We start from the raw sequence: 57671 nt of genomic DNA, 5'->3' as shown, positions 1-57671 counted from the left end.
GCAATGACTTCGCCAATCGTGGCATATGTATACGTATATACACTACCTGAGACAGGAATCATCGACGAGAATTCGGCATAACAGAGGGCTGCTAATGCACAGACAATGGCAGAAATAATGAATGAGATCGGTAAAGCAGGTCCTGCGTAAAGAGCGCCCGTTCCTGTCAGAACGAAAATTCCGGTTCCGATGATGGCACCGATTCCAAGTAAAATAAGATCAAACCCTGATAAATGTCGTGCCAGTTTTGAATGTTGTTTCATGTCCATCATGACACTGACATCTTTCTTGCGAAGCAAACTCATGTTTCATCCTCCGAACTTTTCTCTTTTTTCTGAATATTCAAATCATTGAGTGAATTGACTTTCTAATCATAACAAACGATGTCAGGTTCGATAAGTCTTTTTTTTTGTATTTTTTCACAAAGTGGTCAAACCACTTTTGTGAAATGCGATAACGCTTTTATGCATAAACGTAAAAAAACCTTTCCTTCAGAACAAAGGAAAGGTTTTTTTATCATTACATTATGGGCGATCGTTTGGATGATCAAGGTTAGGACCTTTATGATCATCTGGGTCGATCGGGTAATCATCTTGTTGTGCTAAATCGTTTTCTGGCAATGCACCTTTTGGTGTACCATGTGTCGTCTCATCCGTTGAAGATGAACGCGCTGAACGTGGTGCACGATCTGGTGTAACATCATCAGCTGCTTGTGAAGCTGCACCTTTTGCTGCATCTTTTAAGCTCGGTGATGATGAAGTCGATGCTGACTTACTTGGAAGGTTCGATGTGTCGACTTCCGTGTTCTCTGCTTTCTTTTGCAAACGATCGAGGTAACGCGACGCATTATCACGTCCACCAAGACCAAAGGCAAGACCGAATGCAAGTGCAAGTGCCCCAAGGATCAAGATGAAGGCTGAGTTGACGATCGTATCAGCAACACCAAGTTGATCAAGTGCCATGAAGACAGCAAGTGCAAGAATCGCATACTTCGCAACGCTTGAGAGGACTTTTAGTTCAGAGTTGCCGAACAAGCTGTCCATCGTACGTTTGACGAGGTTGCTGACGATGATCCCGATTGCGAGAATGATGATCGCTGTCAAGACGCTCGGTAAGAACGCAAGGACGGCACGACCGAGGTCGACCATGAAGTCAAGACCAATCAAGTTGAAGGCTTCGACGACGAAGAGAACGACGATGACGATCTCAACGAGTGTACCAACGATGGAAGCTGGTGATGTAGAAGCTTGGTTTGCATCCCACGTACCGATTTTCAAGTGACGTGTCAGGTTGTTGAAACCAAGACGTGATAAGAGATCCGTAACGAATTTCTTGATGAAACGTCCGACATAAAGACCGACAAGAATCAGAACGATACCGACGATGATGTTTGGAATCATACCGAGGACATCGTTCAACATGTTGATCGCTGGTCCTGTGATTCCTTTAATATTCAATTGATCAAGTGCTGAAATCGTGATTGGAATCAGAATCAAGATGAAGACGACTGTTCCGAGAATCGACGAAAGTGATTTCGCATCTTTTTGATCCGTTGACCCAAGGTTGAAGCGAGCTGCGAATTTATCTGTTCCAACAGCATGAAGGAAATTCGTCACGATATCGCGGACGATTTTCGCTACGAGGAAGCCGACGAAGAAGATGGCTGCCGCCGCAATCAAGCGTGGAATAAATCCAAGGAATGACGATAACAATTGGCTGAACGGCTGAGAGACACTCTCAATGTTCAACGCATCGAGGACACCCGGTAGGAACAGAAGTAAAACGAGATAGAAGACAATTTCTCCCGCGATTTTCGGGTAAGACGATAAGTCCGTCTGACCTTGAAGCATCTTGTTCGAACGTACTTTATCGTTCGCCATCAGCTTCGTTCCTGCTTTGACAATGATCATACGAAGAACGACCGCGATGACGTACGCCAAGAGAAGGATAAGTGCTGCTTTCAAGATGTTCGGGATTGCCGCGAGTAATGTACTCATCGTATCTGCGAGTGGTCCAGCAATGATGTTCAGATCAAGGATGTTGAAGACCAAGATGAGAACAAACACCATGAGAACCCAAAAGACGACGGTCCCGATGATTTTTTCAGGTGTCCACTTCTTCTTCTTTGGTGGTGTACCTTCTTTTTGAGGTGCCAACTTGTTGACGACCCCAGACTTCTCTAACGCTTTTTGAATTCCGTTCGCAATCAGCTTGGCAATGAGCCAGCCAATCAAAAAGACGATGATCGCTCCAAGCAAGTTGCCGAGTGATCCGAGAATGCCGTTTAAGTTCAACGACGTTCCATTCCAAATGTTATTCATCCTGCCACACTCCTTCACCTAAATAAATTTATATATTTCTGACACTTCTTTAATTTCCCCAGGTAAAGGATTTATTAAACCCGTGTTCGTACCAGAATGTGGCGTTTCTTGTTTTCAATACAAAAAACTGGATGGCATATGCTGCCACCCAGTCCGTCGTATCATGATGTTTGTTGGTTCAAAACCGTGCGCATCGCTGCATATCCACCGTCAATATTAATGACATCCTTGAATCCGAGTGACTGTAATACACTAACCGCCATCCGGGAACGAACGCCAGATGCACAGTGAACAGCAAGCGGTCGATCCGTTGGCAGTTCATCCTGACGCGCTACTAATTTTCCTAAGAGAATGCGTTGTGCTTGATCGTAATGTTGACTGTCCCACTCTGTTTTATTCCGGACGTCGAGGACGTAGACTTCTTCTCGCTCTGCAGCTGCTAGCGCTTCTTCTGCTGCCCAGTCCTCATAACGTTCCGTTAACATCGATCCTGGTACCGCCTGATGATCTGCCCAGTGGGTGACGCGATCGAGTCCAATCGATTGGAGATCTCGTTGAATGGTTTTGCGTTGCTCTGGCGTCGACAGAATCGCGATATCATGGTCAAAATCGAGTAACCAACCAGCCCAAGTGACGAACTTATCATCATACAGAATATTGATAGTTCCTGGAATATGTCCATCCCGGAACGACTGACCATCTCGCGTATCGACGATCTGCATCGAAGACGTCCACGCTGTTGGATCCTCGTTCGTCACGAGTTCTGGAATTTTAGTCGTCAAGGCGATGCCTTCTTTATTCACGCGTTTCATCATCGCGAAATAGTTCGGTGGTTCTGGTTGATCCGTCGTCAATTCTTTGATGAACGCAGTCTCATCCTCGACTTGCAATGCCCAGTTCGTCGCTTTTTCATATCCGACCGTCGATGTCGGAACTGCACCGAGCGCTTTCCCACAAGCACTGCCGGCACCATGTCCCGGCCAAACTTGGACAAAATCAGGTAACGCCTTGAAACGTTTTAACGAAGCAAACATCTGCTTCGCTCCAACGGCTGTCGTTCCTTTGATACCAGCAGCTTCTTCAAGTAAATCGGGACGACCGATATCACCGACGAAGACGAAATCGCCTGTGAAGATGCCCATCGGTACTTGTTGATTTCGGTCGAATAATAAGAAGGAGATATGTTCTGGCGTATGCCCTGGTGTGCGCATGACTTCAAGCGTCACATTTCCGACTTTGAACCGGTCACCGTCTTTAACAAGGACATGGTGAATATCCGAGACGAATTGATACTTCCAGTTGTCGTCTCCTTCATCTGACAGATAAGCCGTCGTGTCGTATCGTTTGGCAAACTCCTGTGTTCCCGAGACGAAATCCGCGTGAATATGCGTTTCCGCCGTAGCGGTGATCCGGAACCCTTCTTTTTCTGCCACCTTTAGATACGGTGTAATATTCCGGGCAGGATCGATTACGATCGCTTCTCCTGTCATTTGACACCCGACCATGTATGACGCCTGCGCTAATTTTTCATCATAAAAATATCGTAATAACATTGTATATACCCCCTCTAGTGTATTAAACGATTGTTCCTTCGTAGCTCATCATACCGCCGCCGACATTCGTCACGTCGAATCCTGCTTGTTCGAGATACATCGCTGCATTCATGCTGCGACCACCAGATAGGCAGATGATATGGACCGGACGTGACGCGTCGAGTTCATCCGTCCGTTCTGTAAATTCGGATAACGGAACGTTTTTAGCTTCAGCGATATGTCCGCTTTCATACTCATCGGTTTCACGAACATCAATCAATTGGATGGCACTTTCGGTTAACACCTGCTGTAATTGTTCTGTCGTCATCTGTTTCATCAAGATTCCTCCTAGTAAATGCCTCTCGGCTGTTAAGTTGTTGAATTCAATATACCCCCTACCGTATATGAGTTCAAGAAAAATGCACACAAAAAAAGCAGCATCGTCTAAAAGACGACACTGCCCTAACTTAAACGACTTCCTTTTCAGAGAATTGACTGTTGTACAGATCCGCATAAAAACCATCTGCCTCGAGTAATTCTTCATGTGTGCCCTGCTCGATGACACGCCCTTGATTCATGACGAGAATCATATCGGCATCCTTGATTGTCGAGAGACGATGGGCAATGACGAAACTTGTCCGTCCTTCCATCAAGCGACGCATCGCTTGCTGGATGAAGACTTCCGTCCGTGTATCCACACTAGAGGTCGCTTCATCGAGAATCATGATCGGCGGATCGGCAAGAACGGCCCGCGCGATCGTTAACAACTGTTTCTGACCTTGCGAGATGTTCGAGGCTTCCTCGTTCAAGACGGTATCATACCCGTCCGGCAACGTTCGGATGAAGTGATCGGCGTGTGCTGTTTTGGCTGCCGCGATGATTTCCTCCTCGGTTGCTCCACTTTTACCGTAAGCAAGGTTATCTCGGATCGTACCGTTGAAGAGCCACGTATCTTGTAAGACCATACCGAACGTCGTCCGTAAGTCTTCGCGTGACATCTCGCGGGTATCGATACCGTCAATCCGGATCGTTCCCCCGTTCAACTCATAAAAGCGCATTAATAGATTGATCATCGTCGTCTTACCGGCACCCGTCGGTCCAACGATTGCGACCGTTTGTCCCGGTGCGACATCGATGTTCATGTCCTCGATCAAGAGATCATTTCCGTAACCAAAATCAACATGTTCGAACGCGACCGCCCCTTCAGCTTGCGCGAGACGGTGTGTCGTCACTTCCTTGATCTCTTCTTCTTCGTCCAGTAATTCAAAGACACGTTCCGCTGCTGCGACCGTCGATTGGACGATGTTCGCGATGTTCGCCGTTTGTGTGATCGGTTGCGTGAACTGCCGTGTATAGGTGATGAACGCTTGAATATCCCCGATCGAGATCGCCCGTTGCGTAACGAGAATCCCGCCGACGATACTGATCAGGACGTAACTGATATTCCCGATGAACATCATCATCGGCATGATGATCCCGGAGATGAACTGTGCTTTACGTCCTGCTTCATACAACTCTTCGTTGACGGCATCAAACTGCTCGACCGCTTTACGTTCATGTCCGAACGCCTTGACGACCGAGTGTCCGGTATACATCTCTTCGACGTGTCCGTTCAATTGTCCAAGTGTCCGCTGTTGATCGGCAAAGTATTTTTGGGATCGTTTCAAAATCGGACGGATCGCAAAAATTGAGACCGGCAACGAGACGAGTGAAATCAGTGTTAACAGCGGACTAATCGTCAACATCATGATCAGAATCCCGACGATTGTCACGATTGAGGTGATGAATGATGTCACACTTTGTTGCAACGTACTCCCAATCGTATCGATATCATTCGTCACACGGCTGAGTGTCTCCCCGTTCGGACGACCATCGTAGTATTTCAACGGCAGGCGTTCGAGTTTATGATTAACGTCCTCGCGTAAATCATAGACCGTTTTTTGAGCGATACCTGACATCAAATACTGTTGCAAGTAATTGAACAGACTACTGATGATATACAGTCCAGCGAGCCAGAGCAGGATCTGTCCGATTTTCGTGAAGTCGATTGCCGCTCCCGGCACACCTTGGAACTTCGCATATGCCCCTTCAAACAATTCCGTGATCGCTGTTCCCATGATTTTCGGACCGGCAATCATGAAGACCGTACTGAGGATAGCTGCAAGGAAAACACCAACGAGTGCCGTCCGACGCGGACGCAGATACCGAAGCAGACGACGGAACGTTGCTTTGAAATCCTTTGGTTTTTCTCCGAGCATCATCATATTTCCGCCACCGGGACCACCAGGCGGAGGACCGCCGGCAGGTCGTTTTTTCTCACTCATGCGATTTCCTCCTCTGATAGTTGTGACTTAACGATTTCCTGATAGACGGCATTGTCAGCAAACAATTCATCATGCGTCCCGATTCCAGCGACTTTCCCTTCATCTAGGACGATGATTTGATCGGCATCAATGACGGTGCTAACACGCTGAGCGACGATCAAGACGGTTGCCTCGCGTGTTTCTTCCCGCAAAGCTTTCCGAAGTGCCGCATCAGTCTTGAAATCGAGCGCTGAAAAACTGTCATCAAAGACATATAAATCTGGTCGACGAACGAGGGCCCGAGCAATCGACAACCGTTGTTTTTGTCCACCGGAGACGTTTGATCCGCCTTGTTCGATCCGCGCATCGTAACCGTCCGGCATCCGTTCGATGAAATCGGTCGCTTGCGCGATTTGCGCTGCATGCGCGACCTCTTCGTCTGTCGCATCTTCTTTCCCAAAGCGAATGTTTTCTGCGATTGTACCCGTGAACAGTAACGCCTTTTGGGGAACGAAGCCGATTTTCGACCGCAGTTCCTCTTGCGGTACTTCCTGGCTATCGACACCGTTGACGCGGATGCTCCCTTCCGTCACGTCATAAAAACGAGGAATCAAATTGACGAGCGTTGATTTACCGGAACCCGTTCCACCAATTACAGCCGTCACTTCACCTGGTCGTGCCGCAAAGCTGATGTCGGATAAGACAGGTGTCTCAGCACCTGGATAACGGAACGTGACACGATCAAAGACGAGCGTTCCTTTTTCACGGTTAGCTGTTTGTGTACCTTCATCTGTCATCGTTGGTGTCATCTCGAGAACTTCATTGATCCGTTTCGCCGAGACAGCTGCTCGCGGAATCATTACGAACATGACAGACGCCATGACGAGCGCGAACATGATTTGCATGACGTACTGAATGAATGCCATCAAGTCCCCAATCTGCATACCACCATTATCGATCCGGATGCCCCCGAACCAAATGACACCGACGACCGTCAAGTTCATGACGAGCATCATCACTGGCATCAAGAACGCCATGATTTTATTGACCTTGATCGAGACTTCTGTCAAATCTGCGTTTGCTTTCGTTAATCGAACCTGTTCATCGCGTTCCCGGTTAAAGGCACGGATGACACGAATCCCGGTCAGGTTTTCCCGCAGGACGAGGTTCAAGCGATCAAGTCGTTTTTGGACCTTCCCGAACAACGGAACCCCTTTCCACAGAATCAATAGAATCGAAATCACAAGTACCGGCATCGCTGCGACAATGACAAGCGAAAGTTTGGCGTCTTTTGAAACGGCCATGATCAATCCACCGATGAACATGATCGGGGCACTGACGACCATCCGTAACATCATGATGACGACTTGTTGGACTTGCGTGATATCGTTCGTCGTCCGGGTAATCAGTGACGCCGTTCCGACTTGGTCAAACTCTTGCAGGGAAAACCGTTCGACATGATTGAAGACTTGACGGCGAATATCCCGCCCGAGTCCCATCGATGCCTTCGACGAATAATAACTAGCGGCAACTGCGGCTAACGCCCCGATACCGGTAATTCCGAGCATGACGGCACCAATCTTCCAAATGTAGGCGGTATCGCCGGTGACGACCCCTTTGTCAATGATGTCTGCCATCAGTGTTGGCAAATAGAGATCAGACATCGACTGTGCGAAAACCAAGACGAGTACCGCGAGTACTGCCCATTTATACACCGTCAACCGTTTGAGTAACTTAATCATCCGAGCATCCTCCTTTCATTTCTGGCTGTAAGATACGTCCGATGCCTTCCGCAATCTGAGCATGCGTCGCAAGCATCTGGTCGAACACCTCTTGATCAATCGTCTCAAGGACCTGTTCGAGTTGACGTTGCATCCCCTTCTCTTGTTCTTGAATCTCCGTCACGAATTGTTGTCCCTGATCACTGAGCGATAGGACGACTTCTCGTCGATTCTCAGGATTCGTCTCCCGAATGACCCAACCGGACTGCACTAAACCTTCGATCGACTGACTCAATGTGCTCTTTGGTAAATGCGTATGTGTCGCCAGCGCTTTTTGCGAGATCGGTCCACGTGGCGCAATCGTCATCAAGCTATGAAATTGCGGTAAACTGAGTCCGTTTTCCTGTGCCGTCTGGTGTGCTGCTCGGACGAGATGCCGTTGCACGTTCCAAAACGACTGCATCATTGCCGTTGAACGAACTGTTTCCGTTTGCTCCATCCTGTTTCGCCTCCTTGTTCCATTTCAAATCGTTCCAAAAGGAACAATTACTTATATGAATTAAATTACGCCGATTATTTCTAGTTGTCAACGAAAAGGCAATGTGAAAAATCACATAGTTTTGCTATGCTTTTGTAGAGAAGGAGTGGAGACAGATGAGACATGAGATGGGGTTATACGAAGTACCGTTTCGTTCGATCGAACAACGGCTGAAAACGGTCGAAATTCGACTCAATGATCCGAAACGTCAACAAGTACAAGTCGGTGATCAGATTCAGTTCACGCATACGGAAACGAGTGAGACACTACTCGTCCACGTGACAAAACGGGAGACATTTCAAGATTTTCAAGCACTGTATGAACACGTATCACGAGAATCCATCGACTGTGTCGGTTGGTCGCTCGACGAACTCGTGACGTCAACCTATGCGATCTATTCACCGGAAGCCGAGCAACAGTACGGGGCACTGGCTCTGACGATCGCATTAGAACCATAAAAAAAACGTCTTTTCTACAGTCAGCGTAGAAAAGACGTTTTTGAATTCATTCGGGTTCGACGTGAACATGGATATCATAGACACCGTATTCTTCCGTCAGTGTATCCTCAACACGTGTCGCAATATCGTGTGCCTGATGGATGTTCAAAGTTGAGTTGACGAGGATGACGACATCAACGACTTCATTGTTGCCGTAATTACGTCCTTTGATTGATTTGATGCCTTTGACACCTTCGAGATCGAAAATGACATCTTCATACATCTTCAGCTTCTTCTCATCGAAGCCATCCGTCAGTTCGTGTGACGCTTCCGTAAAGATGTCCCACGCTGTCTTACAGATCAAGAAGCCGACGATGATCGCGGTCACGACATCGAGCCATGGCATGCCGAACTGTGATCCGACGATCCCGATCGTCGTCCCGACACTGACCCAAGCATCGGATAGATTATCTTTCGCCGCTGCCATGACGGCTTTGCTTTCAATCTCCTCGGATAACTTCTTATTGTAGCGGTAGACGAAGTACATCACGAGGGCTGAACCGATTCCGACGTATGCCGCGAGGATATCAGGTGACTCCTGTTTGCCTTCGAACAATGTCGAGATTGTATCGATCAAGACTTGAAGACCGACTGCCATCATGATGAAGGAAGCTACGAGCGAGGCAATCGTCTCACTTTTCCAGTGTCCGTATTTGTGATCGTCATCTGCCGGACGTTGCGAAATCCGTAAGCCGATCAAGACGGCGATCGACGCAATAATGTCGGTCGCGTTGTTCAAACCGTCCGCCCGGAGTGCGGCAGAATCTGCTGTATAACCAATGATTAATTTTAAAGATGATAACAAGATATAGGCTGCGATACTGATCATCGCACCGCGTTCACCGCGTTTTAGATTATCGTATTTTTGTTGTTCCATTCTCGTCGCCCCCACTTTCTCTGCGATTAGCAAACCTCATCGTACCAGTCGGAAATCGAGTGGGTCTAGAGAAATCATTTTGTTTCTAACTAGGTAATTAACAAAAACGCAATAATGTTTCCCTATACCAAACCGAATTTAATTAAGTTATGTGGCTCTTTTAAAGAAAATCGGTAGCATTATCTTAAAGAGCAACCAACTTTTTTGACTTGTCAGACTCTTTGACGAACATAATTCGTGCAAGTTCTGAAGGGAATCGGTAGACTAAAGGTACAACACCAAGAGGAGGAGTTCTCACAATGGCAGAATTCATTAAGAGTGAAGAAACATTCAAGGAATTGATTTCAAGTGATGCACCGGTCATCATCAAGTTCGAAGCAGACTGGTGCCCCGACTGCAAACGGATGGATTACTTCATGCCGGACGTCGAGTCACAATTCGACCACTTACCAATCCACACGATCGACAAGGATGAGTTCCCTGAAATCGCATCGAACCATGATGTCATGGGAATCCCAAGCTTGCTCGTCTTCAAAAACAATGAAAAACTGGCGCATTTGCACAGTGCAAATGCTAAAACACCAGAAGAAGTTACAGCGTTCCTAAAGCAAAACTTCAACTAAGCAAAAATAACCTGACGCCACAGCGTCAGGTTATTTTTTATGTATCGATCTGATTTAGGGTGCTACTTCAATCCGTCTCAACTTTTCTTAAAAAAGATACGGGTGAACAGATTCGTAATCGTTCCAGCTATAGCTGCTTCGATCAGGGCGACGACTACAATCGCTAAAATATCCTGCATACCTAGTGATCCTAAGAAATTAATAAGGTTCAAAATAAAAAATAGAATGAAAAAAATTAGATAATCTCGTTTTCGCATCGTAGTCCTCCTACTCAACACGTATTTGTCGTCTTTCGTCGCTACAACACTACCATACATAATACTTTCTAAGGATTACATAATTGAAAGGAACAACCAACATCTACAAAAAACAACATCTACAAAAAAGTAGTCTTTCTCCCGCTCGAGAAAGACTACTTTTGCTTATTTAACGTTCACACGCGATGCCGTCTTTATCCCGGTCGCTTTTCGTGTTTAAGTTATACGTCGCAAGGCTCACGTATGCTTTGTACTTTGTTGCTTTGTAAATCGGTTTTCCATTCTTGTCATACCCGGTCCGATTCTTCAGTCCCGCTTTTTTCGCGACGCCGCCTTTATACTTCTTTTGCATTTCCGTACAGTTTTTAAAGGCTTTTGCTTTCGTTGCCGCTTCACCGGCTGCTGGAACATGGATCAAGGCGAGACTGACGACACCCGCGAGTACGAGCCGACTCCATTTTTTCATAGGGATTCCTCCTTTTTTCAAAAAACAACGATTCGTCTTTTGATTATAAGAGGTCATTTTTAGAAATTGTTTCCTTTTTTCATTTTTACGTCAATGTTTTTTAAAATCTGACGATCAACGAATATAGGTCGAACTGACGAGGTCATCTTTTAAGATCGATGTCGGGATCTTAAATTCAACGATGCCCATATATCCTGGAGCGATGCTGTATTCATCAAACGACAGGACTAATTTGTGGTCTGCCGTAATATAGAAGTTTTGCTTCGCTGAAATGTGCTTGAACTGCTCGTCCTCTGGCACATCTGATGTTCCTTCGACAAAGTAGACCTTTCCTTCATCTGCTTTCATTTGACAACGCATCTCTTCTTTTAGATAATCACTGATCGTCGTGATATATCCGTCATCCTTGAACAAGGATGGTAACGTCAGGATAAGCTGTTGCTTCTTATCGATCGTATCGTACTGGACGCTTTCCGCTGCACTTGCCCGTGTTTCAGTGACAGTCCGCCCGATCGACAACAAGTCGTCCGTATCCGTCTTGACGTCGTAGCGGCTATCGACGGCAAATGCCCCTTCCTGTCCGTTCGTCTCCTGTTTGAACTTTTCGTAGAGCGCTTGTCCTTCCGCGATATACTTTTCGTTCAATTGTTGCTCGAGTGCCTTGTCCGGTAACGTCACTTGAGGAGCTTTAATATCAGCCGACTGCTGTGTCTTCGTCTCTTTCCAGTCAATCGTCACGATCTCAGTCAGTTGACCGAAGACTGGCACCTTCGCCATAGCGTCCGCAAACGACGCATTACTATTTAATCCGCCAACGAATAACGTGATGGCGGCGGCTGTAATCAATACGGATCGCTTCGTCCGCGAAGGACGCGTCCGGTGCTCGAATCGGGCAATCATTTCATCGAGTTCTTTTGGAACCGGTGGTTGTTGGTATGCCTGTTTCAGATCATCAAGTTTGTTCGACATCTAAATCATCTCCATTCAATTTCATTTTCAGTAAGGTCAATCCTTTATACAGCCGGGACTTGGTCGTACTTAAATTCAGCTCTAAAATCGTCGCGACGTCTTTTAAGATCAAGTCCTCGAAATAGTGTAAGATGACGACTTCCCGGTACATGACCGGTAGCTCCTCAAGCGCCTGTCGTAAATCGGAATCCGGGTATGTATCTTCTTTCGTCGCGACGAGTTCGATCAGTCGATCCGTGTCGTAACTGATACTATGCTGACGCTTCCGGATTGCATCAATCGCTGTTCGTGTCAAAATCTGATAGAACCAGGCTTTCATCCGTTCCTCATCCTCGAGTCGATCAAGCGACTGTAACGCTTTTTGGATGCTGTCCTGAATGACATCCAGACTATCCTGTTCATTTTTCATATAACTGTAGGCTAACCAGTAGAGATTCGGTTTGTATTGCTTTAAAAAACGGACGAATGCTTTTTCCCGTTTTCTCATTTGGCGAGAGGTCATAGGCCGCGGCTCCTTTTTTCGATATCGTTCTGTGTATACATCATTAAGACGGGCGAGTCGAGAAAAAAGTTGACGACACAACAAAAAAAGGTGACGCAAGGTCACCTTTTCATGGAGCAGACTTCATTAAGATAAGGATGATCAATAGAAACGGAACGATGAACAGCAATGGGATGACGACGATCGTGACGCATCCCACATCGATTTTTCGTTGTTTTCGGCGTTCACGTTTCCCCGTCCGTTCTTCACGCTCATTCACGGGACTCAACATACAACTCACCTTTTCTACTTAATAATGCAAATGCCGTGATGTATCATTCCAGACCTTTACGTGGAGCGTGATCAAGGCAATACCGTACAGGACACTCATGTATAACGAAAACTCACCAAACAGGACATCCGTCCAGGCATTTAGTCCAAACAATGGGACGACAAAGACGAAATAGAACACGAACTGAACACTTGCCAGTCCATCAAACCAAATCGTCTCAGAAAACGCGCCTTCAAGTAACGAAACGCCGTAAATGAATAACGCCGCAACGAGACCAATCCGGATATACCAGACTATAAGTCGAAGCGCTTTATCTTCTTTGATATAGAATAGCGACCCGACTAAACCGACAAGCCAGACGACGGAGGCGATGCTTTGCCAGCCGTTAATCGTGCCGTCCGGATGGAGCATGGCGGACCATCCATTGATACCGATCATGCCAAGTAAACCTACGATGAAGATGAGCCGATACGGTATGTACCTCTGACGCATGACGTTTCCTCCTCTGAAAACGAATAGATGTCACTTCTACGTTGTATATTCCATATGATGGGTTTTATTCCTTTTTCATCACGAAAAATAGTTCGGCTTTTTTGTTTAAGCTGATGACACAACAACAAGGTAATGGACGCGTCCATTACCTTGCCTTAGTCATTCCTTCACTTTAAGATTCACATCATCAATCGTCACGTCATGCGCGGCGAATGGCGAACCTTCCGCGCGTCCCATTAAGAACTTCAACGCACCTGTATCGGCTTGTCCCGTCGTGAAGGTGTAGCTGTACGTCTTCGGCGTTGTCGTGATCGGCTCGACTTGACTGAAGTAACGCGTGTAGGAAGCATTTTCGACTGTCACTTCGATTGGACGCGGTACGGTCGACGATGCAGTGAAACTCAATTCATATGTTTTGTCTTTCGCGAGCGACAAGTTCCCTTGCTCGAGCAAGACACTCCATGGTTCTTGTCCTTCCGCTCCGATTTGAATGCGTGCTGCTTCATTGACAGCTTCGATAGCGGCTTGCGCATCATAGTGGACGTATGACGACCACGACGTCAATCCGTTTGTGAACGAACCGTTCTTCAGTGGTGACGGATCGACCGGCACTGGTGTCACATCAATCAACTCCACATAATCGAGCGAGATTTTTCCGGCTTGTCCACTGAAGTCAAACACAAGCTGGTTGTCGTCTGCCGTTTGTGTAGCTGTGAACGGAATGTCAACAGTCGTTGCTTGTTTCGTCAACGGTACAGTCGTCTGTTTCAATTGCTCTTGTGCCCCAGTGATTTTCACCTGAAGTGATTTCGCTTTTTTCGCACCTGCCGTGAATCGAAGCTGATACGCATGCCCAGCTTCCAGTTGAAGCCCCTTTTGTGTTAAGTGCGCCGTCGTTTTTTGACCATGCCCTTCATAACGGAAATCACGTGACTCGGGATCAACAGACCCTGTCGTCTGCTTGCTACCGTTGAAGTGCCAATACGTCAAACGATCCATCGCCCCTTGATCGAACGTCCCGTTATAGACGAGGTTCCCGTCCGGGAGTGCCGGTTTTGTTGCATCTTCATCGATGACACCGCGTGGAATCTGCTCGACACGGACGTTCCCGATCTGAACGTTGGCTTTCTCAAGTCCGAGGTTGAACTCCAGACGCGCTGCGAGGTCCGTCTCTGCCGCCATATCGAACGTGAACGTATGCCGTTTGACGCTTGGTGTCAGAGCAATCGACTGTTCATTCGAATATTTCGTGTAGCCACGCTCTGCTCCGCCGCCGACTTTGACCATCATCTTCCGGTCTGCTGCGCTGCTCGCGTCAAAGCTGACTTGGTAACGCCCACCTTGCGCAAGGGATACGTTTTGAATCAGTTGATGAGAATACGTTTGTGAACCTGGCTGATCAATCGTGACGTCTGCCATCCGTTGCCCCTCTTTTTCGATGATCGCAAGACTTCCCTTGCCACCAAAGTCTGGGAGCGTGACGTAGTTCCAGTACAGCGGATCAAACGACTGATTCCCGGTGATCATCGTGACCGGTTTTTCAAAGGCTGCATCATAGACGAGATTGCCCTCGATCGGTTGTTTGGCTCCGTCCGGTAACGTCACGTTTTCGTAGGTCGGTTCGACCGGTTCACGGTACGCTCGGTTTTTTAAATCATAGACCCGGACGTAGTCGACTTCCATCTCGGCTGGGAACTTCGTCGTCGCATCGACTTCTCCGTCAAACCAACCGCCAACCGCGAGGTTCATGACGAGATAGAAGTTTTGGTCGAACGGTGCCGGATAACTATAGTTCGTTGCTGCGTTCAAACCTTTGCTGTACCAATCGTTTTGTGTTTGATAGAGGTTACCGTCGACATACCAGCGGAGTTCACCCGGCTCCCATTCGACTGCGTACGTATGCCATTGATCGATCCGTTGTCCGTCTGGGAAGTGATAATCTTTCCCCGTATATTTATTGTTTGGCCAGTTTTCCCCGTAGTGAATCGTTCCGGCGACCTTGTCCGGCTGACTGCCCCAAGCTTCCATCACATCAATCTCACCGGACGCTGCCCACGCCCCGTACTTATCTTGCTCCGGTAACATCCAGAACGCCGGCCAAAGCCCTTTTCCGGTCGGGAGCTTCGCTTTGATTTCATAACGACCGTACGTCTTACTGAACAATCCTTTCGTCTTCAGCTTCGCCGACGTGTAATCGTATGTACCGAGATCATCCGTCGTCTTTTCCCGCTTCGCTTTGATGACGAGTTTCCCGTTACGAATAAACGAGTTGTCCTGCTTCGTCGTATAGTATTGTTTTTCGTTGTTGCCCCAACCCGGTGAGACAGGTTGGCCGTTCGCATCCTTAATCCAGTTCCCCGTATCATAGGTCCATTTCGTCCGGTCGAGTTGTTTTGCCTGAAACTCATCCGACCAGACGAGCTTCCACTTCGTTTCTTTTTTGTCTGCCTTTGCGTCGACCGCTTGACCACTCAGCAATAAACCGGTCCCGACCGCCAGTGCTACCCATGTCTTCATGTCTGTTTCCTCCTCTTAGTCAAAAAGAGGCAAGGACGAATGTTCGACCTTGCCTCCTTTGTCACGCTTCTTGCGGAATCGTTGCCTTATGTTGCTCGATGACGCCCGCATACCAGTGGGCGCTGTCTTTCCAAATCCGTTCTTGTGTCTCGAAATCGACGTAGAGAATCCCGAAGCGCTTATCGTAGCCGAAGCTCCACTCGAAGTTGTCGAGCAGTGACCAAAGATAATAGCCTTGGATATTCATCCCTTCTTCGTTTAAATCAGACACGGCTTGGAGGTGCTGTGCGACGTAATCGATCCGGTTCTGGTCAGCGACGCGACCATCGACTAATTCATCGTCGAATGCCGCACCGTTTTCCGTGATGTAGATCGGTAAATCCGTATACTCGGCACGCAAACGACGAATCAAGTCCTTGAATTCGCTCGGGGCGATATCCCAGCCCATGCCTGTCTTGTCATAATCCGAGTACGCATCCTTCTGCAGGAAGTCGTTCGCAGCACTGAACTCGACGAGGTTGCGGCTATAGAAGTTGATCCCGAAGAAATCACATGGAACGGAGATCGTCTCCATGTCGCCTTCCTGGATGAAGGCGTACGAATGGACGTATTTCGAGAAAAGGTTCATCATGTCGACCGGATACTGACCTTTGAAGACTGGGTCGAGGAACCACCGATTCGCGTATCCGTCCGCGTTGTTCATCGCCAGCTGATCGTTGACGGAATCCGTCTTCGCATACTTCGGTGCCAAGTTCAACGTGATACCGATCGGTGTGACCGATTTGAACTCACCCTTCAACAATTCGACTGCTTTTCCGTGTGATAACAACAAGTGGTGCACGGCACGAACGGCTTCGTTCATATCCGTATGACCCGGTGCATGTTGCCCAAGATGGTAGCTGAGGAACCCGGCACACCATGGTTCATTGTGTGTGATCCACGAGTCGACGATCCCGTCGAGCTCCGCAAAACAAGCACGGGCGAAGTCGAGGAACCAGTCGACCGATGCCCGGTTGACCCAGCCGCCTTCTTCATGTGCCCAAAGTGGTAAGTCCCAGTGGTACAACGTCACGGCTGGCTTGATACCTTCAGCCCGCAGACGTGTTGCGAGTTTCTTGTAGAACGCCATGCCTTCCGGATTGTAGACCCCTTTTTGCGGGAAGATGCGTGGCCAGGCAATCGAGAAGCGGTACGTGTCGACGCCAAGACGTTTAATGTGCTGGATATCCTCTTCATAACGGTGGTAATGGTCACAAGCGACATCGCCGTTATGTTTTTCGAAGACTTTTCCGTCCTCATCACAGAAGGCATCCCAGATTGAAGGCGTACGTCCGCCTTCGTTGTGGGCTCCTTCGATCTGATACGACGACGTCGCCGTTCCGAATACGAAGTTCGGTGCAAATTTCATATGTGTAATCTCCTTTAAGCTACTTATTCTTTAACGGCACCTGCCGAGATACTGCTGACGATATATTTCGAGAGGAACAAGAAGGCGATCATGATCGGTACGACGGAAATCGCGATTCCGAGATAGAGCGAGCCTAAGTTCTCCGCGACTTGTGATCCTTTCAAGAAGCCCATCAAGACCGGGAGCGTATACTTCTCTGGGGAGAAGAGTAAGACAAGCGGCATGATGTAGTTGTTCCATGAACCGATGAACGTAAAGATCGACATCGTCGCGATCGCCGGCATCATCATCGGCAAAGCGATCGTATGGAAGATCCGGAACTCATTCGCCCCGTCCATCCGTGCTGCCTCGATCAGACTCGGATGCAAGACCGTCTGGACATATTGCCGGACGAAGAAGACCGTGAACGGACTCGCGATCGCCGGAACGATCAAGGGGATATAACTATCGAGCAACCCGAGATTTTTACTTAATTCGTAGAACCCGATCAAACCGAGTTGACCTGGAACCATCATCATGACGAGCATGAAGACGAACATCGCGTTCTTCCCTTTGAACTGATAAAAAGCGAATCCGAATGCTGTCAACGCCGAGAAATACCCCGATAAGACGGTGACGAGGACGGCGATGATCAAGCTGTTTTTAAAACCGGACCAGATGTTGACGTACGAACTGAGGGCGGCGTAGTTCTCAGCAAGCGAGTTCCCAGGAATCAACGAGAACCCGGACAAGACTTCTTCGTTCGAGCGCGTCGCGTTGATGATCATCATCAAAAATGGGATGATACAGGCGATCGTTAAGACGACGAGACCAATATAGATGACACTTTTGCCGAACCAGGCTTTCTTTTGTTTCGGTGGTGGTGTCAACTTGAGCGGGCGTTCAGAACGCTCCGGTTGTTCCTCCGTTTGTGGCACGATCCGACGTGCTTCTGCATTTCGTTCCATCGGTCAGGCTCCTTTCGGCGAACGTTCTTTTCGGAACATCCCTTTGAAGACGATGATTGAAAAGACGAGCGTGATGGCAAACAGTCCGTATGCGACAGCAGCGGCGTAGCCATAGTTGTTGTATTTGAAAGCTTGGTTATAGAGATAGAGCACCATCGTGTTCAAGGCACCGTCTGGCGCACCGACACCATCCGTGATCAACATCGGTAGGTCGAACAATTGCAGACCACCGATCAACGACGTGATCATAATGTAGAGCAAAATCGGTTTTAAGAGTGGCAACGTGATGCGTGAGAAGATCTGCCAACGTGTCGCCCCATCAATCAAGGCTGCTTCGAAGTAGTCCTTCGAGATCCCGGATACGCCCGCCATGACGACGATGAACGAGTGACCGAGCCACATCCATGTCAGGATGAGCGAGACGGAAATTTGTGCTGTCACCGGTTGCGTCAACCAGTTGATCGGCTCCGAGATGATTCCGATTTTCATCAACATCATGTTCAGTGAACCATGCTGCCAGTCGAGCAAGATGCCGAATAATAAGGCGACCGAGCTGATCGTGATCAAGTTCGGTAAGTAGAACGTCGCCCGGAAGAAGGCAAGTCCTTTTAATTTCAATTGGAGATCCGAGAACAACAAGGCGAGTAGTAAAGCGCCGCCAATCTGAAGGATGAAGTTCAGACCCCAAATCTTCAGAGTGTTAAAGAACGCTTCGATGAAGTACGTATCCCCGAGTAACCGCGTATAGTTCGCGAGTCCGACGAGTTGTTCGCCTTCAGCGCCCGTGTAGTTCGTGAAGCTGTAATAGAAAGTCAAGGCAACCGGATAGATGCTGAAGATCAAGAAGACGATCCAAAACGGTGCGATGAACAGATACCCATGGCGATCGAGTTTTTTCACAGGTCAAACCCCTTTCTTAAACAAGAAGAGGTGAGGCGAGGATCGCCCCACCTACTCTCCTTATTCCGGTACTTTCACGTCCGGATACGCGTTTTTGACTTTTTTGTAAAACTCAGCAAGTGCTTCGTCTTTTGATTTTTTACCTTGGACATATTCCATGACCGATGCACCGTATAATGTATCGAGCTGTTGGTCATACTTCGTGACGATCCCTGGAGTAATCTTATCTGCTTGATCAAGGAAGAACTCATAGTTGTTCTGTCCGCCGAGGAACTCATCTTTGAAGTCTGTCTTGATCTTTTCTGTAACTGGTTTGTACGCTAACACGTCACCTGTTTCTTTTGCCCAGTCCGTTAAGAACGCTTCGTCTTGCGTCATCATCTTGACGAAATCATACGCAAGTTTTTGTTTCTTCGAATCTTTGTAGACACCTAACCACGTACCACCCCAGAAGTATGGGCTTGGTCCGCTTGTGACCGCCCAGTCACCCGCTGATTTTTTCGCGTTTTCTTTGAGAACACTGTGAAGACCCCATGTCGGGAGGACGTAAGAGAAGACTTCTGTTTCAGTCTCTTTACCGTTTTCTTTGACTTTGACTGGTTTATCCATGCCTGCGAACCATGATGGTGACCATTCTGGTGCAAGTGCCGTATATTGTTTCGTCCGAAGTTCTTTTGCGTAATCCATGTAATCCTTCTTGTCTTGTGTCAAGACGAGCTCTTGCTTATCGTTGACCCAAGGTTGTGGGTCGTTCCCTTGTGCGAACCAACGGATTGATCCTTCATCCGGGAACATCTTGTAGCCTTTGCTCTTCATTTTTTCAGCGACTTCGAAGACGCCGTCCATCGAGTCCATCATGCCGCCGATTTCTTTTGGATCATCTGTGCCGAGAACTTTTTTCGCGATGCTACGTTTGTAGTAGACGCCACCTGGTGTCGTTTGCCATGAGAGTGCACGCACGTTGCCGTCCTTATCTTTCCCCATGTCATAGACGTACGGGATGTAGTCATCTTTGACTTCTCCTGCGTTGAATGGTTTTTCAGAGAGGTTCTCCCAGTAGCCTGCATCAACCCACTGTTTGAGGAACGCAATCTCACCTGTGAAGATATCTGGTGCTCCGACGCCACTCTCAAGTGCTGGTTTCAACTTCGTCGGGTAGTCGGCGATCGGTACGATCGTCAATTCGACTTTGACTCCGTTTTTCTCTTCGAACTTTTTGATTGGCTCTTTTAACTCATCCGTGAACGACCAGATTTTCAAGACTTCTTTCCCGCCGCTCGTCTTTTCTTCGCTGCTTCCTGTACATCCAGCAAGGACGCTTGCTGTTAACGCACCGACTGTTAACACGCTAACTAACTGTTTCTTCATCTCATCTCATCCTTTTGTTAAGTATTCCGCTTATAGGTAAGCGGTTTCAATTTGTTATCCAAAAATACCGAAAGCGCTTTCGAAAAGGCTTTAAAGAAAATTCCCGAAAGCCCTTTCGGAAAAAGTGATAAAAAATGATTTCGAAATCGCTCTCGCTTTTTCTCACTGACAACGAGCGAGAGCGATTCCGAAACAACCATTGTGTTATTCAGGTACTGGACCTGTCGATTGACGAACCATTAAGTTGACCGGGATGACGTCACGTGTCGTGACCCGTTTTTTGTTGACGATTTGTTCAATCAAGACTGATGCTGCATGCTGACCGATCGTTTCCGTATCTTGTCGGACCGTCGTCAACTTCGGTGTGATGTACTGCGCCATGTAAATATCATCGTACCCAACGACTGAGATGTCTTCTGGAATCCGTAAACCGGCTTCATGAATCGCCTCAATCGCACCGATTGCCATTTCATCCCCAGCAACAAAGACGGCTGTCGGTCGATCAGGTAGTGCTAGCAACTCGTTCATTGCCCGCTTGCCTTCTTCTCCGGAAAAGAATCCGCCATTGACGAGATAGCCGTCTGGAATCGGCAAATCAAGTTGTTCCATTGCTTGCTGATAGCCTTCAATCCGCGCTCTTCCGGCATCTGTCGTTGTATCCCCTGCAATGTGGGCGATCAGACGATGACCGAGTTCGTGCAAATGATTGATGGCAAGTGTGCCCCCGGTAATGTTATCCGAGTAGACGACACTACAATCGGCACTATCCATGTCGACGACGACGATTGGAATCGTACTTTGAATCAACTCCTGGACGTGCTGGTCCATCTGATCGGAGCAGATGACGACGATGCCGTCGACTGCCCGGTGTCGGAAATGCTCGAGGTAACTCATATCGCGATTGCGTAAGTTCCGCGATGCGAAGATGAGGTCATACCCTTGTTGTTCTGTTGCTTTTCGGAAACTCTCAATGATCGCGTTGAAGAACGGATGCATCATTCCGACGCCATGTGCTTCCGAGAACATGACACCGATCGTCCACGAACGTTTCGTCGAGAGCGACTGGGCGTGCGCGTTCGGTAAGTATCCCATCTCGGCTGCTGCTTGGACGATTTTTGCTTTCGTCTTTTCGCTGACATCCGAATAATTATTTAAGGCTTTTGAGACCGTTGTAATCGAAAAACCGGTCATCTTCGCTAAATCATAAATTGTTCCCATGCTACTCACTCCATTTCACCGAAAGCGCTTTCGATAAATTTAGTATACGAAGTCTCTCTGGAAGTTGCAACCTATTTTTTAATGAAAAATCAGATAAATTGAAAACGTTATCATTTATACTGGATTCAATACAAAAAGAAATCGATTTTTCTTTTAACACGAACAAATGTTTGGTATAATTTTAAAAAACACTTCGCCTTTTTTAGAGAGGAGCTTTCCCATGCCAATCAATCCGTATCTTGTCTTCAACGGCAACACGCGCGAGGCAATCATGTTCTATGCACAGGTTTTCGGTCAAGAACTACCGGACATCATGGAGTTCGGACCAGGTCCCGGTCCTGATGGTCAGCCCTATCCAGAAGAGATGCAGTCGCTTGTTCTACATGCTGAACTGATCGTTCATGGTACCCGCTTAATGTTCTCAGACGCAATGCCACATGATCCGGTCACGATCGGTCAGAATGTTACCTTGGCGCTCCACTTATCTGACGTGGATCTGTTACAGAAGACATTTGATCAACTCGCAAAAGACGGTAACGTCATCATGCCGATCCAAAAGACATTCTGGAGTGAAGCATACGGAATCGTCGAAGATACGTTTGGTGTCCAGTGGCAAGTCAATCATGTAGAGAGTGAAGTAGCGGTGTAACCTCACATTTTATATTTACTAAACGGCGATTCCGTGACTTGGAATCGCCTTTTAGTTAGCTCTCGCTTAAAGAAGTCGAACGCACAGTTGACTGAATCAACTGCTTTAACCAGACTTGTCTTGCTTCTACTGAAAAATCTTCATTTCCGAATACCTCTACTCTAAACGGAAGCATTTCTAACAACTGACGCTCCAGTGCTTTTCGCGCCTGTAAAATCGCAATTGTTCCTTCCACTCCTGATAACGAGCGATTCACACCATATGCTTGCTCTGTGTAATAGGCTACGAATCCGTCCGCCCATTCTGTCGGACGCTCGTTTAATGCTTTACGGAAGCTTCGTTCTACATCTGGTTGATCGACATAGACGAGAACGGGTTGCAATGGCGCGATGATCGTCGCTAAGCGATTAATATACGCTCGTAACGTCGCTTCCGGTAGATCGTATTTGATGAGCCCCATCGTCAACGGATTTTGCAAGAAACAGCACTCAAAAACATATGTTGTATCCGTCGTTAACGCTTGAGCGACGAACGTTTCCCACTTTTTAACGATCAATGACTGATATAACTCGAACGGTAGTTCATAGATATCGCGTGCTTGCAGAAATACAAGTGTTGCTTTAGGAACATCCTGTTTCGACTGCCACTGACGATACGATATTAGCACGTAGTCATTGAACACCTCAGTAAATCGTAAGACATCGAGTGAAGCATACTTGCTTTGAAAATCCGTCCATTCATTCATCGTTAAGTAAGCGACACTCTCATAATCTGCAGGATGGTTGAGATCTCCTTCGATATGAAGACGTGTATTGATTTGTTCCTTTTGCAATAGACGAGTTAATGCTTCAGCTGTCGTTGTTTTGCCTGAGCCTGGGAGTCCTTCAACTATAAATAATTTTGTCATTAGTCCTTTTCCTCCTGACTAAATAGCATGTTAAAAATTCATACACTATATCCATTACAATTTATAGTATTATTCAGTTATATAAATTACATTATATTACATGCGAGTCAAATCATTTATTATTACCTTGAGAGGATCTCATACAGTGAAAAATCTCTATTTCGAGAAACGCAAATTTACTTATAGTGACGTAATCAATACACAGTTGGATTTTATAGACGATTATCCGATCGTTTACCTATTGTATAATTCAACTAAAGAACAAGCATATGTGGGGCAAACGGTTCAAAAAAATCAAAGATTAAAATCCCATTTAAAAGATTCTCGACGTAAACAACTTGATCAAACAATTTTAATTGGACACGAGCAGTTTAACCAATCGGCCACTTATAACATAGAGTCTAATTTGATCAACTTTCTGATTGCTGACGGCAATTATAAGTTGCAGAACGTCAGTCAAACAGCCTCTCGCTATACTCATAATTATTATCAAAAGTCCTTTTTTAATGAGACGGTCTTCGAAAACATTTGGCAACAATTGCGTGAAGAAAGCATTGCTAAAGGAACACTTGAACACCTACGCAATAAAGATGTTTATAAACTTTCTCCATATCGTGAATTGTCTGAGCAACAACTCGAAGTAAAACAAGCAATACTAGAATACTGCAAAATAAACATTACACAACCAGGACATCATGTATTTATTGTTGAAGGAGATGCCGGGACAGGAAAAAGTGTTTTACTTAGTTCTTTATTCAATACAATCCAGGACTTGTCGAAAGATACTAGTTCTGCTCTTTACCAGACAGACAATTATTTTCTCGTCAATCATAGTGAAATGCTAAAAACGTATAAATCGATCGCAGGAAGCTTACCGAATTTAAAGAAGAAACAATTCCAAAAACCTACACCATTCATAAACACATTAAGTAATCAAAACATGATGGTAGACATTGTACTAATTGATGAAGCACACCTACTCTTAACAAAAGAAGATACGTATAACAACTTTCATCAAAAAAATCAGCTGAACGAAATCATCACACGTAGTAAAGTCACCATTCTAATTTTTGATCCTAAACAAGTATTAAAAATCAAGAGCCACTGGGGACGTACTACTCTTCAGGAAATTGTCGGTCCCTTCGTAACGAAAACGTTACGATTATCCAAGCAATTTCGAATGCAAGCTAGTAAAAAAACATTACATTGGATCAATCGTTTTGTAGAACGAGAAATTCTACCACTACCATCAGACTCTAACTATGACTTTCAAATCTTCGAAGATCCCGAAGCATTTAAACAAGCAATTTTTCAAAAAGATCAAAAATATGGGCTTTCAAGAATGGTATCAACCTTTGATTATCTTCATAAAAAAGATGGTGCTGACTATTACGTAGACGAGGATGGCATCAATCTTCCCTGGAATCGTAGTTACTCAAATATAACGTGGGCAGAACAACCCGAAACAATAAATGAAGTTGGATCAATTTATACAATTCAAGGATTTGATTTAAATTACGTAGGTGTTGTGCTTGGTCCTTCCATTCAATATGACGAAGAGACTCAGCAGCTAATCATTGATCCTACACAGTATAAGGATAAAGGCGCCTTTGTTTCGCGCCAGGACTTAAGTAAAACAGAAAATGAACAAGCCAAAGAAGATATCATTTTAAATTCATTAAATGTTTTGATGAAGCGAGGCGTAAAAGGACTTTATCTTTATGCTACGAATCTGCAATTGCGAAAACGTCTATTACAACTAAAGGAGAATGACTCATGAATGAAATTGCATCTTTAATAAAAAAAATCGATGACTTTCGGGATGAGCGGAATTGGAGACAATACCATAATGCTAAAGATTTAGCGATTTCTTTATCAATCGAAGCGTCTGAATTACTAGAGGCTTTTCAGTGGAAGACAAGTGAAGAAGCTTGGGAAGAGAACAAAGAGAATATTAAAGAAGAGATTGCTGATGTATTAATTTATGCGCTAACGTTATGTAGTGAGTTGAATATAAATGCTGAAGAAATTATACTTGATAAAATAAAGAAAAATGGTCAAAAATATACTATATAAAAGAGAATGAAGTTCCCAATTACATTAGGAACTTCATTGTCTTTTATAAGAGTGTTATGTTATCCATTTTTACCGTCTTCCATTCTTCCCCGTCATATCGCTTAAATAATTCTCCCGCAATTTGATAACTGCGTTCAAATCCAATACTACCAATATTAAAAAAAGGCTTTTCAAATTGATCCAATCGCCAAATAATTTTCTTTTCTTCTCGAATTGGCATTTGGCGTTCTTCTAATAGTTCAACTAATAATTTTCTCTCAATTGGTTTTGAAAACCCTAATATCGCATATAAAAAATATAGATACTCAGTTTCATCAAAGTTTAATATTGTCACATGATGATCTGATTGATTTAAAAATCGTAACACCATCCGATATTGCTCAAGTAGTAGTGGAACAAGTCTCTCACTATCTTTATGACGTCCAGATAATATCAATTTAGTGAGCGTTGACCCTTTTAAGCGATTAGGTAGACGTAATGCAGGAAATGTAGGAATAGAAAATACAGTCGTATAAATTCCTGATAGTAAAAAGAAACGTTTTACTTTTTGATCAAAATTTAATCTAGTGCTTGACCCAGCTCTCCCTTTTTCATAAATAGCGGCTGTATTACTAGTAAATTCAATTCCATTAAATTTCTGTTGATAGTAATCTGAAGGAACTAGTACGCCATCATCCAAAAAATTGATCTCTTGATTTTTATTTAACGGAAAATTCCCTCCCCATATTACCACTCGTGCATTCTTAACTGTATAAGGGAAAAAATGAGGTGCTGGGTATTCATTTCTATCGTATATATTCGGAACTAACTCACTCCATAAATAAGAAAGTTCTTCATTAATGTCATATACTTTATCTTCTTCATATTTGGAATTCCAATGTTCAATCGAAAAAGTCCATACACTTTCATTTTGAATAAAATAAGGATATTTATATAAAATTGTTTTAATTGTCTTAGGTGAAAAAGGGTATTCTTTTTGTGTCATTTCAACAAGCTCTGCAATCGTACATCCTTTTTCAGACTTTGATAAATAATTTACTAGTAACGAACGCGCACTTATATGGTCATTTCCATATGAAATATCTTTAATTTTATCTAAACGTTCAGCTTCTAACTTATCTTCTAAAGTATATGGCTCAATTAAAAGATTAGCTTCACCTTTTTTTAGCCCATTAAAAATTAATTTTTGTCCCGGCTTAACTCGATAATCAAAGAGTAAGTCTCCAAAGCTATTGCTACCTGCTTGATTTTTATTGTTTACTTTTAAAATCAAAGACGTTTCGTTTACTCTAACTTTTAGCGTTTGATCAATGAAATAATCTAGCAATTGTGGCGGAACATGAAACAACGATTTTTTCCGTTCTAAAGTAGACAAACGAATCGTAAATGACCTGTTTTTAACGCGTTTTCTTACTGAAAGCTCTTCGTTTACATCTGTACTTTCTTTTTCATTCTCTTTCTTAAATGACAAACCTTTTGTTGTATCTTTTCCCTGCTGCTTATGATTATTAAAATCTTCGACTTCAGGAGACGAGTCATCAAACATGAATGTATTATTAGCAATAACGATGTTGGGTTCTTCTTTTAAAACACGACATAAACCTTCATAATATGCCGAAAATATATTTTCATAAGGTTGTTTTTTAAAATATTTTTGAATAATTTCTCGGATCTTCATGTGTGTCTCTCTATTACGTTTTAAGTATTCAATAATTACACCTTGATGATTTTTTATTTCATTTAAGATTTCTTCTGAAGCCGCTACATTATATTCTAAAGGAGGATTTTCATAATCGTTCAATTTGATTCTACGGTAGGTTACTTTAAAACGCGAATCAACTTTCGGAAAGAATAGTACGTTGGATTCATTTATTCCGTAATGCGATTTTACTAGTTTAATCACATCGAAAATTGGAATATCTATCAATTTATTATTAAACATGTAGCGATGAACTAAATCGTTAAGTAGTTGCCATTCACTTAAGATAATATATTGAGCGTCTTTATTTCCAATTTTACCGTTTAGTACAATGAATCTTGAGTCACGATAGACAGAAGCTATTTTTTTTTGAAGTTCTGGAGTTAATAGTATAGGTTCACGATTTTTTCGTAAGTTTCTCTCTATATCATCAAATTTTGTTAATTGATTATTCCATCTTTTAATTAGTCCATCTTCTAATACAATAGATGGATTTTTTGCATTTAATGCTACATTCACTTGATATTCTGCATCCTTCTTTGAACAGCCTCTTCCCGAATCCCAGATCATCATTAAATATTCGATCATTCGATCAAAAGTTAAAACATTTGTATGCAATGAGTTAAAAGCAAGTTGAATATAGCTAATATTAGAAGAGATGACTCCTGAAGAATTCATGTTTATCCTCGCTCCTTATATAGAAATGTTTTACAATTAAATTATAGAAGAAAGGAGCACTATTATGAATGATATTATCCAACGAATTACAATTTTTTTATCCAATAAAGAAAACAATCAAGCTCATGTAGATGAAGTGCTTACTTTACTTGAAGATGAATTTATTGATCTTCGTCTTTTAAATAAAGTAGTCCAGCTACAAGATAATATTCAAATCAATAATAATATAATCACATTGAAGCTATCCTCTGAAAAAAAAGAAAATGTTTCTTTTTCATCTAATCATAGAGAAGAATTAGTTAAAGAATTAGAAAACCGCTTAATAGGTCCGTCAGAAGGAAGCGAGGAAACGCTAAGAGTAGCACCAAGTTCATACTATTTAACTGGTCGTTTGTTTCCATACGGCTCTTCTTCAAATGTTATTCATGAAGACGAAACGGGACAGCCTCTTAACGAAATTGAAGGCGTCACTTTAGAAGGAGAAGCAATCGAAGAAATTATAACTACACAAGATAAATTTCGAAATTCCTCGTTAGGTATTAGTATTATCGTAAAGGAATTAAAGGAGATTAATTGTTGTGTTAGTTGGGCTATGTATGAGCAGATAGAAATTCCTCATGAAAAGGATCACGAAAAAGTACATATACATTATAAAAGATCTCCACAAAAAACTAACGTTTTAATAAATCTTAAAAGTAACGGTGAACTTATATTGAATAAGGATTATCCATTGTGTATTAAATGGTACGTTCGTCGAGGAAAATCTGGATATGATGTTAGTATTTATCTCGTTCATACATTGAGCTTAGAGGATACTCAACGCTTCCCACGGCAAAGCGAAATCATTTTCCAACCCAAAATGGCTTTTGAAATTGAAAAGGAAAACATCATTCCACGTTCAACACCTAGTACTGATCATTTAATCAATTTTTTATATCGCCATCGTACAGTGCCGATTATTGGACATCAGATTAGTGTTGATTGGACTGAAACAACTGAATTGTTTTCGTTTAAAACATCTTGGTTACCTAAAGAAGAAGTTCCCATTGTCGAACATAAGAGTTTAGATGATATCTCATACAATATGCTAGATCTTGCCAGTAACAAGAAAAAAGAAGTCATTCAACAATTGTACCGGCTACCAAGTGAATATATAAACTGGATTGATGAACAAGCTAATTTAAAAGCCACACTCAATCAAAAGGAACAAGAAATTTTACTTACTCAATCAGAAAAAGCTCATCATACATCAGAAAGAATTCGAGAAGGCATTCAATTGTTGGAAGAGAACAACAATGCGTGGATTGCTTTTCGATTAGCTAACTTAGCTATGCATGTGCAAAGAGAACAAGGAATTAATGCTTCTGCACATCGCGAAAATAACAACCATACTTTTGAACCTCAAAAAAGTAGTTGGCGCTTGTTTCAACTAGCTTTTTTATTAATGAACCTACCTAGTACATTTAACAAGACACATAAAGATCGAAAAACGGTAGATTTGCTTTGGTTCCCTACAGGTGGAGGTAAAACAGAAGCTTATCTAGGGCTTGCAGCTTTTATTTTGTTTGCTCGCCGTCTAACAAATGATGTTGATAATCCAATGAGTTACGGTGGTATGAGTGTAATGATGCGATATACTTTACGACTTTTAACAATTCAGCAATTTCAACGAGCTACTCTTCTCATTTGTGCAATGGAAGCAATTCGTCGCAACAAGGATGTCTACTCATCCACTATTTCAGAATTATCTACAATTCAATTAGGTGAAGTTCCTTTTTCAATAGGATTATGGATTGGGTCTTCTTCTACACCAAATAATTACGCGCAAGCTAAAGTTGCTCTGGAAAAGCTAAGTAACAATGAAACTCTTGAAAACGAGGACTTTGGTAATCCTATGCAATTAAGTCACTGTCCTTGGTGCGGTACAAAACTAGAAGTAAAAGATTATTTTGCCTCAAGTAGCAAATCGACTATAAAGTGTTCTCTTAACAGATGCGAATTTTCAACTGGAATTCCTGCTCATACAATTGATGATGCCATTTACGATCACTTACCATCCTTAGTAATTGGAACTGTTGATAAACTTGCACAAATCACTTGGCAACCACGCATTGGGGAATTGTTCGGAAGGAAGACTTCTTATAATCGAAAGTTGAATAAGTTTATTGACGAAACACCAGATAATCAAATTAGACGAGAGGATGCATGGTTGCCTCCAGCAGATCTAATCATTCAAGATGAACTACATTTATTGAATGGACCCTTGGGATCATTAACTGGTTTGTACGAATTTGTAATTGAAGAAATGATGGGATTTGGTCTCACTAAACCTAAAATTATTGCTTCTACAGCAACAATCAGTGGAGCAGATGCACAAATTCGCGCCTTGTATGATCGTACTGCTAATCAATTTCCTGTATATGTACAATCACCGGACGATTCATTTTTTTCTAAAACCGTTCCTATAACGCAAAAAGCTGGGCGACTTTATGTGGGCATTTCTTCTCCAGGAGTAAGTATGAAAATTCATACTGTCAATGTTTATGGAGCATTGATTGCAGCAACACGAATGCAACCTATTAGTCCAAGCCTTGATCCGTATTGGACAATTGTAGGCTACTTCAACACAATTCGTGAACTCGCTGGAACAAATACGATGTTTTACGATGAAATTAGAACTTACCTACAATCTAATAATGTTACAGAACCATTGTTAGATTTTGAAGAGCTAACAAGTCGTAAAAAAGCGCAAGAAATTCCATTATTACTATCGCGTATGGAACAACCAATTGGTAGCTCAGATACACTTGATGCTGTTTTATGTACAAATATGATTTCTGTAGGTGTCGATGTAAACCGACTTGGATTAATGGTCGTTCATGGACAGCCTAAAACTACAGCTGAATATATTCAAGCTACTAGTCGTGTTGGACGACAACATCCAGGACTAGTCGTCACATTGCTAAATCCACAAAGAACACGTGATATGTTCCATTTCGAACAATTTAAGTCATTTCATCAGTCCTTCTATCAATATGTTGAACCTACAAGTGTTACACCTTTTTCGTCTGGATCTTTAAAACGAGGTATTACAGGTGTATTAGTCGGTATTTTAAGACAAGCAACAACAGTACCTCCACTATCAAAAGCCAATAGCGCCGGCTTATTTGATATAAATAGTGTTGATCTAGAGATGATTAATCGATTAGTTACAAGAGCTCACTCTGTGTATCAATTACCCGAGGATGAAATACGACAATTAATTAGTAATGTTTTAGATAAATGGCAAGAACTCGCAGAACGTACAGATAGAAACTTAGCTTATCGACGAAAAGTAATCAATGGCCGAGAAACAAATTTAAGTCACCATTTACTAACTACATTTGAAAATACACCGTATACGATGGATTCAATGAATGCCCTCACCTCTCTAAGAAGTGTTGAGCCAGAAATCAGAGTCGAAGAGGAGATGAACCCTTATGACAGTTGGTAAGAATAATTCAATTTATCAGCGTGGAGCAATTCGAGCTGCTCAATTACTTCAACATTTTGGTCCAGGAGCTATCGTTGATTTACCAGAAGGAAGTTTTATTACAAGTGCTGTTGATCAATGGAAATTCAAACATGAACACAGTTTACAAGAAGAGGATCATGAAGCTGTTACGAATGCTTTAGGTGGGAAAAGTGTTCGATTACTAAATTATCATTCAGATACCATTCGTGCAAAAGTTTCTCGCTTCCCAATGTGGCGCTTTTGTCCGAATTGCGGATCAATGACGAATTCTCCAAGAAAACATTTGTGTTCAAATCCTAAATGTGAACCTCTCGGTATTAAGTATGCACCAATGCGTTTTATCACGGTCTGCCGCAAAGGTCATATTAGTGATTTTCCTTGGATAAAATGGGCACATCAAGATCAAGAAGTTTGCGAAAGACCGCGATTGATATTGTCAACAGACAAGGGATCGAAGTCAAGTTCTTACAAAACAATGCATGTGAAATGTACAAGCTGTAACGCAAAACGAGCATCGTTAGCAAGAATTAAAGAAAAAGGAGAATTAGAGCGTATTACTGGTAAAAAGTGCTCTGGAACAAAACCTTGGATTCTCAATCATAAAGCAGAAGATTGTTCTACGGAAATGACTGTTGCATTACGCGGCGAAACTAAACTTCATATCCCTAACATTCAAAGCGTTATTACTCTTCCTCTTAAAACAGCCAGTCAAGAGCTCATATATCAAGAAATCGATAAACATTATGATCTTATTAAAAAGAGCTGGTCAAATCTTAATGCTGAAATGAAACAACAGTTTCTTCCTATGCTCTTGTCTTCTCAAGATTTGACTGATGAGGAAATTCAAAAGGGAATTTCATATTTAGACAACAATCGAAATTTTGGTGATATTAATTCTTCTTCAATTCGTCAACGCGAGTTAAGCGCATGGAAACATACAAAGATTGCTCCTCTACAAGAACACGATTGTAAAGCCACTAGTGTAGAGATTCCATCACAATGGACATCCTATATTAGTCATATCGCACGAGTAGATTTAATGCGCGAGGTCCGTGCATTAACTAGCTTTAACCGATTAGATTACAGTGATTCTTTTGTAGAGAAAGCTGCTTCAGATGGTATTCCTATTTTTAAATCTAGCAAAACTTGGTACCCAGGAGTAGAAGTTTTTGGCGAGGGAATTTTTATTGAATTAAATCGTGAGATGATTGATGCTTGGGAAAATCGCTTAAAGGTAAATGAAATTTTTGGAGATCAAATTAAGATATTTAATAACAAGAGAATTAACCGTCAACAAATCGAAATTGAATTGTTACCCCGTCATATTCTCATGCACACTTTCGCACATGCGTTAATACGTGCGTTTGCTGAAACAAGTGGTTATTCTTCAACCTCTCTTCGAGAAAGATTATATTTTGAAAGTGGCGCTGCTTCTATTCTAATTCATACAGCAGAAGGTGACGCAGAAAGTAGCCTTGGTGGACTTATAGAACTTTCTAAACCTGAAAAAATGGATGCAATGATTCGTCGAGCTATTGAATTATGTGAATATTGTTCTTCAGATCCTACGTGTTTAGAAGGTGGACAAGAACATAAATCTGCGGCATGTCACTGCTGTCTATTTTTAAGCGAAACCTCTTGTGAATGGAATAATACTTTATTAGATCGTCGAACGATTAATGCAAAATTATCTGAAGAAGCACTATCTTTTTTTCCTAAACTCTTATAACCAGTATGAGCAGGATCAACTTGATTGTTTAATTTGATCCTGTTCATACTAAATAAAACATGCTACAATTTTAAGTTGCATTCAATAAGTAAATTGGAGTTTTATATGAATCCACACACAATTGATTATTTACAAAACAACTTATCAAAAATTCAAGATCAGTATTACAAAATTATTTATGTAAACGAATATCTTCATGGGAACAGTGTTTCTTATTTTGCTCAACAAGAAGGAACACCTTATATAAATCTAGGATTAAGTTTGTCTGAAAAACTACTTAATTATAGTTTAAAGCAGCGTCCGTTTGTTGTGCAGCAAGTCTTTGAAGATTTATTAATTGAAGCAAATTCAAAAGTTATTTGTCTAGATTTTATTGAGATTCTATTTGATCCCAGTCTTCAAATTCAACCACTTAGCCTACTCAAAAATTTAAGTAAAAACTATACACTTGTTGTTGCTTGGCGTGGAGTTTATCAAGATAACACACTTATCTACAGTGAGGTAGGACACCCTGAATATTATAAATACGCACTAGTTGATGAAGAAATTATTTGATTATTGTATAAAGGAGTATGGATATGAACTATCGCGAATTGCTTCAATTTGAACCAATTGAATCTATTATTAAGTTAACAGATGCAAATGTTGAAGATCGGGCAAAACAAATGCTTGAATCTTACGTTATTTCAGATCGAATGGCCGAACAACTATCAGATGAAATTATTGAACATCTACAATTTGATCGTCCTATCGAAAATAAAGGACTTTTTATCGTCGGTAACTATGGGACTGGTAAGTCTCATTTGATGAGTGTTATTTCTACTTTGGCAGAAAGAAAAAACGTAAGTAAATTTATTACTAATAAGAAAGTTGCTGAAAAGGCTCGGGAGATCGAAGGAAAATTCAAAGTAATCCGTATCGAAATTGGATCTGTTCAAACTTCTTTACGTTCAATTTTAATTAACTCGTTTGAATTACACCTTAATGAATGGGGTATTCAGTTTGAATTCCCACCAGATGATCAGATTACAAATAATAAAGAATCTTTAGAAAGAATGATGGGGATGTTTAATGAAACGTATCCTGATCATGGCTTACTACTCGTAGTAGATGAATTGTTAGATTATCTACGAGGACGCAAGGAACAAGAACTTACACTCGATCTAGGCTTTTTACGAGAAATTGGAGAAACCAGTTCCAAAACACGTTTACGTTTTATGGCCGGAATTCAGGAAATGCTCTATGGAAACCCACGTTTTAATTATGTAGCCGACTCCTTACAGCGCATTCATCAACGATTTGTTCAAGTAAGTATCGTTCGCGAAGATATAGCATTTGTTGTCTCAGAACGTCTTTTGAAAAAAACAGATGAACAAAAAGCTTATATTCGAGAGCATTTAAGGCAGTTTACAAAGTTATATCATCGTTTAAATGAAGACTTAGAAAACTATGTGAACTTATTTCCGATTCACCCTTCTTATTTAATTGCTTTTGAAGGTGTAAATACTGTAGAAAAACGTGTTGCTTTGCAAACGATAAGTGCTGAAATTAAGCAAATTATTGATAAAGAAGTGCCAAATATCCATCCCGGATTAGTATCTTACGATAGTTACTGGGAACACATTGAATCGAATTCTACAAATAAGTCAGATCAAAATATTCGTGAAGTAATTAGTAAACATAAGACTCTCTATCGAGCAGTGGAACAATCATTTCCCGAAGCAAAAAAACGGAACTATCAACAAATGGCTTTAAAGATTATTAATGCTCTTGCAGTCCATCGTCTAACTACAGATGACTTACATGATAAAGTGGGTCTAACTCCTGAAAATTTACGTGACGACTTGTTTTTGATGCCTACTTTAGGTGCTGAATTTTTGTTAGAAGAAGACGATCCTTCAGATTTTTTAAAGACTAGCGTAGAAGCTGCATTGAAAGAAGTACAAAAAACTGTTAGTTATCAATATATTTCCTCTAATGAATCCAACGGTCAGTATTATCTTGATTTAAAAAAGGATATAGATGTTGATAGTTTAATTCAGGTTCAAGCTGAGACGATTGAAGACGATAAACTAGATCGTTATTACTTTGATTTACTCCAAAATGCACTTGAATTAGACGATAATACGTATATCAACAATGTGAAAATTTGGAGATATGATTTTGTTTGGGAAGCTAATCATGTTTCTCGTGAAGGATACCTCTTCTTTGGTGCACCAAATGAACGCTCTACTGCTCAACCTGAACGAGATTTCTACATTTATATGCTTCGTCCATATAATCGTGTTCTATTTAAAGATGATCAAAAGCCTGACGAAGTTTTCTTTGAATATAGTCGATCCGATCTCGAATTTGACCAATTATTACGTCTTTATGCAGCTGCACAAGATTTAGCTATTAGTGCTTCTTCTAGTACTAAAAAGTTGTACACAACAAAGATTGATGCTTATAGACGTCGTTTAAACAAAACGCTTATCGATAACTTTAGTCAGACATTTGAGATTACGTACCAAGGAAAAAAAGCGACTATTGCTGATATCGGACTGTTTATACACTCTGCTCCAACAGCTAAAAAAATTATTGATACAGCTGCAGAGTCATTTTTGACAGACTGGTTTTCAAAAAAATATCCTGATTATCCATCTTTCAGCCGAATCGAAGTTGGATTAACACGAGACAATCTGACTGAATACGTAAAAAAAGCTTTATTAATGATTAAAGGTGAAACTTCTAAAATGGGACAAGATTTATTATCCGGACTAGTACTTTTAGATGATAAACAACAAGTGACTCTTGAACGCTCTGGATATATAAGATGGATACAAAAACTTTTAGATCAACGTGGTAACGGACAAGTTATTAACTACGATGAACTAATTTTTACTCAACGTATAAAAGGCATTGATGATATCCGATATACATCTACATTTAAACTTGAATCAGAATTACTGGTAGTTTTGCTTGGTGCTATGCTTCACTCTGGAAGACTTGAAGTTTCTATCGAAGGTAAGTCGTATAATGCTATGAATTTTAATGATTGGCTCAAGTTAGATATACGACAGCAGTCTGTTTTCAACTATATAAAAAAGCCAGTCGGCTTACCAACGGGCGTTATTAAAGAACTTGCTAGCTTATATGATATTGGTCTACCCAATTATGAAGAAGATACGTTAAACCGCTTTATTCGTAAATTGACAAATTCGACACTTGAACATATCAAATCAATTCTTGAAGTAAGCCAAATGTTAAAGAATGGTTTACAGATTGCTAGTTATGCCCTTTTAAGCAATAAAGAGATTGCTGAGTACCGATCGGCACTGCAAGAGCATAAAGACTTCATTGAAACACTGCAAAGATATGATACACGTGCCAAACTAAATAATTTACGCTTTTCGGAAAAAGAAGTATCTGATCAGAAGAAACATTTAAAAAAATTATCCGAAATACAGCAAGTCATTCAAGAAATTACTCGCTTAAAACCGCTAGTTGATTATTTACAAGTTGCTCAATCAATTGAAGGAGAGTTATCACCGTGGAATCAGGAAGTTGATTTGGCCTTACTTGATTTGGTAAAGCTCTTGAAAACGCATCAGTCTACGTCGTTAATTGAAAGTCGCTTGTTAAAGCTTAAACAAGATTACATTACAAATTATATGAATCAACATGCAAAAACTCGCTTAAACTTAACCGAAAACAGCCTAAAACAATCATTACTATCAGATAATAGATTAAATACTTTAGAGTCTTTAGCACAACGAATTCCGCTATTTCAAACTTCTCAATTAGAAGCATGGAAAGCCCAACTTCATTCACTTAAAGCTTGTCTACATCTATCAGAAGATAAGTTACAAAATAATCCGTTATGTGAATGTAAATTTCGTTTGAATGCAGGTAATCATTTAAATAAAGCTATTCTTGCTCATAGTAAAGAGCAGCTTCAATCTATATATGATAGCTGGATTGAACAATTGACAAATACACTATCCTCTAAAGAAATACAACAAGGGGTTGAATTATTAAATCCTCAGCAACGGAAAAAAGTCGAAGACTTCATAATTTCTAAAGACTTATCTGTTCCTGTTGATATTACGTTATTACAAGTCATCAGTGAGCTTCTTTCTGGTATTGAAAAAGTCGAAATTTCTTTAAATGATTTTGAAGAAATGATGACTTATGGAAGTCCTATGACTATCGAAGAAGTACGCGAGCAATTTGAATGCTTACTAAAAAGTAAGGTTGGAAATCAATCTACACAGCATATTCGCATGTTGTTAAAAAAATAAAGGAGTTTTTAGCATGGATGAGCAAGAACAATTATTTTTTAATTCAAAGTCCGAGACAGACGACCAAAAAGTTGTCTGTCTCGGACTAACATTTAATAATGATGAAGAAAGAAGAAACTATTTTAGAAATGAACTTCGGAAAAAGCTTCCGCAGTTAAAGGAGATCGAAGGATTCCCACTCGGAGAAGATGAAGATATTATTGCACTTTCAGATCCTCCCTATTATACAGCCTGTCCTAATCCTTGGTTAAATGATTTTATAAATTATTGGAACGAGGAAAAAAACTCTACAAATGATTCTAAAATAGATGAGTCTTATTCTTGTGAACCTTTTTCTGTAGATATTAGTGAAGGAAAGACAGATCCAATTTATTTAGCTCATTCTTACCATACTAAAGTTCCGCATAAAGCAATTATGCGCTATTTAATGCACTACACCGAACCTGGTGATCTTGTATTAGATGGATTCTCTGGCACAGGTATGACTGGAGTTGCTGGGGCCTTATGCAATAATCAATCCTTATTAGAAAGTATGGGATATGATTTATCAAGTCGTGAGATGGAAAATAAAGTCGGCATACGAAAAACTATTCTCAACGACATTTCTCCAATAGCAACTTTTATTGCTTCAAATTACAATAATGCTGTAAACTACAAAGATTTTGAAAAGAGTGCTTTAGCTGTTTTTGACGAAGTACAAAAAGAGTGCTCATGGATGTTTAACACTTATCACGAACAAAACGATACATTAGTTAAAGATAATAAAGGTAATCCTATCATCGGAAAAATTGAATATACAGTATATAGTGACGTTTTTGAATGTCCAAACTGCACTGAAGAAGTTATTTTCACGGATGTGGCATTAAACAAAGAAAATGGAAGTGTAGCAAAAGAATTTAAATGTAAAAGCTGTTCCACTATTCTTACAAAAAACAAGCTTAAAAGAATATTTTTAAATTATATTGATGCTGAAGGTACTATGGTCAATCTGGCAAAACAAATTCCAGTATTAATTCATTATAGTGTTGGAAAAGAAAAGTTTTCAAAATTTCCTTCCAATGAAGATTTTGAATTGATAAATAAAATTGAGAATATTGATATCCCATACTGGTTCCCTAAAGATGAAATTCCAAGCGGTCATAATCTTAATCAACCTAAAAATAGTCACGGTCTTAGTAAAATTCATCATTTTTATTCCAAACGGGCATTATATGTATTAGCTAAAACGTTTGATACTATTAACCAATTAAATAGCGATATTAAGCCTTATTTACAATTTACATTTGAACAAGCTATTTTAGGAATGTCTAAAATAGCAAGATATGTACCAACTCATTACTCTCAAGTAAATCAATATTTAAGTGGTACATTATATATCGGATCTCAGATTGTAGATGTTTCTCTCGAGTATATAATACTTAATAAAATTAAACGATTAGTCAAAATGCTTCAAAAAGAAGCTTCAAGTATTCATTTAAATAATGTAATATCTACTCAAGCAGTTCAAAGTTTAAAAGGATTGCAAGAGAATTCTATTGACTACATCTTTACTGATCCACCTTTTGGTTCTAATTTAATGTATTCTGACTTAAATTTCATGTGGGAATCCTGGTCAAAAATCAAAACTAATACAAGTAAGGAAACTATAGTGAATGATTTCCAAAAGAAAGACACTAATGGATACAAGGATCTTATGCAAGAAGCTTTCTCAACATATTATAGAGTATTAAAACCAAATAGATGGATTACCGTAGAATTCAGTAATTCTAAAGCATCGATTTGGAATGCAATTCAAGATGCAATGCAAAAATCTGGATTTATCATTGCTAATGTTTCAGCATTAAATAAAAAACAAGGCAGTTTCAAAGCTGTCACTTCATCAACTGCGGTTAAACAAGATTTAGTAATTTCTGCTTATAAACCTTCTTTTGAAAATATAAAAGAAATGCAACGTAATGAGAATTCTTCAGAATCTGCATGGATTTTTTTAAATCAACATTTGGAGAATCTTCCTGTTTTCAGTGGTTCTAAAGATGAATTTGATATTATTGCAGAAAGAACGCCACGCATTTTATTTGATCGTATGATTGCATTCCATGTTCAAAATGGTCTAACAATCCCTATATCTTCAGCAGAATTTCAAAATGGTGTATCACAGCGTTTTTCTATGCGAGACGGGATGGCATTTTTAGAATCACAAGTTGCGGAGTACGATAAAAAGAGGATATTAATAAAAGAATTTTCACAAATGACATTATTTGTATCAGACGAAAATAGTGCAATCGAATGGATTCGTCAGCAGCTGTTGAAAAAAACTCAGACACGACAAGATCTTCACCCTTATTTTATGAAAGAAATTCAACACATTGCTAAACATGAGCAGTTGCCAGAGTTAGATGATCTTTTATCTCAAAACTTTTTACGTTTTGATGATGAAGAATCTGGCGTTCCCACTCAAATCTTAACGTATTTACGACGTAATTATCCTGATTTACGTGGTTTAGATGCTTCGCACCCAGCAGTAATAAAAAAAGCACTTCATCGCTGGTATGTTCCTGACCCTAACAAACAAGCTGACCTTGAAAAATTACGTGAGAAGGCATTACTTCGTGAATTTAATCTCTATGTAGAAGAAATGGCAACATCTAAGAAAAAACTAAAAGTCTTCCGAACAGAGGCTATTCGAGCTGGCTTTAAAAAAGCATGGAGTGAAAAAGAGTTCCAAACAATTATCACAGTTGGAGATCGTTTACCTGAAACGATCATTCAAGAAGATGATAAATTATTGATGTACTATGATAACGCTCAGATCAAATTAGATATGTAAAAGAAGGTGTCTTTGTTGAATTCTTGGTTGGAAACATTATTTTTAAAAACAAATCCTCTCTATTTGGTTCAAGACAATGATCATATTTTATCAAATGTAGAGATACAAACTCATCTATCAGAATATGAACTATTTTTTTATGAAGATCCAATGGAATTAAGATATGTATTTGAACAATATCGTTTGAATCTGTTTAAAAAACCTCTGTTACTAATCGTTACAAAAGAATTCAATTCAGTCCCTTTCGATATTTTAAAAAGTAGTCTTCAGGTTAACATCTCCTGGAGACTACTTTTCCCTTTTCTAAATGAAAAGGTGCTAAAACAATTCAGTACAGAAGAACTCAATCAATTACTTATTCGTTCTGAAAGAGAAATGAATATTAAAAGCTCTTTATCCTCCAAAGAAACTGAATTATATCTATTTCAATCAATTTATGACATTGACATGCGCAATATGGCAAGTACAGAACAATCTGTTCTTGGAAAAATAGCTGAATTTTATACTAACCATCAAGCTATTCCTCAAAGCTATATAAACTTTGTACAAAAATATTATTCAGAAGTTCAACTATCAACTTCTTTACAGTCTAAAATTCTTTTTGAAGAGTATGTAAATCAAAAATTTTCGCAAGACATCTTGAGTTATGAAAATTCAAATCTTGATGAACGAAAAGAAGATTTTGCTTCACAATTAGAAATGTATAAAATACCATCTATAAATTCATTACTAAAAAAAATCCATGTAACAGATGCAAGCATCTTTCCAGCCTATATTCAACCTTTACTAATAGAACATAAGCAGATACAACACGATCTTGTGAATCAGTTAGCAAATCTAAATTTTGAAGAATTCAAACTAGATGATTGGAAAAAATTAGCTTTTAAAATCGGGAAGATTCGCTCAACAGGTTTACTTTTTAATACTCATATAAGTGATTCGCGACCTATTGTTAATGCTAATAATTTGTTTGAAAGTTGGTTAGTAACATCTTTTGAATCATTACGTTCTCTGCCTAGCTTTCCGTCACCTAAACTATCACATCAAGTTCCTCACTATATCGCTAGTTCAAATAATTATAAAAAGGCTCTTCTTGTAATGGACGGAATGAGTTTTACATTCTGGGAAATAATTAAGTCCCATCTTGAAAAAAATACTGAATGGGCATTTGATGAGCATGCTATATTTTCTTGGGTCCCGACACTTACTACTATTTCTCGTCAAGCAATTTTCTCTGGTTTAGAACCAAAAGAGTTTAGTAAATCAATCTTTACAACGAATTATGAAGCAACCTTATGGAAAAGGTTTTGGATAAATGATGGTTATCTAAGTGAAGAAATCTCTTATCAACGTTCTCTTGGATTTGAGCATTACAATAGAAGTAATATTAGCGGTTTTTCTTCTCCACTTATTAGTATTTATGGAGGAGTAATTGATGTAATCGATCGTTTCATGCATAGCTCACTTCAAGGACTAAGCTCTATTCATAACGAACTCGATCACTGGCTTAATCAAAATTACCTTGTCAACTTGTTAAATGATCTTCATGAAGCGAATTATGAAATTTATATAACTTCCGATCATGGACATATTGAAGCAATGGGATCAGGAAAAATTAACGAAGGGACTCTAGCAAGTTCTAAGGGACAGCGCGTTCGTATGTATGAACATAGTAGTCTTCAACATAATGCGCATTCTAATTATCCAAAGACGATTTTATGGCAGTCTACTGGTTTGCCTAATATTTACCCTCTAATTGCAAAAGGACATGATGCTTTCATTCGAAAAAATGATAAGCTCGTCACACATGGAGGAATCAATATCGAAGAAGTAATTGTTCCGTTTATTCAATTAAAACGTCATTAAGTATGTAGAAAGCGAGGACCAACATGAAGCAAATTGGCTACATTAAAACCATTCATCCAGAATACGTCGATTTCTACTTTGATGTTGAAAAAAGTTATGCCTTTCAATGTAACACTAAATTTTTAAATAAGTTATCAGAAACTGACTTATCAAATGAGACACAAAAAAGAATACAAACTATGCTAAATAATATTTTTTCCACTGAAGCAAAATATCAGAATACGTCTATTCATTATAATTCTTTAACTTCCGAGAATAAGGCGGCCCGTTTTTATATGTTATGTTGTCTTGCTTATCCCTTTTTCCGTGATACTGTGGAATTTTTAGGACGTCAGTTTAGATTGAATGAATATATTACAACAGTGCAAGTAATGACTCATATGAAAAAACTTTATGGTGATAGACGCAGAGTCGAAATAGCTGTTTCATCGATTTTATCTTCTCTCTACTATTGGAAGTTAATAAACCGTCCGAAAGTTGGTATATATTCAATAAAACACTATGTTATTGATTTCTCAATTCACTACACTATTATGATCGAAGTTCTTATGCATGCAAACAATCATAACGCGATTACACAGGACACTTTAGAGCATAGTTCAATTTTTTTTCCTTTCAGTTACGAAGTTTCACTTTCGATATTGAGCCATGATTCTTATCGTATAATTCGATCAATCTCAGATGTTATCATCACAAAATAATTTCGAACCTCTTGTTTATACTTTACAAGAGGCTCTTCTTTAAGGAGCAATGTCACAATGAATTTTAAAATTGGTGATGTTATTCAAGATACTATTTTCCCTGAACCTGTTCGTATTATTAATTTCACGCCTTATGGAGATACACATCAACTTGTTCAAGCTAATGGATTAAATACAAATAAATACTACCAACAAATTTTTTCAAACGAAGTTTTATACTCCATAAAAAAAATAGGGAATCATTCTTTAAATACATGGCAAGATGTTCAATCTTTACTTCACTATCACCTCTTACGAAGTGAACTATTTTCTTCTAAAGGTTTTGTTTCTAAATTTGATAAGATCACACCATATCCTCATCAAATCGATGCAGTATATGAGCATTTTTTATCAAGTTCACCAGTCCGTTTTTTATTAGCTGATGATCCTGGTGCTGGAAAAACAATTATGTCTGGCATGCTATTGAAAGAATTAAGAAACCGACAGAATATAAAAAAAATTCTAATTTTAGCGCCACCATTAGTATTAACACAATGGAAAGAAGAACTTTTTACAAAGTTTGACGAAGATTTCACTGTAATTTCTAGATCGACATTAAATACAGAGAAAATTAATCCATTTCTTACGCATCCTTTTTGTCTCGCCTCACTTAATTGGTGTGCACGTGACGATGTTCAACAACTTATATTAGAAGCAGATTTTGATTTGATAATTATTGATGAAGCACATAAAATGGCAGCTTATCAAACAGGGAAAAAACGTATTTCAAAAACTAAGCTATATGCTTTTGGTGAAAAAATTTTAGAAAAAACTCCACATGCTTTGCTGCTTACAGCCACTCCACATAAAGGAGATTCCCAAAACTATCGTCTGCTTTTAAAGCTCCTAAATCCAGATGTGTTTCACGATCAACTAAATGAAAATATGTTAAGAGAAGACAGCAACCCTTACATCGTTCGTCGTTTAAAAGAAGATATAATTGATTTATACGGAAATAGTGTCTTCGCAAAACGAATAACAAAGACAATACAATATACTTTAGGACCAGAAGAATTAGAATTACATAAAAAAATTACAGCATACGTGACTGAATATTACGATAAAGCTCTATCGAAAAAACAAAATGCGACTACATTTGCACTAATGATTTTACAACGTAGGCTAAGCTCGTCTTTTTATGCGCTAGAGCAGTCTTTAGGACGTAGAGTCAATAAATTGAGTTTACTGTTAAGCTCTACTGATCGTGAAAGAAAAAAAATAACAAAAACATTATCTAGCTCATTTCAATCACAAAGTGAAGATAATTTTATATTAAATCACTCAGAAGATGAATTAGATGGAACTATTGAAAATTATGATACAGCTGGAATTGAAAAAGAATTAAGTGTAGTGCATGAGTTGTTATTAGAAACAAAAAATATTCGACGTTATTACTCTGAGAAAAAGTTTAACGCATTAGAAGACTTACTTTTTGGAGTAAATGGACTGGTGGATGAAAATAATAAGATATTAATTTTTACTGAATCCGTTGACACATTAAATTTTTTAAAGAAAAAGCTCTCGTTGTATATTTCGAACATCGCTACCATACAAGGAAGTCAAACAATGACTGAGCGGTTTAAACAAATTAATTTTTTTAAAAATACTGCTCAAATAATGATTGCTACAGATGCAGGGGGTGAGTCGATTAACTTACAGTTCTGTAATCAGCTAATAAATTATGATATCCCTTGGAATCCAAATAAATTAGAACAGCGTATGGGAAGAATTCATCGAATCGGTCAAAAAAGGGATGTTTTTATATTTAATTTAGTCTCTCAGAATACCCGAGAAGGTTACGTTTTAAATAAACTATTTGAAAAGATAGATACAATGAAAGAAGATTTAGGAGAAGAAAATGTCTATGACTTTATAGGAGAGCTACTAGAAGGTGATCTATCTTTAACTCGTATTATGGAAGATGTAATTCTTTCAGAACAGAATCTAGATACATTTGTTGAGAATTTTTCAAACAAACTAGAAGTAGAACATCAGGAATTACATTTAAAATCTACACAGTGGAATTCGATCAAGCCATCTTATGATTTACACAAAATAAACGATTCCATAATTTCCGGGGAAGAAGCTAAAACATCTTCTTCATTTCTTGAATCTTTAATTATTCGTTCACTTGAATCACAACATATAATGCTAGAACAAAGTAACGATATTTATAATATTCAATATGTACCTCCTACTTTTAAAAATCAGTATCCTATTAGTATTGATTGGGAAAACGAAGAAAGTTTTACTTTCAAATCAACAAATGAAATCACTAATATGAATGTCCAACAAGTAAACTTAAATCACTCTCTTTTTAAATGGACTTTAGATTATTTGGAAGATCAGTTTGCATTTCTTCCCCCTCATAAGCATCTTATTATCTCAGAAGATCTAGAACGAATGATGATTTGGTCATTTAGTGTTAACTATAAAAATATTAATCAAGAGCTATTACATCGTTCTACGGTAACTTTATGCAAACGATCAGAGGGAGATGTAGTCCAAATAAATAACAAATGGTTTTTCGATTTAACTAGTCCAAATATCACTTACTCTGCACCTACTAACGAGTCAGATCCTACTATACTGAACGAAATCATATCAAAAATAAATATTGATATTTCCGAATATGAAGAACTGAGAAAAAGTTCCGCATTAAAATTAAAACAATATATTACTCGCTCATTCGAAGATCAATTTAATTATGTTTATGATTTAATCACACAAAAGAGTTCGTCTCTCTCTACAAAAGAAACAAAAGACTTACAAATCTTGAAATCTTCATTGTCATCTATTGATAAAATGAAAATCAAAAAGTTAGAAGAAATTGATCGACAAAGCAAACTATCAATTGATTATCCAGAGTTAATTGGGCAATTTGAAATAGAAAATAACGTTAATTCTTCAATTAATACTACTCGCCTGTTTTCAATAGACTTTGAAGAAATAATAAGAGATTATGAGCATGAAAATAATCGCTCATTAAAGAAAATTTTTCTTCCTCTAGGAGTAATTGATTTTTATTCGGAACATATTAATGGAGATGGTAGATATATTCGTATTTCACGAAAAGATACTGATAATGAAAAACACGCTTTAAGTTTATTGAATTTGAATGCCCCTCTTTATCTTTATATAGTGGATCATTCCAATAATGTAATAAATGAATATTTAATCTAAACATCAACTAAAAAAAGTAGCAGCAATTATCTTGAAACTCAAAATAATTGCTGCTACTTTTATTCATTGTCGCTAAATAAAATATCTCATTCACATTAGTTTAATTATTATTTTATCCATTCTCCACTGACATAAAACTTTTCTTTAACACCAAATAACTGAATATGATCTTCCCAAATATAAAATCTCCATTTAGCATCTCTTCCATATTCAATAATCATATCTTTTGTCATCAAACGACGAAGATTTTTAAATTCAATAAAATATACCTTACCATTCTCTACACGTACTGCCATTATTGCAATCTCAGCCTCATCTAAAATCTCAACCTGTTTTGTAGTCAGATCGAACCATCCATGTTCTTTATCATGAATTTTTGTTTCGGGAGTACATAAAATAATCGTTTTGCTCTCGCTAGTTTTTCCTCTGTACATAATACGTTTTTGTTCAATTAAAGATAATGTGCAATTGAAACGATCTTGAATTGCCATAATAACTTTTTCTTTAGTGGGAATTGACAATGTTTAACACTCCTTATGATTGTTTTAAACTTCAGTTATTTTATGGCTATCCATAAAATAATTCGAAACTCTAAACAGCACTATTTGCTTTATTATTAAGTATAATACGTCACTTTCAGTTATTTCTTTTAGAATTAAATGTTTCCCCTCAAATTCGAACGGCCTCCCCATCTTCGGAAACGGCATCTTCTTTAATAACCGTTCTACTTTCACTGCATCAAATGGTTCTTTTAACTCCACCGTTTGCGCATCCTTCAATTCCCGATACTTCTCAGCATGCAAATACTCGTAAAAGAATGGTGCAACTTCCTCTGCCGTGATTGGCTCCATCCAATGCTTTTCTCCACGCTCAAGCATCGCTAACAGAACGACCATCTTATAGCTCCGGTTCATGATCGTCTTTTCGACCTGCTCAATCAATTCACGATTTGCGTCGTACGCTTCGACCTCTTCTTTAGATAACTCCTGTTGCTCCTTCAAGAAACCAACATAAGAACCCCACTCTTGTTTATAACCTTGCGGAACAGCTGCGTATTCTCCAATCTCAACATATGATGGTCGACGACCGAGTTCATATTTGACTTGTTCGTATTGCTCGATTAGTCGTAACTTTCGCTGACTTGGTTGTCTGAGTCGATGAATCAATTCCAGTGCCCGCGTATCGAACTCAATCACACAGCCAGGTGGTGGCGTAATCGGTTCTATCTCTCCTCGCTTGAACGATTCTTTCATTGTCCCAAGTAATTTCAGCTTCGTCTCGACGTTACGATAGTTCCCAATCAAGTCGATGATGACGCAGTGCGATTTGTCTTGCGCTAAGCGTAAACCACGTCCGATTTGTTGCGTATAGATGGCGACCGACTCGGTTGGTCGACAGAACAGGAGTGTATCGACTTTCGGAATATCAACACCTTCATTGAATAGATCGACGGTAAAGAGGACGTCGATTTCTCCTTGCTCAAATGCTTGCATGTATTGCGAGCGATTAGTCGTCTGTCCTGTCAGTGCAAATGCCGTTGTTCCTTTATCTCGGAATACTTGCGCCAGATATTCCGCCTGCTTGATTGACGAACAAAAGGCGATAGTCTTCGTTTGCCGATGCTTCTTCCATGAATGATAGATATTAACTGCGACTTCACGATCGAGTTGTCGATGCTCAAGCTGCGATGCATCATATGTCCGACCGATTCGTCGAATCTGGGAATAGTCGATCGTGTCATGAATGCCGTAATAATGAAACGGCGTCAAAAATCCTTCAGCAATCGCCGCTGTGAAATGCATCTGGAAAGCCACGTTATGGTGACAGATCGCATAGACATCGGCACCGTCCATTCGGTCTGGTGTCGCCGTCAGACCGAGCAGGAAACGGGGCGTGAAATGATCAATGATTTTTCGATAACTCGTTGCTGCTGCGTGATGGAACTCGTCGACAATGATGAGATCAAACTGGTCAGTTGCAAAGCGCTCCAAGTGACGCTTTTGTGCCAGCGTCTGGACGGATGCGAAGACAATCTCCGTCGTCTCCGTGACAGTCCGGTCACTGCCGATATAAAAGCCGGTCTGCCACGCCGAATTGACTTTTTGAAACGAACGCTCGGCCTGCAGTAATAGTTCTTTTTGATGTGCCAGAAACAGGACTCGTGTAAAGTCTTCCGCAAAGAACGCACTGAGATAGGTCTTCCCTAATCCAGTTGCAAGCACCGCCAACGCCCGTGTCCGTCCTTCGTCCATCGTTTCCCGTAACGCGTGCAGCGCTTCTTCCTGCACCCGGTGTGGCAGGATTTCAGGTACAACGACGACCGTTCCTTCGTCATACTCGACTTCCGGTTCCGCGACATATTGGCGCGCCGCGTACTCTTGACGGTAAGCATCTAAGACAACCGGATTCAGTTCTTCTGCCGATTCACTGAGATAAAGATCCATGAAGGCATCAATTGCGTCATCAAGGATCTGTGGAGCGACAGCTTGTGGTAGATGGACATTCCATTCGATACCGGACCGAAACGCACTGTTCGAAATGTTCGACGAACCGACGATTGATAAACCAGTCTCTGCGTTTCGAAATAGATACGCTTTCGGATGGAAAGAGCGTCCGCCTGACCGATAAAAGCGAACTGACAACCCATCAAGCGCAAGCAACTGCGCCAATGCTTCTGGATCCGTGATGTGTAGATAGTCGCCAATCAACAGCCGAATCTCGGCTCCTCGTTGCAACGCTCGACGAAACACCGGGACGAGTAACGCGACGCCTGACTTCTGAGCAAACGCTGCGACGATATAGACTTCCTCTGCCTGATTAATGGCATTGACAAGTGAGTCGTATAAATGATGCGTCGTCAGCTTCGCTTCCGGGATCAATCCTCGACCTCGATCAGGTAGAGGCGTTCTTCGAAGCCACCGCGTTGTTGCTGTTTCTTTGCTCGGACGGCTTCCAGTTCCTCAACTGTCACGCCATGTGTCTTCGCTAACGCTTGGATGAGCTCCAGTAAATCAGCTAATTCCTCGACAGCATCTGCGTCTGTCGTCGCTTCTTCATATTCAGCGAGTTCTTCATGTAATTTCTTTTTCGCTTCCACTAGGAATTCATTCTCATCCAGTGTTCGGAACGTCGCTTTTTTCCCGTTTTGGTCGATGATATTTGGAATCGCGTCTCGAACTAATTTATGATAAAGTGACATATCAATTCACTCCTTTGAAGGGTTGAGGGATATCCGAGTCGAATCACTCGGTGTCGTACATATGTATTTTACAAGAGGAGGTTCTTTTCATGTCTACATTTAAACAAATCGACACAACGAACGCCCCTGCTGCGATTGGTCCTTACTCGCAAGGCTTCATCGCAAACGGAACACTCTATGCTTCCGGGCAAATCCCGATTGATCCGGCAACAGGTGAACTTGTACCAGGCGGAATCACGGAGCAGACGGAACAAGTCATGCGCAACGTTGATGCCATCCTGAAAGAGGCAGGACTGACACCTGACCGCGTCGTCAAGACAACATGCTACTTAACGAGCATGGAACACTTCGCTTCTTTTAATACGATCTACTCCGATTACTTCGCACCGCACAATCACTTCCCGGCTCGGTCTTGTATCGCGGTTAAGGAACTACCAAAAGGTGCCTTGGTCGAAGTCGAAATTTTAGGACTCGTGTGATCTGATCGCTACGCACTCGTTGCGTAGCGTTTTTTCTACTTAGAGTGACTAAATACTATCTGCCCTCTTCACCTAACTCTTTTTTCATCACTTTGTTTTGAATCGCATTCATCACAATCGGTATTTGCACGACCAGATTCAAGACACTCATTCCAAGAACCAGTTGACTGGCTGTCAATGGCTTGAAGTATCCTTCGCCGTATCTTTCTCCTAAGCTGAGCGCAATCCCATACGAAATCGCAAACGAGACCATGTTGCCGATGACGATGTATTTCGGTTTTCCACTCCGTGCAAGTGAATATGATAGAACACCAAGTCCAAACAAAAATAAGGCATACCCTAATATCGAACCCGTTTTCCAATCGAGGTAAGGTCCTAGCCACGCAAACGGAATCAGATACAATAGTGCTCGTTTCATTGTTCATCCTCCCATTCTTCATCTTCTCGATTACTCCCCGCGTCATAATAACCGTATAGCAGTTCTCGAATCATCCACCATCCAGGTGGATAGATATTTGATCCTGAAAGTTTCTCTGTACCGTTTTCTGTCATCACATGAATTTCCCAGGCCGTTCCGTCCATCATCCTAAGACTTTCAGGATCCGTGTACTCTCGCCATTCATCGGCATTGAATAAATCTGACCACATGTCGATTAGATAGATGTCCTCTTCCGTCAGCTTTCTGAATAACGGATGGTCTTCTTCATCTAGAAAGAGAAGCCCCTTCGGATACCATGGACCTAGTAATCCTTCCTCATCTTCCGCACGAACCCTTCGACTTGCACGGTCCCACCAAAACGTCTGTCCTCTTCCCATGCCGGATTCCCGAAAATAAATTCGCTCGACTGTTTGCATCGTGATCATCCTCTAAAATTGATATTTCCATTATAGCCCATTTGTTATTTTTAACCTGTTACATTTTTTACTATGGTTCTGCTGATTTCTGTTGCTGTGAAACATTTTTCTCCTTCTATCAGTAAATGTAGTGAAAGGAGATGGTTCACATGCATGTATCCATTCAACAAGCCGGTTATGACGTCGGTCAGCCCGTCTTACAAGAGATTGCGTTTGCTTTACAGCCTGGATCCATCACCGGTTTGATTGGTACAAACGGTGCAGGAAAAAGTACGACAATTCAAGCGATGTTCGGTACGCTACCGTGGGTCGAAGGAGAGATCGATTTACCGGTCTCACTCGCCTATATTCCGGAACAGCCAACCTATTATGAATATTTGACGCTCGCCGAGCACCTTGAGCTGGTCGCTTCGCTCCACGAGACGGATCATGCCTATACAGAACAACTCTTAAAGACGTTTGAACTGCGTGCTGTCACAAATGACTATGTATCTTCTTTCTCTAAAGGAATGAAACAGAAGGTGATGCTCGTCTGTGCTTTGATGCAACGCGCGGACTGCTTGATCATCGATGAACCGTTCGTTGGTCTCGACGCGGTCGCAACGATTCGGTTATTGCATGTACTCGAAGCAGAACGAACGCGTGGCGTAGCGATTCTGCTCGTCACTCATGTCCTTGATTCCGCGGAACGGCTTTGTGACGACTTCGTCTGGATTGATCAGGGACGCATCAAACATCAAGGAACACTCGCTCAAATCGGTGAAGCCTCTGGTCAGCCAGGTGCCCGCTTATTTGACATCATGGAAGCGATGGTGCTCGAACATGATTGAAACCTTTTTGAAGCAACGGATCCGTCGGCGACATGCTGAACAACGTCGCTTCTTCCGAGAAATCTTCGACTGGACGATCTTGCTGTATCTCGTCGTTCCAGTCGGTCTGTTCATCATCTATGAGACGGTTCAAATCTTAAACGGTCAAGCGGACTGGGTTCAAACAGTTCCGGTCGCTTGGATTTTACTCGGATGGATTCTGTATGGATTCCTGCCCGCCTTTTACGCCTGGTTCGAACCGGCAGATCGCCTCTTCTTCAAACCGGTTCCTGGAGCGATCGTTCGAATGAAGTGGTATTCCGTTCGGTATCACTTCGTGAGGATTTTTCTAATGACTGCCGGATTACATCTACTCTGTTTTCCGTTACATAGCATCCGGTTTGACCAATCTAGTATCACAGTACTGCTGATTAGTCTCGTGCTCTCTTTGCTCCAACCGTTCTTTAGCTTTTGGACATATCGGTTATCTGGACAACGGTTCTTGCGGAAATGGAGCGGTCATCTCGTCCTGGCAACAGGACGCATCACTCTGTTGCTCCTGCTTTGGCTTCAACCGCATCCTGTCCTCTTCGTCGTCGCACTGTGTGTGGTGCTGCTCGGATCCCTTCATGTCCGGCACTGGTCACGGCGTGAGGACGGATTAACGGAGGATATCCTGTTGTCGACGAAACGACAGTCGAGTTTATCGGCGACCGTCCTTGAATTGAACGGTGCCTTACCGAAGCCGTCTCACCGAAAGCGTCCGTTCCTTCATCTGCGATTATTCAAGCAGACGCACCATCAACTTCCACTGATCACGTATCTGCGGGATCCGAGTAAGCGTCGCTTCTTGCTCCAGCTATTTGCTGCGATGAACTACGGTCTTCTCGTTTTACCATGGATCGGACGCGTACTCGTTTTCGCTTTCGTCCTGTTTGTTCTCTTTCAAGAACGGAAACAACATCACACATGGTTCCGCAGACAATCGTTCTACCAGCATATTTCCAATTGATGGATTTCTGCTATACTTTTTCTAATACATGGTTGGAGGGATGACTTCATGCATACTCATTTATTCTTATTCGGAGGCGGTCCTCCTTTTACACCGAACTTACGAACACGATTTGCTACATTAACGAATGGTGGACCGGTCGCGATTCTATACGTTCCGCGGACTGGTAAGGACTGGACGAACTACGCCTCAATCTATACGAAGCCGTTAGAGGAAGATGGGATCTCGTCGTTCGTCCATCTGCCACTGTCTGACGCACCAACGGACGAACAACTTGCACAACTACAGCAGTGTCAAGGCATCATCATCTCCGGTGGCGAGACCGAATTGTATCAGCAATACTTGGTCGCTACACCGATCGGTGACATCATTCAGTCGTGTTTCGCAGATGGTGTTCCGGTCGCCGGCTTTTCAGCCGGTGCCCTCGTTTCGCCTGAACGGTGTGTGATTCCGGAGATCGACCAACGCGACAATCAACGTCTTCGTTTGCCTGGTCTTGCCTTACTGAAAGACGCGGTCATCTGTGTCCATTACGAGACGTGGGGCGAAGCTGCTCATCTCATGCAATCCTTTACGGAAGAAAGCACAGACCGTGCCTTCGGTCTTGCTGACGAGAGCGGGATCTATCTACGCGATCAGTACCTCGTCGAAACAGAAGGAACCGATCCTGTCGTATTGTCGCGGAGTCCCGTCAGATGACAGCGATCGTTCCTGCCGTCAAAGGCATCATCATTCACGAGCAACGTCTCCTGATCGTCCGCCGGGCTGCTGCTGACTTCGGTGGCGGGACATGGGAATGTCCGGGTGGCAAGATCGACTTCGGTGAATTGCCAGTCGACAGTCTCATTCGCGAGATTAAAGAAGAGACACAATTGACCGTTACGCCGAAGCATCTGCTCTATGCCTCGAGCTTCCTGACGCATCCCAATCGGCAAATCATTCTCTTGATGTACGTCTGCGCGACGAATCAAACAGACGTTCAATTATCGGCAGAACACGACGCCTATCTCTGGGCGGACGAAACAACGATCCGTCAGGTGATTGCGCCGAATATTCTCGCTGATTTTGAACGCCATGATGTATTTTCGTTACTGCATCACTAAACACAACTGCCCCGCCTGACCAATCGGTCGAGCGAGGCAGTTGTTATTTACAGCAAAGGGTCTCGATAACAGACGACGCGATTTCGTCCGGTTTGTTTGGCTTCATATAACGCTAAATCTGCCTTTTGGACGGTCTCAAATACGGTCGATGCTTGATCAGAAGAGGCAACCCCTAGCGATAACGTGACATGAAACACCGGATGTTCCTTATAGACGAAGTGTTGATCAGCACAGGCAGAACGAATCCGCTCCCCCAGTCGTTCCGCTTGTCGGAGTGGTACGTCCGGCAACAGTAAGACAAACTCCTCACCACCGTACCGACCGACGACTCCTTGTTCCGGACTATACGATTGCAAGAGATGACTGAGTTGCCGTAAGACGACGTCGCCCCCTTCATGACCGTATGTATCGTTGATTGATTTAAAATGATCGAGATCGAGAATGAGTACGGAAAAGACCGTTCCGTTTTGAGCGTACTCGGCTAACGTCTCATCCAGTTTTCGGCGATTTCCCAGTTGCGTCAGCCCATCTGTTAAAGCCAGTTCTTGTTGCGTGTGCACGAATAAAAAGTGTTTCCGGAGTTCTTGTAAGAAACGATAGGTCACGTAACCACCAATCATGATGACGATGATATAGACGAGCGCAATCTCTAAAAACCGCTCGAACGTGTTCGTCAATAAATAGAGCGCCGGTAAGCTGTATGCGATACCTGTTCCAAGCAACACGAGATAATCCTTCATTCGCTGAGCAGCAAATCGGCGATAAATCGTCGCTGTCACGAGTAACGCGACACAGATCAAGGTCGTCAGGATCAGCCCCTCGTATTCGCCAGCCGGTGTCACCGCAAATCGGGCACCGATGATGAACAGCATCGTGACGCTACCGCTGACTAACCCTCCGTAAAAGTACGCCGTAACAAGTGCAACGAGACGCAAATCAATCTTTGCGACGTCATAGGAGATACTGTTGAAAATCAACAGCGCACCAATCAAACCCGCGATACAACCGATTGCGAGTCGGACTTGTAAGGAGGAGTTGGGTGAGATCCGCTCGATTCGTCGTAGCGGTAAAAAGGCGAACAGCAATGTCGCAATCAATAGGGAAAAGTTCAACAACAATGAATTGAGCAACGTAAGCACGACGACATCCTCCTCATTCCATTTCAGATGTTTACTCTATTCCCGTCAGATTACACATTCCCCTCTTTTTCCAAGGTTTTCAAACAAGAAGAGAGGGAATCAAACAAATATGTCTATCGTCTACATCATTAAGGGGGAATCTTTCATGGATCGTCAAGCCGAAAAACGAAAAAGTAAGATGCCGTTCTTCATCATTCTCGTCATCGCCATCTTCGTCATCGTTGCTGCTGCGTTGATCATTTACGTCACATCTGAACCAAAAGAAGAGACACAAGCACTTATGACACATCTTGCGACTGTCCTACCAATTTACGTGAATTAGATTCACAAGACCTTTACACAAGCCGTACAACACCTTCATACATGTTGCTTCATCTCCTTCCGATAGGTACACGGGAGGAGATGTTTTTTATGCTTATGAAAAAACGATTACTGGCACAACAATTAAATGGATGGTTGATTCCGATCGTCGCCATCGGACTGATCGTGATCAGCGGTCTAAGCGTCTACGCTTCCTATCAACAATCCGTCGCAGCAACCGAGGAACGGCTGATGCGTGAATTAACGATGTTCGATGCGAATGTCCGGGCAACGTTTCTGGCGTACCCGGATGACGCAGCAGACCGCTCACGTGCCATTAAACGATTGCAACAGCAACAGCGAACCGACTTATCACGTGACGACTACACGGTTCGCTTCCAAAGCCTGAACACGAGTGAGGCGTTCCGACCGTTGACACTCGAACCAACCAAACGAAAACAACTACTGCAGCACTTAAAAAATGCGCGTACATATGCCTTTTCGCATCAAGATCAGTTTCTAGTAGCGATGACGATTCCAGAACTCGATGACGTCATCTTGCTGACAACCGATCGTGATAAATTAATCGCCCCTGCTCGAGATTTAGCTTGGACACTCGTCTGGGTCAGTGTGATCACACTTGTCAGCATCAGCCTCTTGATCCGCTGGCGGATTCAACGCCAACTGGCACCGTTATCGAAACTCGCCTTACAAATTGAAGAAGCGCATGCGAAGCGATCGTATCGTCCATTAACGCTCAAGACGACGACCTTTGAGTTACAACAGCTGACGTTTCAATATAATCAGTTGATGCAACAAATTAATGACTTAACGACGGAGATGCAACAAGCAAGTCAGGAACTTGAGTCCGTCCAGCCCCACTTTTCCTCGCGCTTATCGGCGATGGATCAATCGGTCCAAGCCGTCGATGAAGTCGCCGGTTCTTTACTTGCGCAATCGACGCAGATGGATCAGACGATCGTCGCCTCGACACGTTTGACTGCCCAAGGACACGATGCGTTAAGCGAAATGCAAACGACACTTCTGAACAGTCAACATGCCGTAACCCGTTTTCAACAGACTGTTCAGACGAATCACACGACACTTGAGACCTTACAAGAGGAAAGCCAGTTGCTGAAGGAACAATCCACGACGACAGAGCAGATTTTGCAACAGACCTCACATCTACAGCAACAGATGGAAACCTCGATTTCGCACATCCAGCGCGTTGCTGAAGAGACGCGCCGCTTGTCGCTGAACGCGTTAATTGAGGCAACCCGTGCTGGAGAAGCTGGTCGCGGCTTCACGGTCGTCGCTAAAGAGGTCGAAAAACTAGCAATCGATATTAGGACGAGTACGGACCATATCCGGCAGGTCAATCAGACCTGGACGGCGGGACTCGATCAAGTCGAACAAGCGCTCTCGCAAATGACGGAACGGTTTCTCTCGACGTCACAACAGCTCGAGGCGGCAACGGAGCATTTAAAACAGATGCTAACCGAAGCGACAACGATTGAGACGACACTGGGTACCGTGGAACACCAACGCCAGATCGTCGCAGATGTTCAGTCGAACATGCAGGAACATCTACAGTCTGTTCAACAGTTGATGTCGGAGCTCTCGTCCTACAGCCAGGTGCTCGGGGAACAGATGCAACACCACGTCACCCAGCAGACGGAACTGAAGACACATAGTGCGGTACTTGAGTCGCGGATCAGTTCGTTACAACAAACTATAAAAAATTAATTTTTTACATTTTTCCTAGTATTAATCTTTAAATTACAATATTTACTTATCATTTAATATGAAATAAAATGTTTTTTGGTAGGTAATTTTATATTTAAGGGGTTAATGAATCAATGGAAGAAAAGAAAAAGAAAAAAGGCGGCTGTTGTGGCTGTGGTTGTCTCATCTTCATTATTTTAATTTTCTTAGGCGCTTGTGGCGCTATTTTTGGAGAAGATGACTCTGACGATAAAGACAATAATACAAAGAGTCATCAATCTACTAAAGACTTGGACTCTGATGATCATAAAAATAACACTGAAGAAAAAAATGATACTAAAGCTAAGGAAGAAGCTGATGCTAAAGCTAAGGCAGAAGCTGACGCTAAAGCTAAAGCAGAAGCAGACGCTAAAGCTAAGACTTGCTTAAATATTCGGGGTAATATCTCTAGTTCAGGTGAGAAAATATATCACCTTCCTAATCAAAGGTTTTATAGTAAAACGGACCCTGAACAAGTTTTTTGTACAGAAGGTGCAGCTGTAAGTGCTGGATATCGCAAATCAAAAATCTAACTAAAAGTACCGGATATCTCATTTGATATCCGGTACTTTTAGTTAGCTAATAAATTTCGCTTCCTTCTTATCGATGATGTTGCGAATCCGGTTCTCCGTCACCTGATACTGCTCTGCCAATTGACGGGTTGTTTTCCCTTTTTCGTACTGCGCGCGAATCGTTCGAATCTGAAACGGTGACAGCGTCACATGTTGACCTAACAAGAGATCGAACTCACCAAGCAGTTCGTTATACTGCTGATCGATTGAAGGTAGAATTTCTAAATTCGACAACTGATCGTCAGCTCGTTTACCATTGCGTCGAACGAGTTGTGCTTCTGTGACGTCCATCGTTAGAAAAGCTTGTGCAACGAGTAAACCGACCTGCACCCGCTCTCCTCGACCACATTGATAGAGCGTGACTTTCCGGTACCCTTCCAGATTGAGCCGTGGACGGAGCAAGACACCTTTTCGGCGTTGCTGGACACCGCGACACGTCACGATCGTCCGGTCGAGCGACCTTACGCGACCAAGTGATGAGACTTCATATATACCTACATAGCCGATGACGGCTTTCCATTGTTCTTGCATGATTGTCCTCCTTCAGACAAGGACACGACG

At 41.6% G+C, this 57671-nt stretch carries 50 protein-coding genes (1 of these 50 only partly in view); 21 read left to right on the top strand and 29 right to left on the bottom strand.

Annotation, left to right across the window (positions count from 1 at the left end; all coding sequences use genetic code 11):
* The 7 genes from L985_RS02070 to L985_RS02040 all read right to left on the bottom strand — a co-directional run.
* Nucleotides 1-305, bottom strand: partial view of a branched-chain amino acid transporter BcaP gene (locus L985_RS02070; protein WP_047391657.1) — the beginning only. The gene continues 1084 nt to the left of window position 1, outside the view; only the first 305 of its 1389 coding nucleotides appear in the window; it begins with the start codon at nt 303-305; the stop codon falls past the left edge of the window.
* A 219-nt stretch (nt 306-524) separates the two neighbouring features.
* A complete protein-coding gene (locus L985_RS02065) occupies nt 525-2321 on the bottom strand; it encodes a mechanosensitive ion channel (RefSeq protein ID WP_047391660.1) in 1797 nt (598 codons plus the stop codon).
* Between the two features lie 161 nt (nt 2322-2482).
* The gene (locus L985_RS02060) at nt 2483-3874 is read right to left on the bottom strand and encodes an MBL fold metallo-hydrolase (protein WP_047391667.1); all 1392 of its coding nucleotides are present in this window, start codon (nt 3872-3874) and stop codon (nt 2483-2485) included.
* 22 nt (nt 3875-3896) lie between these two features.
* Complete coding sequence (locus tag L985_RS02055; protein WP_047391671.1) at nt 3897-4190, bottom strand: rhodanese-like domain-containing protein; 294 nt, start codon at nt 4188-4190, stop codon at nt 3897-3899.
* A 130-nt stretch (nt 4191-4320) separates the two neighbouring features.
* On the bottom strand, nt 4321-6177 hold the full coding sequence (locus L985_RS02050) for an ABC transporter ATP-binding protein (protein WP_047391677.1): 1857 nt from the start codon (nt 6175-6177) through the stop codon (nt 4321-4323).
* Nucleotides 6174-7898: an ABC transporter ATP-binding protein gene (locus L985_RS02045; protein WP_047391680.1), complete on the bottom strand. Its 1725-nt coding sequence runs from the start codon at nt 7896-7898 to the stop codon at nt 6174-6176. Before L985_RS02045 ends, L985_RS02050 begins: the two co-directional genes overlap by 4 nt.
* Nucleotides 7891-8376 carry a MarR family winged helix-turn-helix transcriptional regulator gene (locus tag L985_RS02040; RefSeq protein ID WP_047391683.1) on the bottom strand — a complete coding sequence of 162 codons (486 nt, stop codon included), beginning with the start codon at nt 8374-8376 and terminating at the stop codon, nt 7891-7893. Before L985_RS02040 ends, L985_RS02045 begins: the two co-directional genes overlap by 8 nt.
* 155 nt (nt 8377-8531) lie before the next feature.
* Between L985_RS02040 and L985_RS02035 the strand changes: the two genes are divergently transcribed.
* The gene (locus tag L985_RS02035) at nt 8532-8873 is read left to right on the top strand and encodes an ASCH domain-containing protein (protein ID WP_047391688.1); all 342 of its coding nucleotides are present in this window, start codon (nt 8532-8534) and stop codon (nt 8871-8873) included.
* Between the two features lie 46 nt (nt 8874-8919).
* On the opposite strand, the gene L985_RS02030 is transcribed toward L985_RS02035, so the two are convergent.
* Complete coding sequence (locus L985_RS02030) at nt 8920-9789, bottom strand: cation diffusion facilitator family transporter (protein ID WP_023466924.1); 870 nt, start codon at nt 9787-9789, stop codon at nt 8920-8922.
* A 299-nt stretch (nt 9790-10088) separates the two neighbouring features.
* Here L985_RS02030 and L985_RS02025 point away from each other — a divergent pair, with 299 nt between their 5' ends.
* Nucleotides 10089-10412 carry a thioredoxin family protein gene (locus L985_RS02025; RefSeq protein ID WP_023466923.1) on the top strand — a complete coding sequence of 108 codons (324 nt, stop codon included), beginning with the start codon at nt 10089-10091 and terminating at the stop codon, nt 10410-10412.
* A 77-nt stretch (nt 10413-10489) separates the two neighbouring features.
* Here the strand turns inward: L985_RS02025 and L985_RS02020 are convergent, their stop codons facing one another.
* From L985_RS02020 to L985_RS01970, 12 genes are all read right to left on the bottom strand, one after another.
* Complete coding sequence (locus L985_RS02020; RefSeq protein ID WP_023466922.1) at nt 10490-10669, bottom strand: hypothetical protein; 180 nt, start codon at nt 10667-10669, stop codon at nt 10490-10492.
* A 169-nt stretch (nt 10670-10838) separates the two neighbouring features.
* Nucleotides 10839-11135: an excalibur calcium-binding domain-containing protein gene (locus L985_RS02015; RefSeq protein ID WP_047391694.1), complete on the bottom strand. Its 297-nt coding sequence runs from the start codon at nt 11133-11135 to the stop codon at nt 10839-10841.
* A gap of 114 nt (nt 11136-11249) precedes the next feature.
* Nucleotides 11250-12104, bottom strand: coding sequence for an anti-sigma-V factor RsiV (locus L985_RS02010; protein WP_047391697.1), 855 nt, complete (start codon nt 12102-12104; stop codon nt 11250-11252).
* Complete coding sequence (locus L985_RS02005) at nt 12088-12591, bottom strand: RNA polymerase sigma factor SigV (RefSeq protein ID WP_047392144.1); 504 nt, start codon at nt 12589-12591, stop codon at nt 12088-12090. Before L985_RS02005 ends, L985_RS02010 begins: the two co-directional genes overlap by 17 nt.
* A gap of 124 nt (nt 12592-12715) precedes the next feature.
* Nucleotides 12716-12865, bottom strand: coding sequence for a DUF4519 domain-containing protein (locus L985_RS16845; RefSeq protein ID WP_158513330.1), 150 nt, complete (start codon nt 12863-12865; stop codon nt 12716-12718).
* Nucleotides 12866-12895: 30 nt separating this feature from the next.
* Nucleotides 12896-13369: a hypothetical protein gene (locus L985_RS02000; RefSeq protein ID WP_047391700.1), complete on the bottom strand. Its 474-nt coding sequence runs from the start codon at nt 13367-13369 to the stop codon at nt 12896-12898.
* A gap of 159 nt (nt 13370-13528) precedes the next feature.
* Nucleotides 13529-15886 (bottom strand): carbohydrate binding domain-containing protein, encoded by a 2358-nt coding sequence (locus L985_RS01995; protein ID WP_047391703.1) that lies wholly within the window; start codon nt 15884-15886, stop codon nt 13529-13531.
* Nucleotides 15887-15947: 61 nt separating this feature from the next.
* Nucleotides 15948-17294 carry a GH1 family beta-glucosidase gene (locus L985_RS01990; RefSeq protein WP_047391707.1) on the bottom strand — a complete coding sequence of 449 codons (1347 nt, stop codon included), beginning with the start codon at nt 17292-17294 and terminating at the stop codon, nt 15948-15950.
* A gap of 23 nt (nt 17295-17317) precedes the next feature.
* Nucleotides 17318-18241 carry a carbohydrate ABC transporter permease gene (locus L985_RS01985; protein ID WP_084642207.1) on the bottom strand — a complete coding sequence of 308 codons (924 nt, stop codon included), beginning with the start codon at nt 18239-18241 and terminating at the stop codon, nt 17318-17320.
* A gap of 3 nt (nt 18242-18244) precedes the next feature.
* Complete coding sequence (locus L985_RS01980; RefSeq protein WP_023466912.1) at nt 18245-19141, bottom strand: carbohydrate ABC transporter permease; 897 nt, start codon at nt 19139-19141, stop codon at nt 18245-18247.
* A 60-nt stretch (nt 19142-19201) separates the two neighbouring features.
* Entirely contained in the window at nt 19202-20509 is a 1308-nt protein-coding gene (locus tag L985_RS01975) for an ABC transporter substrate-binding protein (protein ID WP_047391710.1), read from the bottom strand.
* A gap of 204 nt (nt 20510-20713) precedes the next feature.
* Complete coding sequence (locus L985_RS01970; RefSeq protein ID WP_023466908.1) at nt 20714-21727, bottom strand: LacI family DNA-binding transcriptional regulator; 1014 nt, start codon at nt 21725-21727, stop codon at nt 20714-20716.
* 220 nt (nt 21728-21947) lie between these two features.
* Here L985_RS01970 and L985_RS01965 point away from each other — a divergent pair, with 220 nt between their 5' ends.
* Complete coding sequence (locus L985_RS01965; RefSeq protein WP_047391714.1) at nt 21948-22376, top strand: VOC family protein; 429 nt, start codon at nt 21948-21950, stop codon at nt 22374-22376.
* Between the two features lie 55 nt (nt 22377-22431).
* Here the strand turns inward: L985_RS01965 and L985_RS01960 are convergent, their stop codons facing one another.
* Nucleotides 22432-23283, bottom strand: a complete 852-nt coding sequence (locus L985_RS01960; RefSeq protein WP_047391720.1) for a P-loop NTPase family protein — start codon at nt 23281-23283, stop codon at nt 22432-22434.
* Nucleotides 23284-23428: 145 nt separating this feature from the next.
* Here L985_RS01960 and L985_RS01955 point away from each other — a divergent pair, with 145 nt between their 5' ends.
* Both L985_RS01955 and L985_RS01950 read left to right on the top strand, forming a co-directional pair.
* Nucleotides 23429-25063, top strand: a complete 1635-nt coding sequence (locus L985_RS01955; RefSeq protein ID WP_047391724.1) for a DUF2075 domain-containing protein — start codon at nt 23429-23431, stop codon at nt 25061-25063.
* Nucleotides 25060-25359 (top strand): nucleotide pyrophosphohydrolase, encoded by a 300-nt coding sequence (locus L985_RS01950; RefSeq protein ID WP_047391727.1) that lies wholly within the window; start codon nt 25060-25062, stop codon nt 25357-25359. Before L985_RS01955 ends, L985_RS01950 begins: the two co-directional genes overlap by 4 nt.
* 43 nt (nt 25360-25402) lie before the next feature.
* On the opposite strand, the gene L985_RS01945 is transcribed toward L985_RS01950, so the two are convergent.
* Entirely contained in the window at nt 25403-27736 is a 2334-nt protein-coding gene (locus tag L985_RS01945; protein ID WP_047391730.1) for a hypothetical protein, read from the bottom strand.
* A 64-nt stretch (nt 27737-27800) separates the two neighbouring features.
* Here L985_RS01945 and drmA point away from each other — a divergent pair, with 64 nt between their 5' ends.
* From drmA to L985_RS01905, 8 genes are all read left to right on the top strand, one after another.
* Nucleotides 27801-31229, top strand: coding sequence for a DISARM system helicase DrmA (gene drmA / locus L985_RS01940; protein WP_052169399.1), 3429 nt, complete (start codon nt 27801-27803; stop codon nt 31227-31229).
* Complete coding sequence (gene drmB, locus L985_RS01935) at nt 31216-32979, top strand: DUF1998 domain-containing protein (protein ID WP_047391734.1); 1764 nt, start codon at nt 31216-31218, stop codon at nt 32977-32979. Before drmA ends, drmB begins: the two co-directional genes overlap by 14 nt.
* A 105-nt stretch (nt 32980-33084) precedes the next feature.
* On the top strand, nt 33085-33534 hold the full coding sequence (gene brxF / locus L985_RS01930; protein WP_047391739.1) for a BREX-3 system P-loop-containing protein BrxF: 450 nt from the start codon (nt 33085-33087) through the stop codon (nt 33532-33534).
* 23 nt (nt 33535-33557) lie between these two features.
* On the top strand, nt 33558-37262 hold the full coding sequence (locus L985_RS01925) for a DUF6079 family protein (RefSeq protein WP_047391744.1): 3705 nt from the start codon (nt 33558-33560) through the stop codon (nt 37260-37262).
* A 13-nt stretch (nt 37263-37275) separates the two neighbouring features.
* Nucleotides 37276-40089 (top strand): DNA methyltransferase, encoded by a 2814-nt coding sequence (locus tag L985_RS01920; protein ID WP_047391748.1) that lies wholly within the window; start codon nt 37276-37278, stop codon nt 40087-40089.
* Between the two features lie 15 nt (nt 40090-40104).
* Entirely contained in the window at nt 40105-41955 is a 1851-nt protein-coding gene (gene pglZ / locus L985_RS01915) for a BREX-3 system phosphatase PglZ (protein ID WP_047391752.1), read from the top strand.
* 23 nt (nt 41956-41978) lie between these two features.
* The gene (locus L985_RS01910) at nt 41979-42656 is read left to right on the top strand and encodes a hypothetical protein (protein WP_047391756.1); all 678 of its coding nucleotides are present in this window, start codon (nt 41979-41981) and stop codon (nt 42654-42656) included.
* A 57-nt stretch (nt 42657-42713) separates the two neighbouring features.
* Nucleotides 42714-45878, top strand: a complete 3165-nt coding sequence (locus L985_RS01905) for a DEAD/DEAH box helicase (protein ID WP_047391759.1) — start codon at nt 42714-42716, stop codon at nt 45876-45878.
* Between the two features lie 107 nt (nt 45879-45985).
* On the opposite strand, the gene L985_RS01900 is transcribed toward L985_RS01905, so the two are convergent.
* From L985_RS01900 to L985_RS01890, 3 genes are read right to left on the bottom strand one after another with little or no spacing between them, the layout of a single operon-like run.
* Nucleotides 45986-46369, bottom strand: coding sequence for a Rieske (2Fe-2S) protein (locus tag L985_RS01900; protein ID WP_158513329.1), 384 nt, complete (start codon nt 46367-46369; stop codon nt 45986-45988).
* Nucleotides 46370-46423: 54 nt separating this feature from the next.
* Nucleotides 46424-48757: a DEAD/DEAH box helicase family protein gene (locus L985_RS01895; RefSeq protein ID WP_052169400.1), complete on the bottom strand. Its 2334-nt coding sequence runs from the start codon at nt 48755-48757 to the stop codon at nt 46424-46426.
* Nucleotides 48754-49077 carry a nucleoside triphosphate pyrophosphohydrolase gene (locus L985_RS01890; protein ID WP_047391769.1) on the bottom strand — a complete coding sequence of 108 codons (324 nt, stop codon included), beginning with the start codon at nt 49075-49077 and terminating at the stop codon, nt 48754-48756. Before L985_RS01890 ends, L985_RS01895 begins: the two co-directional genes overlap by 4 nt.
* 89 nt (nt 49078-49166) lie before the next feature.
* On the opposite strand from L985_RS01890, the gene L985_RS01885 reads away from it, so the two are divergent.
* Nucleotides 49167-49556, top strand: a complete 390-nt coding sequence (locus tag L985_RS01885) for a RidA family protein (RefSeq protein ID WP_047391772.1) — start codon at nt 49167-49169, stop codon at nt 49554-49556.
* A gap of 55 nt (nt 49557-49611) precedes the next feature.
* Here the strand turns inward: L985_RS01885 and L985_RS01880 are convergent, their stop codons facing one another.
* Together L985_RS01880 and L985_RS01875 are read right to left on the bottom strand one after the other, a co-directional pair.
* Nucleotides 49612-49974: a hypothetical protein gene (locus tag L985_RS01880; protein ID WP_047391778.1), complete on the bottom strand. Its 363-nt coding sequence runs from the start codon at nt 49972-49974 to the stop codon at nt 49612-49614.
* Entirely contained in the window at nt 49971-50411 is a 441-nt protein-coding gene (locus L985_RS01875) for a hypothetical protein (RefSeq protein WP_047391782.1), read from the bottom strand. The genes L985_RS01880 and L985_RS01875 overlap by 4 nt, the downstream gene beginning before the upstream one ends.
* A gap of 149 nt (nt 50412-50560) precedes the next feature.
* On the opposite strand from L985_RS01875, the gene L985_RS01870 reads away from it, so the two are divergent.
* The 4 genes from L985_RS01870 to L985_RS01855 are packed head-to-tail and all read left to right on the top strand — an operon-like array spanning nt 50561 to nt 53335.
* Nucleotides 50561-51241 carry an ABC transporter ATP-binding protein gene (locus tag L985_RS01870; RefSeq protein WP_052169401.1) on the top strand — a complete coding sequence of 227 codons (681 nt, stop codon included), beginning with the start codon at nt 50561-50563 and terminating at the stop codon, nt 51239-51241.
* Nucleotides 51234-52232: an ABC transporter permease gene (locus tag L985_RS01865; RefSeq protein ID WP_047391791.1), complete on the top strand. Its 999-nt coding sequence runs from the start codon at nt 51234-51236 to the stop codon at nt 52230-52232. Before L985_RS01870 ends, L985_RS01865 begins: the two co-directional genes overlap by 8 nt.
* A 48-nt stretch (nt 52233-52280) precedes the next feature.
* On the top strand, nt 52281-52931 hold the full coding sequence (locus L985_RS01860; protein ID WP_047391795.1) for a Type 1 glutamine amidotransferase-like domain-containing protein: 651 nt from the start codon (nt 52281-52283) through the stop codon (nt 52929-52931).
* A complete protein-coding gene (locus L985_RS01855) occupies nt 52928-53335 on the top strand; it encodes an NUDIX hydrolase (protein ID WP_047391798.1) in 408 nt (135 codons plus the stop codon). The genes L985_RS01860 and L985_RS01855 overlap by 4 nt, the downstream gene beginning before the upstream one ends.
* A 47-nt stretch (nt 53336-53382) precedes the next feature.
* Here the strand turns inward: L985_RS01855 and L985_RS01850 are convergent, their stop codons facing one another.
* Nucleotides 53383-54474: a GGDEF domain-containing protein gene (locus L985_RS01850; RefSeq protein WP_047391801.1), complete on the bottom strand. Its 1092-nt coding sequence runs from the start codon at nt 54472-54474 to the stop codon at nt 53383-53385.
* A 145-nt stretch (nt 54475-54619) separates the two neighbouring features.
* Here L985_RS01850 and L985_RS17000 point away from each other — a divergent pair, with 145 nt between their 5' ends.
* The 3 genes from L985_RS17000 (at nt 54620) to L985_RS01840 (ending at nt 57071) form a co-directional block, all read left to right on the top strand.
* Nucleotides 54620-54796: a hypothetical protein gene (locus tag L985_RS17000; protein WP_023466867.1), complete on the top strand. Its 177-nt coding sequence runs from the start codon at nt 54620-54622 to the stop codon at nt 54794-54796.
* Nucleotides 54797-54885: 89 nt separating this feature from the next.
* On the top strand, nt 54886-56520 hold the full coding sequence (locus L985_RS01845; RefSeq protein ID WP_047391808.1) for a methyl-accepting chemotaxis protein: 1635 nt from the start codon (nt 54886-54888) through the stop codon (nt 56518-56520).
* Between the two features lie 113 nt (nt 56521-56633).
* Nucleotides 56634-57071 (top strand): sunset domain-containing protein, encoded by a 438-nt coding sequence (locus L985_RS01840; protein WP_047391811.1) that lies wholly within the window; start codon nt 56634-56636, stop codon nt 57069-57071.
* A gap of 42 nt (nt 57072-57113) precedes the next feature.
* Here L985_RS01840 and L985_RS01835 read toward each other — a convergent pair whose 3' ends face one another.
* Nucleotides 57114-57641: an NUMOD4 domain-containing protein gene (locus L985_RS01835; protein ID WP_052169402.1), complete on the bottom strand. Its 528-nt coding sequence runs from the start codon at nt 57639-57641 to the stop codon at nt 57114-57116.
* Nucleotides 57642-57671 lie beyond the last annotated feature (30 nt).

The organism is Exiguobacterium sp. ZWU0009, assembly GCF_000798935.2.
Taxonomy (GTDB): Bacteria; Bacillota; Bacilli; order Exiguobacteriales; family Exiguobacteriaceae; genus Exiguobacterium_A; species Exiguobacterium_A acetylicum.
The sequence above is the reverse complement of the archived record's forward strand: the minus strand, read 5'-3'. Positions and strand labels throughout refer to the sequence as shown.

What these genes read in the sequence shown, in the direction of transcription:
- L985_RS01880 (WP_047391778.1), bottom strand. Translation starts at nt 49,974, where the DNA reads ATGAAACGAGCACTATTGTATCTGATTCCGTTTGCGTGGCTAGGACCT.
- L985_RS02005 (WP_047392144.1), bottom strand. Translation starts at nt 12,591, where the DNA reads ATGAGAAAACGGGAAAAAGCATTCGTCCGTTTTTTAAAGCAATACAAA.
- L985_RS01835 (WP_052169402.1), bottom strand. Translation starts at nt 57,641, where the DNA reads ATGCAAGAACAATGGAAAGCCGTCATCGGCTATGTAGGTATATATGAA.
- L985_RS02020 (WP_023466922.1), bottom strand. Translation starts at nt 10,669, where the DNA reads ATGCGAAAACGAGATTATCTAATTTTTTTCATTCTATTTTTTATTTTG.
- brxF (WP_047391739.1), top strand. Translation starts at nt 33,085, where the DNA reads ATGAATCCACACACAATTGATTATTTACAAAACAACTTATCAAAAATT.
- L985_RS02055 (WP_047391671.1), bottom strand. Translation starts at nt 4,190, where the DNA reads ATGAAACAGATGACGACAGAACAATTACAGCAGGTGTTAACCGAAAGT.
- L985_RS01990 (WP_047391707.1), bottom strand. Translation starts at nt 17,294, where the DNA reads ATGAAATTTGCACCGAACTTCGTATTCGGAACGGCGACGTCGTCGTAT.
- L985_RS02040 (WP_047391683.1), bottom strand. Translation starts at nt 8,376, where the DNA reads ATGGAGCAAACGGAAACAGTTCGTTCAACGGCAATGATGCAGTCGTTT.
- L985_RS01875 (WP_047391782.1), bottom strand. Translation starts at nt 50,411, where the DNA reads ATGCAAACAGTCGAGCGAATTTATTTTCGGGAATCCGGCATGGGAAGA.
- L985_RS17000 (WP_023466867.1), top strand. Translation starts at nt 54,620, where the DNA reads ATGGATCGTCAAGCCGAAAAACGAAAAAGTAAGATGCCGTTCTTCATC.
- L985_RS01975 (WP_047391710.1), bottom strand. Translation starts at nt 20,509, where the DNA reads ATGAAGAAACAGTTAGTTAGCGTGTTAACAGTCGGTGCGTTAACAGCA.
- L985_RS01870 (WP_052169401.1), top strand. Translation starts at nt 50,561, where the DNA reads ATGCATGTATCCATTCAACAAGCCGGTTATGACGTCGGTCAGCCCGTC.
- drmB (WP_047391734.1), top strand. Translation starts at nt 31,216, where the DNA reads ATGACAGTTGGTAAGAATAATTCAATTTATCAGCGTGGAGCAATTCGA.
- L985_RS02015 (WP_047391694.1), bottom strand. Translation starts at nt 11,135, where the DNA reads ATGAAAAAATGGAGTCGGCTCGTACTCGCGGGTGTCGTCAGTCTCGCC.
- L985_RS01925 (WP_047391744.1), top strand. Translation starts at nt 33,558, where the DNA reads ATGAACTATCGCGAATTGCTTCAATTTGAACCAATTGAATCTATTATT.
- L985_RS02025 (WP_023466923.1), top strand. Translation starts at nt 10,089, where the DNA reads ATGGCAGAATTCATTAAGAGTGAAGAAACATTCAAGGAATTGATTTCA.
- L985_RS02000 (WP_047391700.1), bottom strand. Translation starts at nt 13,369, where the DNA reads ATGCGTCAGAGGTACATACCGTATCGGCTCATCTTCATCGTAGGTTTA.
- L985_RS02065 (WP_047391660.1), bottom strand. Translation starts at nt 2,321, where the DNA reads ATGAATAACATTTGGAATGGAACGTCGTTGAACTTAAACGGCATTCTC.
- L985_RS01950 (WP_047391727.1), top strand. Translation starts at nt 25,060, where the DNA reads ATGAATGAAATTGCATCTTTAATAAAAAAAATCGATGACTTTCGGGAT.
- L985_RS01890 (WP_047391769.1), bottom strand. Translation starts at nt 49,077, where the DNA reads ATGTCACTTTATCATAAATTAGTTCGAGACGCGATTCCAAATATCATC.
- L985_RS01960 (WP_047391720.1), bottom strand. Translation starts at nt 23,283, where the DNA reads ATGACAAAATTATTTATAGTTGAAGGACTCCCAGGCTCAGGCAAAACA.
- L985_RS01885 (WP_047391772.1), top strand. Translation starts at nt 49,167, where the DNA reads ATGTCTACATTTAAACAAATCGACACAACGAACGCCCCTGCTGCGATT.
- L985_RS02050 (WP_047391677.1), bottom strand. Translation starts at nt 6,177, where the DNA reads ATGAGTGAGAAAAAACGACCTGCCGGCGGTCCTCCGCCTGGTGGTCCC.
- L985_RS01900 (WP_158513329.1), bottom strand. Translation starts at nt 46,369, where the DNA reads ATGGCAATTCAAGATCGTTTCAATTGCACATTATCTTTAATTGAACAA.
- L985_RS01905 (WP_047391759.1), top strand. Translation starts at nt 42,714, where the DNA reads ATGAATTTTAAAATTGGTGATGTTATTCAAGATACTATTTTCCCTGAA.
- L985_RS02035 (WP_047391688.1), top strand. Translation starts at nt 8,532, where the DNA reads ATGAGACATGAGATGGGGTTATACGAAGTACCGTTTCGTTCGATCGAA.
- L985_RS02045 (WP_047391680.1), bottom strand. Translation starts at nt 7,898, where the DNA reads ATGATTAAGTTACTCAAACGGTTGACGGTGTATAAATGGGCAGTACTC.
- L985_RS02060 (WP_047391667.1), bottom strand. Translation starts at nt 3,874, where the DNA reads ATGTTATTACGATATTTTTATGATGAAAAATTAGCGCAGGCGTCATAC.
- L985_RS01945 (WP_047391730.1), bottom strand. Translation starts at nt 27,736, where the DNA reads ATGAATTCTTCAGGAGTCATCTCTTCTAATATTAGCTATATTCAACTT.
- L985_RS01865 (WP_047391791.1), top strand. Translation starts at nt 51,234, where the DNA reads ATGATTGAAACCTTTTTGAAGCAACGGATCCGTCGGCGACATGCTGAA.
- L985_RS01855 (WP_047391798.1), top strand. Translation starts at nt 52,928, where the DNA reads ATGACAGCGATCGTTCCTGCCGTCAAAGGCATCATCATTCACGAGCAA.
- L985_RS02030 (WP_023466924.1), bottom strand. Translation starts at nt 9,789, where the DNA reads ATGGAACAACAAAAATACGATAATCTAAAACGCGGTGAACGCGGTGCG.
- L985_RS01920 (WP_047391748.1), top strand. Translation starts at nt 37,276, where the DNA reads ATGGATGAGCAAGAACAATTATTTTTTAATTCAAAGTCCGAGACAGAC.
- L985_RS01845 (WP_047391808.1), top strand. Translation starts at nt 54,886, where the DNA reads ATGCTTATGAAAAAACGATTACTGGCACAACAATTAAATGGATGGTTG.
- L985_RS01970 (WP_023466908.1), bottom strand. Translation starts at nt 21,727, where the DNA reads ATGGGAACAATTTATGATTTAGCGAAGATGACCGGTTTTTCGATTACA.
- L985_RS01995 (WP_047391703.1), bottom strand. Translation starts at nt 15,886, where the DNA reads ATGAAGACATGGGTAGCACTGGCGGTCGGGACCGGTTTATTGCTGAGT.
- drmA (WP_052169399.1), top strand. Translation starts at nt 27,801, where the DNA reads ATGAATGATATTATCCAACGAATTACAATTTTTTTATCCAATAAAGAA.
- L985_RS01860 (WP_047391795.1), top strand. Translation starts at nt 52,281, where the DNA reads ATGCATACTCATTTATTCTTATTCGGAGGCGGTCCTCCTTTTACACCG.
- L985_RS02010 (WP_047391697.1), bottom strand. Translation starts at nt 12,104, where the DNA reads ATGTCGAACAAACTTGATGATCTGAAACAGGCATACCAACAACCACCG.
- L985_RS01985 (WP_084642207.1), bottom strand. Translation starts at nt 18,241, where the DNA reads ATGGAACGAAATGCAGAAGCACGTCGGATCGTGCCACAAACGGAGGAA.
- L985_RS01910 (WP_047391756.1), top strand. Translation starts at nt 41,979, where the DNA reads ATGAAGCAAATTGGCTACATTAAAACCATTCATCCAGAATACGTCGAT.
- L985_RS01965 (WP_047391714.1), top strand. Translation starts at nt 21,948, where the DNA reads ATGCCAATCAATCCGTATCTTGTCTTCAACGGCAACACGCGCGAGGCA.
- L985_RS01840 (WP_047391811.1), top strand. Translation starts at nt 56,634, where the DNA reads ATGGAAGAAAAGAAAAAGAAAAAAGGCGGCTGTTGTGGCTGTGGTTGT.